Raw genomic sequence first — 57,671 nt, 5'->3', positions numbered from 1 at the left:
GGCCGAGAGGCGGGTGGCGGCTTCATTCCGCTGTTCATGACCATCGGGCGGCTCTCCTCCTCCAACGGCTATTGCGCCGTCATCCGCGACATCACCCAGTGGAAGCGGACCGAGGAGGAACTGCGCAACGCCAAACGCTCCGCCGAGACCGCGAACGCCCACAAGACCGAGTTTTTGGCAAGGGTGAGCCACGAGATCCGCACGCCGCTCAACGCCATCATCGGCTTTTCCGACATGATGGCGAGCGAGCATTTCGGGCCGATCGGCAATCCGCGCTACATCGAATATGCCGGCGACATCGGCCGGTCGGGTCGGCATGTGCTCGACATCGTCAACGACCTGCTCGACATCTCGAAGATCGAGGCGGGCGAGATGGAACTCGATTTCAGCGCCGTCGACCTCAACGACGCGGTTTCCGAAGCGGTATCGCTGGTGCAGCCGCAGGCCAACAGCCAACGCGTGATCATCCGCACCTCGCTCTCCGGCTCGGTGCCGGAGGTCGTGGCCGACGGCCGGTCGATCAAGCAGATTGCGCTCAACATCCTGGCGAACGCCATCCGCTTCACGCCGTCCGGCGGGCAGATCGTCGTGTCGACTTCCTACGAGACGAACGGCAGCGTCATCCTGCGGATCCGCGACACGGGAATCGGCATGACGCGCAACGAACTCGACCAGGCGATGAAGCCTTTCAGGCAGGTAACGACCGGCGGGCGCAAGCGTGGCGAGGGTACCGGCCTCGGCCTGCCGCTGACGAAGGCGATGGCCGAGGCGAACCGGGCTCAGTTCGGCATCAGCTCCGCGCCGAACGAGGGAACGCTGGTTGAAATATCCTTCCCGTCGCAACGCGTCTTGGCGAACTGAGGGCCGATGCTGTAAGGAAATGTTGACCTGCGGGAGCCAGTTTGACACCCGCCAACAGAACCTTGCCCCGGAACGGATCGTTTGCACTTCACCGCCAAAAGCCTCAAGCGACGCTATGCCAAGTCGGGCTCGGGCCTGACGCATCGGTTGCTCGCAAGCTGGTCCGGCCTCGCCTCGGCGGTCGTGCTGATGCCGATCGTCGCCATCGCGTGGCTTGCGGTCACCGGCGGCGGCGCGGACTGGCCGCACCTCATCGAGAACGTGATCCCCCGTGCGACCATGCGGACGCTGATGCTCATGGGGCTGACGGGAGCGGCGACGGCCGTCGTCGGCATCTTGACGGCGTGGCTGGTCGCGACTTGCGAATTTCCGCTGCGCCGCCTTCTCTCCGCCGCGCTCGTGCTGCCGCTCGCCATACCCGCCTATCTCGCGGCCTATGCCTTCGGCGAGCTCCTCACCTTCACCGGACCCGTCCAGGGGCTGATCCGGACGCTGTTCGGCTTTCAGACGAGCCGGGACTACTGGTTTCCGGACGTGCGCTCGCTGGGCGGCGCGGTGCTGGTAATGAGCTCGGTCCTCTATCCCTATATCTACCTTGCCTGCCGCTCGATGTTTCTCATGCAGGGCCGTGCGGCCGCGGATGTGGCGCGCACGCTGGGCGCCGGGCCGCTCAAGGTCTTCCTGAAAATCCAGATCCCGATGGCAAGGCCGGCTATCGTGATCGGCCTGACGCTTGTCGCCATGGAGACGATGAACGACATCGGCGCGGTCGAGTTTCTGGGCGTCCAGACCTTGACCTTCTCCATCTTCGACACTTGGCTCAACCGCGGCAGCCTTGCCGGTGCGGCGCAGATCGCCTGCATCATGCTGGTCTTCATCGTCGCGTTGATGATGGTCGAGCGCGCCGCGCGGCGCAGCCAGCGCTTCTCCAGCCAGAAGACGACCGCCGCGGTCCACGACGCGGCGCGCCTCGAGCTTTCCGGCTGGAAGAAATGGGCGGCAACGCTCGCGTGCCTCCTGCCGGTGCTCTCGGGATTCGCCGTTCCTTTCCTGATCCTAGGCAACTACGCGCTGAAGCGCCTCGACCATTTCCTGGCGCCGCGCCTCATCGACGCATTGCTGCACAGCGTCCTGGTTTCCAGCCTGACCGCACTTGCCGCCGTGTTCCTGGGCTTCGTTCTGGCCTATGCGGCCCGCACCGGCCGCTCGCCGATCACGGAAGTCGCCGGACGGCTCGCCTCGTTTGGCTATGGGGTGCCGGGCACGGTACTGGCGATCGGCGTGCTCTTTCCGCTCGCAGCCCTCGACAATGCCTTGGATGCGCGGATGCGCGAACTCTTCGGTATTTCCACGGGCCTCGTCCTCAGCGGCACGGGCTTTGCCATCGTCTATGCCTGCGCGGTGCGGTTTCTGACAATGGCCGAAGGGACATTGGAAGCCGGCTTTCACAAGCTCTCGCCGCATCTCGACATGGCTGCCCGGGCGCTCGGCCGCACCAGCGCCCAGACCTTGCGCTCGGTGCTTCTGCCGATGATGCGCCCGGCGGTGCTGACGTCGGCGCTGCTCGTCTTCATCGAGACGATGAAGGAGCTTTCCGCCACGATCATGCTGCGGCCGTTCAATTTCAATACGCTCGCCACGCTCGTCTACGAGGATGCGTCGCGCGCGAAGGTCGAGGATGCCTCGGTGGCCGCCATGATCATCGTCGTCGCAGGCATGATCCCGGTCATTCTGGTGTCGCGCTCGCTCGAAAGCCGCTCATAGGCTGCTGCATGTTTTCGTAAATCGTAGCCGATTTAAGGACAAAAACGTGCTACAGCGACCTTTGTGCGCCTGAAAAGGCGCACGGCGCTGTAGGGTTCATCCGGGCAAAAAAAGAGGCAGCTCGCGGCCGCCTCTGAAGTCATGCTAACCAACAAATGCTCGAGAACTCGGGACGTCATGTCTGTGACAGCATCGCTGCTGCGGCACCGGCACCTTGATGGACCGGCCTCCAGTTGGGCTCGACCATGCCCCGGCAAACGTAAACAAGACCTTACCGCCAGACCCGACAATTTTAGGGAATGGGCCGCAACTCGGCTTGCTTGGTTAATTCCGCAGGGGCGAACAGGTTAACGGATCGGCGATCCTCAGCTCTTCAGCGCATCCAGTCCTGCAAAGAGTTCGAGCGCCTCGGGATTTGCCAGTGCCTCCTTGTTCTTGACCGGACGCCCGTGCACCACGTCGCGCACCGCAAGCTCGACGATCTTGCCGGATTTGGTGCGCGGAATGTCGGCGACCGGGATGATCTTCGCCGGCACGTGCCGCGGCGAGGCGCCGGTGCGGATCCGCGCCTTGATCTCCTGTGACAGTTCCTCGGTCAGCACAACGCCGGGCGCCAGGCGCACGAAGAGGATCACCCGGACGTCGTCCTGCCAATCCTGGCCGATGCAGAGGGCCTCGGCGACCTCCGGCATTTGCTCGACCTGATTGTAGATTTCCGCCGTGCCGATGCGCACGCCACCCGGATTGAGTGTCGCGTCGGAGCGGCCGTGGATGATGATGCCGTCATGCGGCGTCCATTCGGCAAAATCGCCATGGCACCAGATATTGTCGAAGCGCTCGAAATAGGCGGTGCGATACTTGGTACCCTCGGGATCGTTCCAGAACATCACCGGCATCGACGGAAATGCCTTGGTGCAGACGAGCTCGCCCTTCTCGCCGCGCACCGGCTTGCCTTCGTCGTTCCAGACGTCGACGGCAAGACCGAGCCCCGGCCCCTGGATTTCGCCGCGCCAGACCGGCTTCAGCGGATTGCCGAGCACGAAACAGGAGACGATGTCCGTGCCGCCCGAGATCGAGGCGAGCTGCACGTCCGATTTGATCCCCTCATAGACGAAGGAGAAGCCTTCCGGCGACAGCGGCGAGCCGGTCGAGGTGAGGAGCCTGAGGGCTGAAAGATCGTGCGTCGTCGCCGGGGTGAGACCGCCCTTGCGCACCGCATCGATATATTTTGCCGAAGTACCGAAGACGGCGAAGCGTTCCGCGGCGGCGAAATCGAAGAGGACGTTGCCGTCCGGATAAAAAGGTGAGCCGTCATAGAGGCACAGGGTCGCGCCCACGGCCAGGCCGGAGGCCAGCCAATTCCACATCATCCAGCCGCAGGTGGTGAAGTAGAAGAGCCTGTCGCCCTGCTTCAGGCCGCAGTGGAAACGGTGTTCCTTGAGGTGCTGGAGAAGCGTTCCGCCGGCCGAATGAACAATGCATTTCGGCACGCCGGTGGTGCCGGAGGAAAACAGGATGTACAGCGGATGGCCGAACGGCAGGCGCTCGAATTCGAGCGGCTTGGCTTCGAACCCGGCGATGAAATCGGGAAGCGTCACGCCACCGTCGATTGCCGCCGCGAGCCCGGGACTGTCGCCCGCATAGGGGACGACAAGCGTCGGCACGCCGAGCGTCTTCGCAACGGCGCGCACCTTTGCGTCCACGTTCTGGCGCTTGCCGTTGTACCAGTAGCCATCGCAAACGACGAAAAGCTTCGGGCCGATCTGGCCGAAGCGGTCGAGAACGCCCTGCTCGCCGAAATCCGGGGAACAGGAGGACCAGATGGCGCCGACCGAGGCAGTGGCGAGCATCAGGGCGATCGTCTCCGGCAGGTTCGGCATCATCGCCGCGACACGGTCGCCGACGCCGATCCCTTGCGCCTTCAGCGCCTGCTGCAGGCGTGACACGAGGCTGCGCAACTCATCCCAGGAGAGCCGATAACGGACCTTGTCCTCGCCACGAAAGACCAGAGCGGCATCGCCACCACTCCCGCGCAGCAGATTTTCGGCAAAGTTGAGCTTGGCCTCCGGGAAGAAGCGGGCCTCCAGCATCCGCTCGCCGTTGATCAGCGCCTGGTCTCCGCGCTCGCCGATGACGCCGCAATGCTCCCATACGGCGGTCCAGAAATCGCCGCGCTCAGTCACGGACCATTGGTGAAAGGCATCGTAGTCGGAGAACCTGCGGCCGAAGCGCTCCTCGCACCAGGCCATGAACTCAGCCATCGGGCTCCGCGCAAGCGTCTCGGCATCAGGAACCCACAAAGGTCGATCTGTTTGCATGCGTTCCTCCACTCCTCTGGCCTTGTTCTATACCATGCTGCAACGCAAAATAAACAGCGTGGATGGCGGCACCGCCCTCGCGAAGACGACATTTCCATGTCAGTTGCATTTGCCCTCTTCAGGGCCTATCCAGACGGTTTCACCGAAGGCGACGCGACCCGACCGACATGACGAGATTGATCCGAAAACTATCGCGCGTCCTGAGGCTGCGTCTGCGCCGTCGCCACTTGGTCTGGTCTGCCGCAGTCGGCGTCCTTCTTGCCATCGGCTACAACGCCACGCTGCCCCTGCTCGTTTCGACAAGCGGCGTGCGCGCCACGATGGAGCGGACGCTCGACGGCTGGTCGGGCGGCAAGAGCAAGATCAATGGTGAACCGGAAATCCGGTTCTGGCCGGAGCTGCTGTTGACCCTGCCTTCGACGACGATCGAATCGATCGGCCCAGATCCCCGGCCGCTTGCCGAAATCGGCCGCATTACCGCATCGTTCAACCCGCTTTCGGCCCTTCTCGGCGACCCGACGCTCGAGGACATCAGCCTTGTCGATCCCGTCATCACGATCGAGCGCCGGGCTGACGGCACGACAAATTGGCAAACGCCGCATTGGCTCGCGCCGCCCGAGGCTCCCGTATCAGCTCGAGAAACCCCCTTCGGAGACATCGCCGTCGTCAATGGCCGGCTGCGCGTGCTCGACCGCACGGGCGGCGGCAACGACGTCGACATTGCCGGAATTTCCGGCACGATCAAATGGCCCTCCTTCGCCGAGCGATTGAGCGCGCAACTGTCGGCGCGGCTGCGTGGCGAGGAGGTTGCCTGGGCGATCGTCTGCGAGGACCCGCTCGCTCTTTTCGCGAGACGAAACGCCTCGCTCAAGACCTCGATCACATCGGCGCCCGTGACCTTCTCCTTCGAGGGCGTCGGCAATCTTTCATCCGTTCCCTTCGCGTCGGGTCATCTGCAGATGTCCGCAACCTCCCTGGCAACACTCGTTCAGTGGTACCAGGGCATGTCGACTGAGACGCTGCCTTCCGGCGGGCTTAGCATCGACACCAGAGTGACGACGGGCGAAAAGACGCTCAAGCTGGACGATCTGGCGTTCACGATGGGCGGCGCCAGCGCGACCGGCGTGTTGGATATCGCCCTGCAGGACGGCAAGGCGCCGAGCGTCGAGGGGACGCTCGCCTTCGATCGCATCGACCTCAACGGCGTTCCTGTCGCGGCGCTCACGCCGCTTGGCCGGGACGACCGTCTGTGGCGTCTGGTGGAGACCTTTGTCGGCGCCTGGCACACGGACATACGGCTGTCCTCTCAGGAGGTCCTCGCCGGTCCCTTGCACCTCACGGACGTGGCCGCAGGGGTGTTGATCGATGGGAAACGCGCTTCGCTAGACATCGGCGACAGCAATTACGCCAACGGCAGCCTCAGCGGCCGCGCCGTTCTCTCGGATCAAGGGCTGGAGCATGGCGGCCGGCTGCAGGCGCGCCTCAAGGACGCCGATTTCGCCGCGGTGCTCGGCAGCTTCGGCCTCGCCGGCCCGATCCCGGCCGGCCGGGGAATTCTCAGCATCGATATTGGAACCGAGCGCGCCGTCTGGGCAGCCGGTCCTGGAGACTTTTCGGGCAATCTCAGCTTTTCGCTGGCGAATGGCAGCATCGCCGGCTTCGACGCCCACGCCTTTGCCGATCTCGTTCGCAAGGGCGAGTTCTTTTCGCTTTCGCAAGCGAACGAGGCGAGCTTCGACTTCCAGTCCGCGAACATAAAGGCAAGCTTTGCCAACGGCACGGCGCGACTCGACCAAGCCGACTTCGTCGGCCCGTCAGGCCAGATATCGGTCGCCGGCGTCATCCCGTATCGCAATGGCAGCCTGGCGCTTGCCGGGACGCTCGAAACCGAGGCACCGAGCGGCAACCAACCGGTTCTCTTCTTCGTTGGCGGCTCATGGCCGAATGCGGTCATCTCGCCGCTTTCCGTGCTCGTCGATCCGAAATAGAGCGCGTCAGCCGATTGCCGCGATGGCGGCGCGCTCGTCCCTTTCACGATGCACCTCCCGCCGCTTGGTGACGATCGACGCGACGACGACGCCCAGCGCGACGATGCCGATCAGGATGGTGCAGATCGCATTGATCTCCGGCGTCACGCCGAGGCGCACCTGGCTGTAGATCTTCATCGGCAGCGTCGTCGCACCCGGCCCGGTGGTGAAGCTCGAGATGACGAGGTCGTCGAGCGACAGCGTGAAAGCCAGGACCCAACCTGAGAAAACCGCCGGCGCGATCACCGGCAGGGTGATGGCGAAGAAGGTCCTGACCGGGGTCGCGCCGAGATCGAGCGCCGCCTCCTCGATCGACTGGTCGAAGCTCAACAGGCGCGACTGCACCACGACCGCGACGAAACACATGGTGAAGGTGATGTGGGCGAGCGTGATCGTCCAGAAGCCGCGATCGAGCCCGATCGCCACGAACAGCAAGAGCAGCGACAGGCCGGTGATCACCTCCGGCATGACCAGCGGCGCATAGACCATGCCGGAGAAAAGCACACGGCCGCGGAAGCGCGAATAGCGCACCAGCGCGACTGCCGCCAAAGTGCCGAGAACGGTCGCGCAGGTGGCCGACAGCAGCCCGACGCGAATGGTCACCCAGGCGGCATCGAGGAGCCCCTGATTGTGCCAAAGCTGGCTGTACCACTTGGTCGAAAAACCGGCCCAGACGGTGACGAGTTTCGACTCGTTGAAAGAGAAGATCACCAGAAGCACGATCGGCAGGTAGAGAAAGCCAAAGCCGAGCACGACGGAGGCGACGTTGAAGCGGGACCATTTTTCCATGTCTTATTTGCCCTCGCTATCCGCCTTGGCCTGAACGTTCTGGAAATAGACGATCGGGATCACCAGGATCATAAGCAGGATGATCGCCACCGCCGACGACACCGGCCAGTCGCGGTTGGCATTGAACTCGCTCCAGAGCGTCTTGCCGATCATCAGTGTCTCCGATCCGCCGAGCAGGTCGGGAATGACGAATTCACCGACGGCCGGAATGAAGACGAGCAGGCAGCCCGCAACGACACCCGGCAGCGACAGCGGGAAGGTGACGCGCCAGAAGGCGCTGGTCGGCGTGCAGCCGAGGTCCTGCGCCGCCTCGATCAGCGAGTTATCCATTTTCTCCAGCGCCGAATAGATCGGCAGCACCATGAAGGGAAGATAGGAATAGACGATGCCGATATAGATCGCCGAGTTGGTGTTGAGGATGATCAGCGGCTGATCGATGATGCCGATCGTCGTCAGGAACTGATTGAGCAGCCCCTCCGGCTTCAGGATGGCGATCCAGGCATAGACGCGGATCAGGAAGCTCGTCCAAAACGGCAGGATCACCAGCATCAGCAGCGTCGGCCGGATCGAGCGCGGCGCCTTGGCCATGCCATAGGCGATCGGGAAGCCGATCAGCAGCGTCAGCAACGTCGAGATGGCGGCGATGACGAGGCTCGACACATAGGCGTTGAAATAGAGTGCGTCGTCGGTCAGCCAGACATAATTGTCGACGGAGAATTCGCGAGCTTTCTCCAGAATGCCGGCGAGCCCGCCCGCCAGATCGAAGACCGGCGTATAGGGCGGCATGGCAACCGCAGTCTGCGACAGCGAGATGCGGAAGACGATGAAGAAGGGGATGAGGAAGAAAAACAGGAGCCACGCATAGGGGACGATGATCACCAGCCGGCTGACGAGGGCTGAGGCAAGTTTCGCCATGGCTTCAATCCTTCAACACCACGCCCGCATCTTCGCCGAATGAGATCCAGATCTGCTGGTCGTAACCAAGCGGATCCTCGACGGCGCGCACGGCATTGAGCGACGACGCCTTGACGACCTTGCCGTCCTTGAGGCGGACATGGAAGACGGTCATGTCGCCGAGATAGCCGATATCCCAGATCTCGCCTTCGGCCGTATTGACCGGTGCGTGGTCGGGTGGCTGGCGACTGATCCTGATCTTCTCCGGACGAATGGCGACGGCAGCCTTTGCGCCGCTCGCGGGTTTTTCCGGCGAGGCCATGCGGAGCTGAATTCCGCTCGTCGTCTCGATCCGGAGGGAGCCTCCTTCGACCCCGATCACCGTGCCGTCGAACAGGTTCACGTCGCCGATGAAGTCGGCAACGAAACGCGAATTCGGCGCCTCGTAGATCTCGGCCGGCGTCGCCACCTGAACGACCTTGCCGTGGCTCATGACGGCGATGCGGTCGGCCATGGTCATCGCCTCTTCCTGGTCATGGGTGACAATGACGAAGGTGAGGCCGAGTTCCTGCTGCAGATCCATCAGTTCGAACTGGGTTTCCTCGCGCAGCTTCTTGTCGAGCGCGCCAAGCGGCTCGTCAAGCAACAGCACCTTGGGCCGCTTGGCGATGGAGCGGGCGAGCGCCACGCGCTGCCGCTGGCCGCCGGACAACTGATGCGGCCTGCGCTGGGCGAATTTCTCGAGCTTGACGAGCTTCAGCATCTGCGCCACCCGCTCGGCGATCTCGGGCTTCGGCATGCCGTCCTGCTTCAGCCCGAAGGCGATGTTGTTCTCGACCGTCATGTGCGGGAACAGCGCGTAGGACTGGAACATCATGTTGACGGGCCGCCGATAGGGCGGGATGCCGGCGAGATTCTGGCCGTCGAGGATGATCTCGCCGGAGGTCGGCTGCTCGAAGCCGGCGAGCATCCGCAGCAGGGTCGACTTGCCGCAACCGGACGCGCCGAGCAGTGCGAAGAACTCGCGCGTGTAGATATTCAGCGAAAGATCGTCGACGGCGGTAAAGTCGCCGAACTTCTTCGTGACGTTCTTGACGGAAATGAAGGGCTTGGAGGCGGGGTCCGCCCATGGTGCGAAAGAACGCCGGATACTACCGAGAGACTTCATCATTCAACCCCGAAAGCCACACTCGATGGACGCGGCGTCGCCGGCGCCCAACCGCTGCGAATTGAAACCGTTTCTGCAACCCGCTCTCAAGAAATTGCCCGGACCTGAGGTCCGGGCAATTGGTTTTTCGCTCTTACTGACCGGTGACGATCTTCGTCCACAGCCTAGTCAGCACCCTCTGCTCCTTCGCCTCGAACGGCGTCGTGGTAAAGAGCTTCTGCATCACTTCGTCCGACGGATAGATGGCCGTATCTTCGATCACTTCCTTGTCGAGGAATTGTTGCGAGGCCTTGTTGCCATTGGCGTAGAAAACGTAATTGGACGCCTTGGCGATGACCTCCGGCTTCATCATGTAGTTGATGAATTCGTGCGCCTCGGCGGCATGCGGCGCATCGGCCGGCATCGCCAGCATGTCGAACCACATCTGCGCCCCTTGCGCGGGGATCGAATAATCGACCGTCACACCCGCCTTCGCCTCGGCGGCACGGTCACGCGCCTGGAAGATATCCCCAGAAAATCCGACGGCCAGGCAGATGTCGCCGTTTGCCAGGGCATTGATATATTCCGACGAGTGGAACTTGCGGATATAGGGCCGGACCTTCATGAGCAGATCGGCAGCCTTTTCGAGATCCGCTTGCTTATGGCTGTCGGGGTCGAGACCGAGATAGGCAAGCGCCGAGGGCATGATATCGGTTGCCGAGTCGAGGAGGTGGATGCCGCAGTCCTTGAACTTCGCCGCTATCTCGGGATTGAAGATGACATCCCAGCCCGGCTTGGCGTCGGTGCCAAGAATTTCCTTCATCTTGTCGACATTGTAGCCGATGCCGGTGGTGCCCCACATATAGTCGACGGCATATTCGTTGCCCGGATCGTACTTGGCCGTACGCTCCATGATCACGTCCCACATGTTGGAGAGATTGGGCAGCTTCGATTTGTCGAGCTTCTGGAATACCCCTGCAGCGATCTGGCGCTGCAGGAAGCTCGCAGTCGGCACCACGACGTCGTAGCCGGAGCCGCCGGCAAGCAGTTTGGTTTCCAGGATTTCGTTGGAGTCGAAGACGTCATAGACGACCTTGATGCCGGTCTCCTTGGTGAAATCCTCGAGGAGGCTGTCGTCGATATAATCGGACCAGTTATAGACGTTGACGACCCGCTCCTGTGCGGAAGCGAGCATGGCCGACCCCGCCAGCATCGCGGCCGCCAAGGTTGCGACAATGAGTTTGGACATACAACTCCCCTTGTTTATGGCTCGAAACACGCCGCATGCATGCGCTGCGGTCGCGCCCTGTCTGTTGTTCGTTGCATGCCGCAAGTTAGGCATGTTTCTCCATAACCTCAAGCGCTTTCGCACCGGGCAAATCTGCCATCCCCGAGTCGATCGCGGTTTCCCAAGCACAAGCAAAATCCGGGGCTTATGCGGCTGTCCGCACTTCACCGGTACTCCCTCGGGCCGCCGCCATCCGGCGGCCGCAACAAGTCATCGCGAACGGTTTGCACGGCATTAAAAAGCCTGCTTGCGCACCCAGCCACTAACGGAAAATGTGGAGTTACAGAAGACAGTGATGCTTAACCGCTCGCAGCTCGAATATTGTGGGCGGTTCTCCTCGCCGAAATATCTTGGTGAAGCCCTTTGCGCACTCAACTGCTGCGCATTTTCGCGACGTCGCAACATCCGGTCGCAAGACCCTCGGTTTAATCGGGAGCTTTGCGACTACGGAAACGGGTCGTAGTTCATCCTGCCTAATCCTTCCTTCAGCTTTTTCGGCGTAGGCTGACGACGATTTTGTCACGGAAATGCGTATGCCGCTCGTACGACCTCTTACCCCTTCCTTTCGGTGACATGCAGATGGCTCACAAGGAAACGCAGTCAGCAAAAGTCTGCAATTCAATTGATGCCGAAATCGGGAGTTTCGCGACAGACTTCCTTGGCATGCCGATCTCAAGCACGTTGGATACGCGGGCAGCACTAGAATTATTGAGAAGTTGGAGAAATCGACGTCATGTTTGGCAAACGCAAAGTGCCGCCTGTGCCCGCCTTCGCCGTTCCAGTTTCCAACGGCCTTGTCGTCGACAGCAACCATATCGCCATTGATCTCGTCGCGACCGTCGTAGATTTCGTCAACTACCTCTTCGCCCACGGTCTCTATCGCTCGGAAGAATTACCGCTCCATCTTATGCAATTGTACCACGCAGATTTCTATGTCACCCAAGTGAACAATGGTGGGCACAGCCAGTTCATTCACAATTGCGGAGCACGGGCGCAAACCATCTTCATCAACGCCCAGGCTGGACTGTCAGCCATGGGAGCTATCCATCAGGCCGACCTGATACGGGAACTGGCCGTATGGGCTGCTGCCAATCCTGATAAAGCATCTGCGCAGACCGGCTTCGCCGGAGGCAGGGATCCCATGCTGGATCGTCTGGACACACTCTTTGCTGAGGTTCAAGCCAACGATCCTGCGACCCGTCGCGCTGCAGCCTGGATCAGAACGTGGCCAGATGTTAGGTTCACTGAACCCGCCGAGCTTCGAGCGGCTTGGAATCAGAGCGCCCTGACAAACCCAAAGCGCTCACATCGACTGTCAAAAGCTCGCGTCAAGGCATTTCAGCAGGCCCTCTCCGATAGTGTCCACCTCGCTATAGGGCTAACTGATCTTTGCGACGGAAATATTCCACGTTTAGGTTAGGGCTGGGCTTGCGGGCGGGGCTATTGGAAGTCGAATACGCTCAAGCCCGTCGCCATCTCGTCGAGGCCGAGCGGTCGGGTGACCGGCGGCTCGGCGCGTGCCAGACAGCCCTGTCGCTCGCAGAGGCGGCAGACCGGTCCGACGGCAATCGGGGGCAGGCGCGCCGCCCCATAGACCGTCTCCTGCGCGAAGCCGGCATCGCAACCGATCAGCACAGCGGTGCGCCTGACCCGCTCCTGGAAGCCAGCCTGGGGTCCCTCCACCGTCCGGGCGACCGTCAGGAACTCGCTACCATCCGGCATTTCCACCCGGTCGACAAGGATCTGCCCCGGCACGGCGAAGGCAGCATGGATGTTGAGCTTCGGGCAGGAGCCGCCGAAGCGGGCATGCGGAAAGCCCTGCGCCCCGGCGCGGCGCAGGCGATGGCCGGCATTGTCGATTTCCATCAGGAAGAACGGAATGCCGGCGGCGCCGGGCCGCTGCAATGACGTCAGTCGATTGGCCGCCTGTTCGAACGATACCTGGAAGCGGGCCCTGAGGGGATCGATATCGTATTTCGCCCGCAGGGACGCGGCATGGAAGGCCGCGTAGGGCATCATCAGCGCATGGGCGGCATAACGCGCCAGCTGGAAGCGGCCGATGCGGCGCGCCTCCGCGCTCGAGAAGGGGAACTGGCCGAGCTCCGCCATGATCGCCTCGTGACAGGCAATCGATGCGACCTCCATGGCGATTTCGAGCGTCTGGTCGAAGCTCGACAGCCGCTCGGAAATGAAAAGGCGCATCGAGTGGCGGTCGAAACGGCGGCGGAGATTCGGCATGACGTGGACCGGCAGCGTCCGTACGACAAGGCCGTGTTCCCTTTTCAGCCAAGCCTTCAGCGCTCCGGCAAGGTCGTCCCCAGGCGACAGGCTCGCATGGAACGCCTCCATGGCCTCTTCGATCCGGGCGAAATGGTTCGGCCGCGCCTCGAAGGTCTCGCGGACCTCGTCGATCGGCAGCCGCGTATCGGCAAGGCTCGCCATGTGCCCCTGCCCGGCAAGGAGCTCCGCCAGGTCCTTCAGGCGCGACGCCTGTTCGCGATAGGCACGATAGAGCTTGACGACGCCGCCCGACACATTCGGCGCCGCCTCGGCGACCTCGATCAGCTCCTGATCCCCCGGAAGCTCGCCGGCAAGCAGCGGATCGGCAAAGACCTCGCGCAACTGCGCAAGACTGCCGCCCGCCTCGCCCTGCAATTCTTCGAGATCGACCTTGTAGACCGAGGCGAGCTTGAGAAGAAGCTGCACCGTCAACGGTCGCTGGTTGCGCTCGATGAGGTTCAGGTAGGACGGCGAGATGCCGAGCGCCTCCGCCATGGCCGTCTGCGTCAGCTGAAGGCCGTTGCGGATCCGTCTGACGCGCGGTCCGGCGAAGATCTTGTTCTCGGCCACTTGTCACTCCCTTTACAGATTTTCCCCCAGAGTACTTTTGACAAGATTTACATCTTTACTGGCTCGCATTGTCAAACGCAAGACAAGCTAACCCCTTTTGGGCCTGCGGAAACGGAATAAATGTGGTCTGTTTATGCAGTGCAATGTAAAAACTGTCATATGAATTCACGAGCCGAAGCCGGCTAAGGCGAAAGCCACGGGCTTGCGGTTCCGGTGAGGGGATAGATGTATGACTGATTTTTACAAACTCGTTCCAGGCGCGCCGCCGGGCCGCGTCGACGGCATCGAAAGGCCCGGCTCCGCCGCCGTGTCGCTGGCGGTCACCGGCGGCCAGTCGTCGACCACAGTGACGAAAGAATTGACCGAGCACGATCAGTTCCGCCCGGCCGCACAATGAATGCAAGGCCGGGGGCGCGCCACATCCCTGCCCGTTGCGCGCCCCGGAAGCACCGAAATCTCGAACCGCAAGCGGCATGGGAAAATGGTTTCCCACCGCAACCGGCTCTAACCTTTGAAGGAGCACTCCCATGACAGTACAGACACGCGTCAAGGAACGGGCCGAGGAACAGTCGTCGGCCATGACCCCGGACCAGCAGGCGGCGATCCGCATGGTTGCCAACGACCTGCATCGCCTCAACCAATCGGTCATGAAGGCGGTCGAGGCCGGCGTCTCGGTCGAACTGGTGCGCTCGGCACGCCATCACGGCGGCGACGGCAACTGGGGCGACCTGTTGATCCCGGTCATCGTCACCCAGGGCCGGTCCTGATGGCGACGCTCGCGTCGGCCGCGGCCGTGCTCATGCTCTGCGCCGCGAACTGGCAAGAAATCCGGTACTGGGGGATGCAAACCCTGCAGGTTCGGATTTGTGAAAGGCCCCGTCTGCGCTGAGCGACTGAACCGAGAGGGCGCGTCGGCCGGCGAGGGCCGGCCGATCCGCCTAGCCGGTCAGGCAATGGTCCGGCGCGGCCGCTTGCCGGCGAAGAGATCCGCGTGGCTGCGCAGCAGCCGTGTCATCCGATCGACGACGGTGCGAATATCCCGCCGGTGGCGGTCGTCATTGTTCATGACGATCCATTGCCGATGCCGGAGCACCCCGATCTCCTCGCCGGACCTTTCCAGTTGAGGATCGAGATCGCCGACGAAACAGGGCAGTACCGCCGTGCCCGCCCCGGCGCGCCAGGTCGAGCAACGACCGGGGGCGGCCGACGGTCGCCACGATCCGCCCGGATGCGTTTTCGTGCGGCCAGCGCAGATAGGCCGACAGGGCATCCTCCTCGGCGACGGCGACCCAGCGATCCGATCCGCCGGCTGTGTTCTTCTGGCGATAGGCGGCATAGGCGACCTCGCCGACCGGCCGGGAAGCGAGATAGGTCTCCTCCGGCTCGAAGGCGCGAATGCCGATGTCGCTCTCCCGATAGGCGAGACTCGCCCGCGCCTCGCCGATCGACAGCGAAATGCCGAACATGTCGCGTTCGGTGCAGATCGCCGGGAAGTTTTCGGCGATCAGCCACGATCCCCAGGTGCCCGCCGCAATGCGGACGATCGTGGCGCCCTCGCCTTCCTTCTGCCAGCTCTCGACCTTGCGGGCCGCCGCCTCCATCTCCTGCAACTGCTCGAACAGGAAGCGGCCCTCGGCCGTCAGCGCATAGCCGGTCTGGCTGCGGACGAAGAGGACGCGCCCGGTGCGCTCCTCCAGTTCCAGCATCCGCCGGCCGATCGTGGCGGGGCTCAACCCCGTCGCCTGCGCCGCCCCGGTCAACCCGCCGCCGCGCGCCACGGTCATGAAACAGCGATAGACGTCCCAATCCATGTTTTTCATGGTTGAAAAACGTATGAGGAAATCGACTGTATGTAAAACGATTTCAGATGCATAAAAGAGGGGATGCCCAAGAGAGAAGGAGCATCACCATGGATATGATGGCAATGGCCGTGCTGTTCGACATGGCTTCCAGAAACCGCCGTTGGGACGAACAATTCGAGCCCCGATCGAGACGCCTACCGGAAACCTTAGCAGAACACACGTTTGCCGCACTCTTCCGCAAATCGCGGACGGCCGAGATGCGCGACGATTGCGAAGGCATCCCGCGCATGGCGCCTTAAATTCCCCCCCGCTCAGATCAAACGACGACGCCGCGCATCGAGGATGCGCGGCGTGCAGCTATCGGTCCTATGGCGAAGGGAGGAGCCGTTACGCGGCGCGATAAACCTGCCCGGTTCCGCTCTCCGGTTCCAGGCGGAATTGCTCGACCAACATCATCAGCGTATCGGCCTGGGTTGCCAGGGCGCGGCTGGTGGCCGTCGCCTCCTCGACCATCGAGGCGTTCTGCTGGGTCATCTGGTCCATCTGGTTGACGGAGCCGTTGACCTCATGCAGCGCCGTCGCCTGGTCGCGGCTTGCGGTGGCGATCATCTCGACATGCTGGCTGACGGTGACGATCTGCGCGCTGATCGAAGCGAGCACAGCGCCGGTTTCCTTGACGAGCAGCGAGCCGGAGCTGACCTCGTCCGTCGACTTGTTGATCAGCCCCTTGATTTCCCGCGCGGCCTCGGCCGAGCGCTGCGCCAGTTCGCGAACCTCCTGGGCGACAACCGCAAAGCCCTTGCCCGCCTCGCCGGCGCGCGCCGCCTCGATGCCGGCATTCAAGGCGAGCAGGTTGGTCTGGAAGGCGATGTCGTCGATCACCTCGATGATCTGTTCGATCTGGCGCGAAGCATCCTCGATGCGGCCCATCGCGGCGATGGCATTGGCGACCACGGTGGCCGAGCTATCGGCGCTCCGCTTGGTCTCGGAAACCGACTGGTTCGCCTCGTGGGCGCGCTCCGCCGAGGAGCGCACCGTCGCGGTGATCTGGTCGACTGCGGCTGCCGTCTGTTCGAGCGAGGCGGCCTGCGCCTCCGTTCGCCGTGACAGCGCATCGGCGGAATGGTGCATGTTGGCGCCGCTCTGCTGGATCGCCTGAGCATTCCCACGGATCTGCGCCAGCGTATCCTGCAGGCGGATGAGCGAACCGTTGAAGTCCTGCCGCAGTTGCTCCAGGCGCCCGTGGAAGGGCACCTCGATCTGCTGGGAAAGATCGCCCTGGGAGAGCCGCCCGAGGCCGGCTGCAAGTTCGCTGACGGCGAGATCGATCTGCCGGTCGAGCTCGCGCTTGTCCGCATCGTTGCGGTTGCGCTCGGCCTCGGAACGGGCGCGCTCTTCGGCGCTCTCGGCCTCGATGCGCACCTTCGAAAGGGCATTCTCCTTGAAGACGCCGAGCGCCCGCGCCATGTCGCCGATTTCGTCGCGCCGCGCATCGCCATCGATCGCCGTATCGAGCATGCCGTCGGCGAGCCGGCGCATGGCCGCGGTGATCTGTCCGATCGGCCGCTTCAGCGTCAGCGTCAGCGCGATCCCTGCGAGCAGCGCGATAATCACGCCGGCCACCGTGGCGGCGACGGAAATCTGGTTGGCTTCCTCCCGCTCCGTACCGGCGGCAACCTTCTGCTGTTCGGCAAAGCCGGTAAGGTCGTTCCAGATCTCGTTGATCGATGCGCCGGCAGCGTTGAATTCCGCCGTCCGCTTGTCGGTGATCTCGACCAGCGAAACGCCATCCTTCTTCATCGCGTCGATGATCGGCACGACCACTTCCGCCGTTGCATCGAAGAAGCTCAGGTCCTTCGCTATACCACGCAGGGTCGTGAGGTTGGCCTGGACGGCCAGGAACTTATCGAGAAGCTTCTGGCGATTCTCCTCGGTGGAGTTGCCGAGGAAGGCGGCTGTGGCGATCTGAATCTCGGTGATCGAGACGGACAGCCGGCGCGTGGCGGTCAGAACGGACTCCGTCGCGGCAATCTTGCTGTCGAGCTCGGCGAAGATTTGCGTCGCCTCGCGCATCTTTCCGACCGAAGCAGCCTCCAGTCGGAAGCTGGCATTGCGGAATCGATCGACGAATTTCGCAAGGCCGCCAAGGGTTTCCGGGGCTGCCGGCGCCTTGATCAGCGCGCCGATTCCGCCAGCAGCCGAATTGACCGTCTCAGCCAGGGACTTTTCGCCCTTGGGCAGGAGCGTGAAGATGTCGCGCTGCGTGCGGCTGATCCTCGGGAAGAGCTCCTGCGCGACCTTCACCTTTTCCTCGACCGTTATGGCCTTGCTGACTTCCGTGGCGAATTCCGTGTAGAAACGGCTGGCGCGCATGAGCTTTTCGGCATTGCGCAGCATCGTCTTCGCCGCGTTCTCGTCCTTGCGGACGGCGTATTGCAGCCGGTTCGTCTCATCACTGATCTTCACCTGCTCCGCAGCCAACTTCTCAAGGTTAGCCTTCGTCGCCGCGCGCAGCTTCTGTTCGCCCTCATGCAGCGTCCAGAGTCCGTCGATGCGCGCCTCGATGTCGTTCGTGGCGGCGATCGCGGCGGCCAGCTCCGTTTCACCGCTTGCGCCTGCGACCTGCGCGGCCGTGTCAGCCAGGACCTGCTCCTGCGCGACGATCGTGTCCAGAACCGCCTTTCGGCTCTCCTCGGTGGTCTCGTGCAGGAACTGATTCATCCCGGCATAGACATCCTTGAAGCCGCTCAGCGTCTGCAGCACGCTGTTCGAGATCTCCATGCGGCCCTGCAGCAGGCCAGAGGCATAGAGGCCGGTGATACCGACCGCCGTGATGCTGACGACGAACGGCAGGATGAAGAACAGAACCTTCGTCTGGATCTTGAAGCGGGCAAGAATCCTGTCAATGAGCATGGAAAACACCTTGGCTCCCAGCGCGCGTTTGGCCTCCCCCAATGGCGCCAAGCGTCCGAACAGAACGCTGAGGCGCCACCCGATGCGCAAACAGGCTGATGTTTTTCGGAAGTCATGCGGCGCACACCGCCAATCCGTCGGCAATCATTGCGGAACCCCACCGCTTCACGCGGCAGATCCTGACGGACTCTCGTCTTCGCCATATTCGTTTTGAACGATTAAGATTTTTATAAGCGCGGCGCTCACCGGAGGGCGATATTGCCGGAGCGTTCCAGACCGGCACCGGGACGCCTGCGCTCCCATTGGCGGCAGCGGCGCGCGAAGTACATCCGATCGAGGAGGAGACGTCAGATGGAGGAGAAAATTGCGAGAGCGGCGGTCGCGAAAAGCGCGATGGTTGCGGCGAAAGCGATCAGTTCGCCCTGAGGACGAGTTGCATCGGCGCGGGCGATGGCAATGGCATGGGGACGGCGACGTTTGTAAGTCATGGCATCCTGTCCTTTCTCCTACAGCGCCGTGCGTCTTATCAGACGCGCAAAGGTCGCCGTGGCACTTTGAACTGCTGCATGGTGCCACCATCCTGCGGATGAGGAAAGGCCATGAATTGGAAACAGTCTGGTCTCTGTTTCGGGACCGTTCCGCCAGTCCTCTGCCGGCCGTGGAGCCATGCAAAGCAGGTTCGACTATTTCCCTTAAGAATGGCTGAAGACGCAAATCACCATTTTTGCCCAGGCGTTACACGTCTTGACCCGCAGCGAAGCCGGAAGCCCAGGCCCATTGAAAATTATAGCCGCCCAGCCATCCGGTCACGTCGACGCATTCGCCGATGAAATAGAGGCCGGGGATGTTTGTCGCTCGCATGGTCCGCGAGTCGAGCGCGCGCGTATCGACCCCGCCCAGCGTCACCTCGGCGGTCCGGTAGCCCTCCGTTCCCGCCGGCTTCAACGTCCAGGCCTGAATGGACGCCGACAGCGCGTCGATCGCCTTGTCCGAAAGATCGGCAAGCAGGCGTCCGGCGAGCTTTGCCTCGTCGGCAAAGAACTGCGCGAGCCGGCGCGGCAGGATGTCGGCAAGCGCGGTCTGCGCCGCCTGGCGGCCGCCCGTGCGGCGCATGCCCTTGAGGATCGAGGCAATATCGATATCGGGCATCAAGCGCAGGACGATCTCCGCGCCCTCTCGCCAATAGGAGGAGATCTGCAGGATTGCCGGGCCGCTCAATCCGCGATGGGTGATGAGCACCGCCTCGCGGAAGGCAACCTTGCCGAAGCGGACTTCGGCGTCGGCCGCCACACCGGCAAGCGCGCCGAGCTTTTCAAGCTGGACCGGATCGAGAGTGAACGGGACCAGTGCCGGCCGCGTCTCGACGACCGGCAGGCCGAACTGCTCGGCAATCCGGTAGGCAAGACCCGTCGCACCCATCTTCGGGATCGATTTGCCGCCGCTCGCGACTACAAGCGACGCGGCATCGATCGTCCCGGCGCTGGTGGTGACGCGGAAACCCGAAGCGCTGCGTTCCACGGCCGAGATCGTCGTCTCGAGTTGCAGTATCGCACCCGCCTTTTTCATCTCCGCAAGCAGCATGCGGATGATATCCTTGGCAGAGTGGTTGCAGAAAAGCTGCCCCAACGTCTTCTCATGCCAGGCGATGCCGTGCCGCTCGACGAGCGATATGAAATCCTGCGGCCGGTAGCGGGCGAGTGCGGATTTGCAAAAATGCGGATTGTCGGAAAGGAAGTTCTTCGGGCCCGTATGGACATTGGTGAAATTGCAGCGGCCGCCTCCCGAAATGCGGATCTTCTCGCCTGGCGCCCTGGCGTGGTCGATCACGACGACGCGGCGGCCGCGCTTGCCCGCCTCGATCGCGCACATCATGCCGGCGGCACCCGCCCCGATGATCACCACATCCTGCGTCTCGATCACGCAATGCCCTCTTCGTGTTTCTCGCCTTCCTTTCCGGCGAACGGCAAAAAGTCAATCACGCTAGCGATTTGAGATGCTGGATGTTTTTGTCCGTAAATCGGACCCGATTACGGAAACATGCAGTAGCCAATTGGCAATCGGCGGCTATGATGCGTTATCCGAAGCAGAATCCGGTGATTTATGTCTTCCAAGAGAAGCGTTGGCCAACAAACAGCAAAGGTCAGCAAGAGTTCAGGAGTCCCCCTTGCCCTGCATGCGCCACGAGGCGTCAAGACCTGGAAGGAAGCGGTCGACTGGCTGAAAATCCGCGGTATTGAAGATATCGAGTGCATCACCCCCGACCTTGCCGGCGTGGCGCGCGGCAAGATGATGCCGACCTCGAAATTCACGTCCAACACCTCGCTGGCGCTGCCTTCGGCGATCTACCGCCACACGATTTCCGGCGAGTACCCCGAGGAGACGGGGCAATTCCGCTACGATTCGCGCGACAGCGACATCAAGCTGGTGCCGGACCTTTCGACCATTTCCATCGTCCCGTGGGAAAGCGATCCAACCGCGCAGGTGATCTGCGACATCGTCGGCTCGCAGGGCGAGCAGATCAGCTACACGCCGCGCAATGTCCTGAAGCGCGTCCTCGACCTCTATCGCCAGAAGGGCTGGAAACCGGTCGTCGCGCCCGAGATCGAGTTCTATCTCGTCGCCCAGAACGACGATCCGGACTATCCGCTTCGTCCGCCGAAGGGTCGCTCCGGACGCTCCATTCTCGGCGGCCAGGGCTATTCGATCGCCGGAATCAACGAATTCGACGAACTGATCGACGACATCTACCATTTCTCGGAAAAGCAGGGCCTCGAGATCGACACGCTGATCCATGAAGAGGGGCCGGCGCAGCTCGAAATCAACCTGAGGCACGGCGATCCGATCGAACTGGCCGACCAGGTATTCATGTTCAAGCGCACCATCCGCGAAGCGGCGCTGAAGCACGGCATCTACGCCACCTTCATGGCAAAGCCGATGCAGGGCCAGCCGGGGTCGGCGATGCACATCCATCAGTCGGTCATCGATATCGAGACCGGCCGCAATATCTTCTCCAGCCCGGACGGCTCGCCTTCCAAGGAGTTCTTCTCCTTCATCGGCGGCATGCAGCATTACGTGCCGAAGACGCTGTCGATGATGGCTCCCTACGTGAACTCCTATCGGCGGCTGACGCCGGACATGTCGGCGCCGGTCAACACGGCCTGGGGTTACGACAACCGGACGACGGCATTCCGCATCCCGGTCTCTGACCCGGTCGCCAGGCGCATCGAAAACCGCCTGCCGAGTTCCGATGCGAACCCGTATCTGGCGCTCGCCGCCTCGCTCGGCTGCGGCTATCTCGGCATCATGGAGGACCTGCAGCCGACGCCGCCCTCGGAAGACACCGCCAATGAGGGCGAGATCGATCTTCCGCGTGGCCTGCTCGAAGCCATTTCGCTGCTCGAGTCGGCGCCGTCGCTTGCAGAGGTCTTCAGCGCCGAGTTCATCGCCATCTATGCCGGCGTGAAGCGCGGCGAGTTCGAGACCTTCATGCAGGTCATCAGCCCGTGGGAACGCGAATTCCTGCTCCTCAACGTCTGACACGAGGAGCATTCGGATGGAATGGCAAAGCCCGATCTCGCCCGGAATTTCCTGGTACGAGGCGACAGTGCCGGACAGGCCCGCCTATCCGGCGATGCCGGGCTCACGCAGGGCCGACGTCGCCATTGTCGGCGGCGGCTATACCGGGCTGCAGGCGGCCTATAATCTTGCCAAGGGCGGCGCCGATGTGACGCTGATTGACGCCTGCCGCTTCGGCGACGGCGCATCGGGTCGCAACGGCGGCCAATTCGGCACGGGCCAGCGCGCCTGGGCCGACGAGGCGGAAGAGGTGCTCGGCCACGAGCGGGCGCAGTCGCTTTTCGACATGGCGGAAAACGCCAAGCGTTACGTGCTCGATTTCGCCAACGAGCACCGGATCGATATCGAATTCGTGCCGGGCCAGCTCTCCGTCGGCCATAAGAAGAGCTTCGAGACCGACTATCGCCGCCATGTCGATCAGATGGCGGAGCGGTTCGGCTATCCGCACCTCTCCTTCATGGATCGTGAGGAGACTTCAAGCCGGCTCGGATCGAGCCATTATCACTTCGGCATCCGCGACACCGGCACCGGCCATATCCATCCGATGAAGCTGCTCGTCGGCCTGACGAGGCAGGCGGCGCTTGCCGGGGCCAAGCTCTACGAACAGACGAAGGCGCTGAAAATCGAGAAAAAGGGCGGCGCCGTCATCATCGAGACGAACCGAGGCACGATTACTGCGGAGCGGGCGCTGATCGCCTGCAACGCCTATATCGGCGATCTCGAGCCGGTGACGGCCAGCCATGTCATGCCGATCCGCTCCTTCATCGGCGCCACGCCGGTTCTGGCGGACCACCCGGAGATTCTCCCGGGCGGCGAATCCGTCGACGATTCGCGCTTCGTCGTGCGGTATTTCCGCAAGTCGAAGGATGGTCGGCTGCTGTTCGGCGGACGCGAAGCCTATACCGCCGACAACCCGCTGGACATTTCCAGCCACATTCGCCGCCAGATCCGCGAGATCTACCCGGCGCTTGCCGACATCGACATCACCCATGGCTGGGGCGGCTCGGTCGGCATCACCATGCCGCGCCAGCCCTTCTGCCGCGAGGTCATGCCGGGGGTGACGAGCATCGGCGGCTATTCCGGCCACGGCGTCATGCTCTCCAACTATTGCGGCAAGCTCTATGCGGACCTCGCGCTCGGCAAAGCGACGGAGCTGGAGCTTCTGAGAGCCTTGAAAATACCGGCTTTCCCCGGTGGAACACGCTTCCGATCGGTCCTGCTCTTCCTCGCGCTGAGCTGGTATGCCTTGCGCGATCGACTTTAGAGCCGCATGGTTCTGGGGCAGGTGTTTGCCCAGGTCCGAACGCCTTGAAATGGCTCAACCACAGAGCGTCATGCTTTGGAAAACTTGGTCAGATACGATTTTGTTGCGTTGCACACTAGCGCTTTTAAATCGATTAGATTATATCTGCCCTGACCTGAACGAGATCGAGAACATCCCATGAGCAGCCAGATCATTCCTGTCGAACCGTTTGACTATGTCGTGTTCGGCGGCACCGGCGATCTTGCGGAACGCAAGCTGTTGCCGGCTCTCTACCACCGGCAGATCGAAGGCCAGTTCTCCGAGCCGACGCGTATCATCGGCGCCTCACGCGCCGCCCTCACCGATGAGGAATATCGCCAATTCGCATCCGACGCGCTGAAGGAACACCTGAAGCCCGGCGAGTTCGACGAGGCGGAGGTCGAGACCTTCACCTCGCGGCTCCACTACGTCTCCGTCGACGCCAAGTCCGAGCAGGGCTGGGACGATCTCAAGAAGATCCTGGACGAAGGCAAGGATCGCACCCGCGCCTTCTATCTTGCCGTCGGACCGGCAATCTTCGGCGATATCTCGGAAAAGATCCGCGATCACAAGCTCATCACCAAGAACACCCGCATCGTCGTCGAAAAGCCGATCGGACGCGATCTCGCTTCGGCGACCGAGTTGAACGACACGATCGGTAAGGTGTTCCGCGAAGAGCAGATCTTCCGCATCGACCACTATCTGGGCAAGGAAACGGTGCAGAACCTGATGGCGCTGCGCTTCGCCAACGCGCTCTACGAGCCGCTGTGGAATTCGGCCCATATCGACCATGTGCAGATCACCGTCGCCGAATCGGTCGGCCTCGAAAATCGGGCCGGCTACTACGACAAGGCCGGCGCGCTGCGTGACATGGTGCAGAACCATATTCTCCAACTCGTCTGCTTCGTCGCGATGGAAGCGCCGACCTCGATGGATGCGGAAGCGGTGCGCGACGAGAAGCTCAAGGTGCTCCGCGCCCTGAAGCCGATCACCGCCGCCAATGTCGAGCAGGTCACGGTTCGCGGCCAGTATCGCGCCGGCGCATCGGCCGGCGGTCCGGTCAAGGGTTATCTCGAAGAACTCGAAGGCGGCGTTTCCAACACGGAGACCTTCGTGGCGATCAAGGCCGAGATCAGCAACTGGCGCTGGGCCGGCGTGCCGTTCTACATCCGTACCGGCAAGCGCATGGCCGGCCGCATGTCGGAGATCGTCATCACCTTCAAGCAGATACCGCACTCGATCTTCGACAACAGCGCCGGGCGCATCTCCGCCAACCAGCTGATGATCCGCCTGCAACCGAACGAGGGCGTCAAGCAATCGCTGATGATCAAGGACCCGGGACCGGGCGGCATGCGCCTCAGGAACGTGCCGCTCGACATGAGCTTCGCCGAGGCCTTCGGCTGCGCAACGCCGACGCCTATGAGCGGCTGCTGCTCGACGTCATCCGCAACAACCAGACGCTGTTCGTGCGCCGTGACGAGGTCGAGGCCGCCTGGCAATGGATCGATCCGATCCTCAAAGCCTGGGAAACGGCTGGACAGCAGGTACAGGGCTACACCGCCGGCACATGGGGGCCGAGCCAGGCGATCGCGCTCATCGAGCGCGACGGCCGCACCTGGAACGACACGATCTAGGACCGGCCGATGAGCGAGACCCTGCATACATACGAAAACGGAGCGGCCTTGGCGGAGGGGCTCGCCGATGCGGTCAGCGCCAGGCTTGCCGCGGCGATAGCGGCGCGCGGCGCGGCGAGCATCGCGGTATCGGGCGGCTCGACGCCGAAGGCGTTTTTCCGTGCCCTGTCCGAGCGCGATGTCGACTGGGCGAAAGTGACCATTACGCTCGTCGATGAGCGCTTCGTTCCGCCGGAAAGCGACCGTTCCAATCACGCTCTCGTCGCGGCCAACCTGCTGCAGAACAAGGCAGCCGCGGCGCCGTTCGTTCCGCTCTATCACGCCGCGGCGACGGCCGAGGCTGGGGCTGCGATCGCAAGCGAGAAGACGGCCGGCATTGCTGCCCCCTTCGACGTCGTCGTGCTCGGCATGGGAACGGACGGGCATACGGCCTCGTTCTTCCCCGGCGGGACGCGCCTGGAAGAGGCTCTGGACCCGGCGACCCCGCGCGGCGTGATCACCATGGAGGCCGACGGGGCCGGAGAACCCCGCCTCACCTTTACCTTCTCCAGCCTTCATGATGCCGGATATCTGGTCCTGCACATCGAGGGCGAGGGAAAGAGGGGGGTCCTTGGCCGGGCGCAAGCAGCGGGCGAGGAGACCGAAATGCCGATCCGCGCCATGCTGAGGCGGGCGGCATCGCCGCTGCAGATCTACTGGGCGCCGTAACGCGTCCGGGCAAGATAAAGCCATTCAAAGCGCTACAGCGACACGCGCCGCTTGGAAACATTGCCGCTGTGAGCCGACGACAGGATGAAGATCAAGGGGTCCGAAGACTCCGGAACAGGATGTGCCATGTCCGCCGATTCCCGCATTGCCACCATTACCGCCCGTATCGTCGAGCGTTCGAAGCCCTATCGCGAGCCTTACCTCGAGCGCGTCCGCAGCGCCGCGGCGACTGGGCCGCACCGCAGCGTGCTCGGCTGCGGCAACCTGGCGCACGGATTTGCCGTCTGTTCCCCCGCCGAGAAGGTGGCGCTCGCCGGCGACCGCGTCCCGAACCTCGGCATCATCACCTCCTATAACGACATGCTCTCGGCGCACCAGCCGTTCGAAACCTATCCGGCGCTGATCCGCGAGGCGGCCCGCGAGGCGGGCGGCGTGGCCCAGGTCGCGGGCGGCGTGCCGGCGATGTGCGACGGCGTCACCCAGGGCCAGCCCGGCATGGAACTGTCGCTCTTCTCGCGCGACCTGATCGCCATGGCCGCCGGCATCGGCCTGTCGCACAACATGTTCGATGCGGCCGTCTATCTCGGCGTCTGCGACAAGATCGTGCCGGGCCTGGTGATCGCGGCGCTGACCTTCGGGCACCTGCCCGCCATCTTCGTACCGGCCGGGCCGATGACCTCGGGCCTGCCGAACGACGAGAAGGCCAAGGTCCGGCAGCTCTTCGCCGAAGGCAAGGTCGGCCGCGACGAACTGCTCGAAGCGGAGTCGAAGTCCTATCACGGCCCCGGCACTTGCACCTTCTACGGCACCGCCAACTCCAACCAGATGCTGATGGAGATCATGGGTTTCCACCTGCCGGGCGCCTCCTTCATCAACCCCGGCACGCCGCTGCGCGACGCGCTCACCAAGGAAGCGGCGAAGCGGGCACTGGCGATCACCGCCATGGGCAACGAATTCACGCCGGCCGGCGAGATGATCGACGAACGGTCGATCGTCAACGGTGTCGTCGGCTTGCATGCGACCGGTGGCTCGACGAACCACACCATGCACCTCGTCGCCATGGCGCGCGCTGCCGGCATCGTGCTCACCTGGCAGGACATTTCGGAACTTTCCGACATCGTGCCGCTGCTCGCCCGCGTCTATCCGAACGGCCTCGCCGACGTGAATCATTTCCACGCGGCCGGCGGCATGGGCTTCCTGATCGCACAGCTTCTGAAGACCGGCCTGCTGCACGACGACGTCCGGACCGTCTACGGCCAGGGACTCGGTGCCTACGCGATCGACGTGAAGCTTGGCGACAACGGCGCCGTCAAGCGCGAGCCGGCGCCCGCTGAAAGCGCCGATCCGAAGGTGCTTTCAACCATCGACCAGCCGTTCCAGCATACGGGCGGATTAAAGATGCTGACCGGCAATATCGGCAAGGCGGTCATCAAGATTTCGGCCGTCAAGCCGGATCGCCATGTCATCGAGGCCCCCGCCAAGATTTTCAACGATCAGGCCGAGCTCAACGCTGCCTTCAAGGCGGGCACGCTCGAAGGTGACTTCATCGCCGTCGTGCGCTTCCAGGGCCCGAAGGCGAACGGCATGCCGGAACTGCACAAGCTGACGACGGTGCTCGGCATCCTGCAGGACCGCGGCCAGAAGGTGGCGCTCGTCACCGACGGCCGCATGTCCGGCGCCTCGGGCAAGGTCCCGGCAGCGATCCACGTCACGCCGGAAGCCAAGGACGGCGGCCCGATCGCCCGCATCCAGGAGGGCGACATCATCCGCATCGACGCGGTCAAGGGGACGATCGAGGTCAAGGTCGAGGACATTGCGCTGAAGACGCGCGTGCCGGCGCATATCGACCTCTCCGACAACGAATTCGGCATGGGCCGCGAGCTCTTCGCGCCGTTCCGCAAGATCGCCGGTACCGCTGATCACGGGGGAAGCGTTCTGTTCAACTGAGGCGCCGGCGCCGACGCCATCGCTGGCTTATGGCAGCGGTCCGGGAGGCATGTCATTCCGGCCGTCATAGCGCTCGACTTCGAGGGTGAACACGTCGACGCCCTCGATGCATCTGGCATTGAGCGAAACCCGGTCGCCGGGATAGCCGGTGCGTAGGATCGCCGTGCCGCAAGTCGGGCAGAAATGATGGCCCTCCGCGAGGCCGCGCCAGACATAGGTCGACAGCCGGCGCTTTTCCGTGAGGAGCCTGACGGCTGCGGCATCCACCTTCCAGTGAAGGAAGCCCGAACGCCGGCATGTCGAACAGTTGCACTCGACGAGCCGCGAAAGTTCAGCGTCGACCTCGATCGCGATTTCACCGCAGTGACAGGAAAGGCGATAGGGTCGTTGCATGGCCGCTCTCATGTCGTTAGCCGATCACGTGTCGATCGAGCTTTCCACGATCAGCGGTAGATGTCGAGCGTGCGGTTGCGGTGGTTCGGATGGGTGCTGTAGACGAAGATCCGGTTGAGATCGCGATCGTTCAAAAGCCGCAGGAACCGGGCTTCGATGAGGTTGTTGGCGTGGACCCGCTTCAACAGGCAGCCGATCAGCGGAATGCGGGCGCTCGGGATGTCGAGGTAGAAATTCTGCGGTAGCTGGAACTTCGTGATGATGCCGATCACGGCGCTGCTTTTCGACAGTTTGATGATTTCGCAGCGGCGCGACGAAAGGTTTTGCATTCCCTTCTCGGTAAATTCGATCCGCGCGTCGTTCCGCGTGTCCTCCATCGGGAAATTCGCCTCCCGATCATACATGAACGACTCTTCCTTGTTGAGAAAGTGCTGTTGCATCACAGGGGCCGCGCTGCGCATCGAATAGACCTTTCGCATTCCAATCGCGGCCACGCTAACCAATGAAATTTAACAGAGCGTTTGGCTCGGCGAGGGAATGCGAATAGACCGTCCGAAAGCATTGTGGATGGCCTGTCAGAGGTTACTGCTTTGGCGCGCGAAAATGCCCCTCATCCGCCTGCCGGCACCTTCTCCCCGCGAGCGGGGCGAAGAGACAAGGGGCAAACGCTGCGCAAGAGTCCCCTCTCCCCGCGCGTGCGGAGAGGGCCAGTCCTCGGGTCAAACCCAGGGTCAAACCCGAGGAGAGGGGCATTCTCTCACGCTTCCACCGACCGGCTTAAGCGCGATAGCTGCGCCCGTCGGCGTCGAAGAGATGCAGCTTCGCCTTGTCGGCGGTAAACCGCACCCTGTCGCCGCGCCCGACCTTGAGGATGCCGGGGATCTTGGCGATGATCGGCTCGTTCTCGACGAGTCCTTCGATATAGAGCAGCGTCACCTCCCCGAGCGCTTCGACGATCGAAATCGTGCCCTCGAACAGGAAGTCCTGGCCGTCCGTCGCCTGCAGGTCCTCCGGCCGCACGCCGAAGCTCGCCGTCTTGCCGGCTTCGGAAGCATCGGTCGGAATGTCGAGCGTCACGGACTTGCCACCTGCCAGGGACACCGTCGTCTGCGCCCCGGTCGCGGTGATCGTCGAGGGAATGACGTTCATGGCGGGCGAACCGATGAAGCGGGCGACAAAGAGGTTTGCCGGCCTTTCATAGAGGTCGAGCGGCGCGCCGACCTGCTCGATGTGACCCAAAGACAGAACCACGATGCGGTCGGCGAGCGTCATCGCCTCTACCTGGTCGTGGGTGACATAGATCATCGTCGTATCCGCCATTCGCTCGCTGAGCTTGGCGATCTCGATGCGGGTGGCGACGCGCAGCGCCGCGTCGAGGTTGGAAAGCGGCTCGTCGAAGAGGAAGACCTTCGGGTTGCGGCAAATCGCCCGACCGATCGCGACGCGCTGGCGTTGCCCGCCGGAGAGCGCCTTGGGGAGGCGGTCGAGAAACTTGGTAAGTTGGAGCATCTCTGCGGCCGAGCGGACGCGGCGGTCGATCTCTTCCTTCGTTTCCTTGGCGATCCGCATGCCGAAGGCCATGTTGTCGTAAACGGTCATATGCGGGTAGAGCGCATAGGACTGGAACACCATGGCAATGCCGCGCTGCGACGGCGGCACCTCGTTGACCCGCTGGCCGTCGATAAACATGTCGCCGCCGGTGATCTCCTCGAGCCCGGCGATCATCCTGAGCAGCGTCGACTTCCCGCAGCCGGACGGCCCGACGAAGACGACGAACTCGCCCTGCTTGATATCGAGATTGATGCCGTGAATGACATCGACCGCCCCGTAGGACTTGCGGATGTCTTTAAGCAGCAGACCGGTCATTGCACCCTCCCCTCGGTTTTCTAGGCCAGGCGCGCGAAGAACGCGCCCCAGGCCGGAAGACTGATCTTGTTGTCCCTTATATCAGAGATGAAGCCGTGGCCGTCGAGCGGCTCGACCGTGCCTTCCGGCAAATCCGCGGCCGCGGGCTCTTCGCCCATGTTGAAGAGGCAGAAGAGCTTCTTGTTGCCGTGGATCCTCAAAAAGCCGAGGAGCGGCGCCCGCGTCTCGACGAACTCGATATCCCCCTTGGCGAAGGCGGAGTGCGCCTTTCTGAAATGCAGGAAGCGGCGATAGTGCTCGAGTACCGAAGCCGGGTCACCCTCCTGGATGGCGACGGCCTGCGCCAGGTGAGCCTCCGGAATCGGCAGCCAGGGCTTGGCGCTGCTGAAGCCGCCGTCCGGCAGGCCCTCCCACGCCATCGGCGTCCGGCAACCGTCTCGGCCCTTGAAATCGGGCCAGAACTGAATGCCGTAAGGATCCTGAAGGTCCTCGTAGGCGAGTTCCGCTTCGGGCAGCGCCAGTTCCTCGCCCTGGTAGATGCAGACCGAGCCGCGCAGCGACATGAGCAGGCTTGCAAGCTGCTTGGCGTGGCCGATGTGATCGCTGACACCGGAGCCCCAGCGGCTGACATGGCGCACGACATCGTGGTTGGCGAAGGCCCAGCAGGCCCAGCCTTCCGGCGCCACCTTCTGGAAGTCGCCCATCACCTCGGCGACGCGCTCCGGCGTCAGCGGATCCGGCGACAGGAACTCGAAGGCGTAACACATCTGCACCTTGTCGCCGCCGGAGGTGTATTCACCAGCGATCTCAAGGCCGCGCTGGCTGTCGCCGACCTCGCCGACGGCGGCAATCGCCGGGAATTCATCCATCACAGCGCGGAAGCGCTTGAGGAATTCCAGGTTCTCCGGCCGGTTCTTGTCGTAGATATGTTCCTGATAGTTGTACGGATTGACCGCCGGCGCAGTCGAAGCGTTGCGGCGCTCCGGTGCAAGCGCCGGGTTGTCGCGCAGCTCTCTGTCATGGAAATAGAAGTTGATGGTGTCGAGGCGGAAGCCGTCGACGCCACGCTCCAGCCAGAAACGCTCGACCGCGAGAAGCGCCTCCTGCACCTGAGGATTGTGCAGGTTGAGGTCGGGTTGGGACGTCAGGAAGTTGTGCAAGTAGTATTGCAACCGCGTCGGGTCCCAGGCCCAGGCGGAGCCGCCGAAGATCGACAGCCAGTTGTTCGGCGGCGTGCCATCCGGCTTGGAATCCGCCCAGACATACCAGTCGGCCTTGGCGTTGCTGCGGCTCGAGCGGCTCTCGACGAACCAGGCATGCTGGTCGGAAGTGTGCGACAGCACCAGATCGATCATCACCCGAAGGCCAAGACGATGGGCTTCGGCGATCAGCAGATCGAAATCCTTGAGCGTACCGAAGATCGGGTCGACATCCGTGTAGTTGGAGACGTCGTAGCCGAAATCCCGCATCGGCGAGGTGAAGAAGGGCGAGATCCAGATGGCGTCGGCGCCGAGCGCCGCCACATGCGGCAGGCGGGCGGTGATGCCTTTCAGATCGCCGATGCCGTCGCCGTTGGTGTCCTGGAAGGAGCGCGGATAGATCTGGTAGATCACCGCGCCGCGCCACCAGTCCTTGTCGGCCGTCAGGATTGCGCCGGTCGTTTCAGTCTTGGTCATGCGAATATAGAGTCCTGTCCTGAATGTCAGCCGCCCTTGACCGATCCCGCCAGCAGGCCACGAACGAGGTAGCGTTGCAGGGCGAAGAAGACGATCAGTGGAACGACGATGGTGATGAAGGCGGAAGCGGTGAGGATTTCCCAATTGCCGCCGCGCGAGCCGAGAAGGTTGACCAGGCGGCCGGTCAGCACGAGCGAATCCTCGCCGGCGCCGAGGAAGACTATGGCGACCAGAAGATCGTTCCAGGTCCAGAGGAACTGGAAGATGGCGAACGAAGCGAGCGCCGGGAACGACAAGGGCAATATGATCTTGACGAAGATGTCGAAATCGCTGGCGCCGTCGACACGGGCAGACTCCATGATCTCGCGCGGCAGGCCGGCCATGTAATTGCGCAGGAGATAGATCGCCAGCGGCAGTCCGAAGCCGGTATGGGCGAGCCAAATGCCCATATAGGTTTTGGCGGGCACGCCGAAGAAAGCCCCGACACCGTTATAGAGCTGCAGCAGCGGAATGAGCGACATCTGCAGCGGCACGACGAGCAGGCCGACGACGACGGCGAGCAGGATCGCCCGACCCGGGAAAGGCATCCAGGCAAGCGCATAGGCCGCAAAGGCCGCTATCAGGATCGGGATCACCGTCGACGGAATCGCGACCGTCAGCGAGTTGAGGAACGACGTGCCGATGCCGGCCGCGCTCAGCACCTCGATATAGTTGTCGATCGTGAAGCGCGGCGGCGTGGCGGCGGTATAGAAGATGCGCTGGCCGCGCGATCCTTCCATCTTTGTGTCCGAGACGATCTCGAAGCTGCCGTCGCCCTGCACCGTCAGCCGCTCGCCGTCATTGAGCTCCGCCGTCTCGCCGGCTTTGAACTTCCCATGTTCACGGCTGGAGAAGCCGAAGGCGGAAATCTGGCCGCCACCCCGCCCCTCGAGCAGGTTGCCGGAGATCACGAACTTGCCGTCCCGTTCGACCTGGCTGTCGGCCGAAGGGGCACGCGCCACATCGTTGCGCGACGAGGTGGCCAGCGCCGTCCACCAGCCGGAGACGGCGAGCTGGTCCTTGTCGCGCAGCGACGAGATCAGCAGCCCGGCGGTCGGCATGGTCCAGAGAATGACCAAAAGCAGGACCGAAAGATGGACGGCCCAGGTGAGCGGGGAACGCGTCGACGGATTCATCTCAATGGCCCCCCGATTCCTTGGTTGCGTTGCGGATGTTCCAGATCATGATCGGAATGACGAGGACCATGATGACGACGGCGATCGACGCGCCGCGGCCGAAGTCACCGCCGCCGCGGAACATCCAGTCGAACATCAGGTTGGCGAGCACCTGGCTCTGCCATTGGCCGTTCGTCATCGCCAGCACGATATCGAAGACCTTCAGGACAAGGATGGTGATGGTCGTCCAGACGACCGCGATCGTGCCCCAGATCTGCGGCACCATGATCTTGAAGAAGATTTGCCAGCCATTGGCACCGTCGATCACCGCCGCCTCGATCGTCTCCTCCGGAATGCCGCGCAGCGCCGCTGAGAGGATGACCATGGCAAAGCCCGTCTGGATCCAGATGAGGATGACCATCAGGAAGAAGTTGTTCCAGAAAGGCAGCGTGATCCAGGCCTGCGGTAGGCCGCCGAAGGCGACGACGATCGCGTTCAGAAGGCCGATCTGCTCGGAGCCTTCGGCCCGATAGTCATAGATGAATTTCCAGATGACTGCGGCGCCGACGAAGGAGATCGCCATCGGCATGAAGATCAGCGTCTTGGCGATGTTGCCCCACCAGATGCGATCGGTCAGCGCCGCGATGATCAGGCCGAAGAATGTCGCGAGTGCCGGAACGACCAGCAGCCAGAGGAAATTGTTGAAGATCGACTGGCGGAATTCGCCGTCGTTGATCATCCAGTTGTAGTTGCGCGCGCCGACGAAACTCTGGCCGCCCCTGTCGTGGAAGCTCAACCACACGGATTGGACGACTGGATAGATGAGATAGATTGTCAACGCGAACAGAGCCGGCGCCAGGAACAGCCAAGGCCGGATGGCATTGGTGATCCGCAGATTGCGGGAGGCGGCGGCACCCGACAGCCCCTTTGACGGAAAAATCCAATCAAGAATGAAATTGGTCGCCCAGAAATAGGCCGCGCAGGCCAGGACACCAACTATCATCGTCAGAATGGCAGCGAGCAGCTGCATGACACATCCCTCCCCTCAAACGCCTCCGGAACAGGACGCTCCAGGCGCATTACATGACGGCGGCTTTCGCTTTTTTTGTTGGGATGCCCGCTGACGCGGACCGATCCGAAAGGAAGGCAGCGGACGAGACATGCCGTCCGCTGCCTTAGGTTTTACTTGATGGCGTCCCAGGCCTTCTGGACACCGGCTGCGACGTCGGCCGATGATTTGCCGCCGACGTAATCGACCATCCCGGTCCACAGGGCGCCGGCGCCGATCTTGCCGGGCATCAGGTCCGAACCGTCGAAGCGGAAGGTCGTGGCGTTGAGGAGGATCTCGCCCTGCTTCTTCAGCGGCGGGTTGCCGTAGACGTCGACATTGACGCTCTTATAGGGCGTCAGGAAGCTCGTCTGCGCCATCCAGACCTCGTGCGCGATCGGCGTCTTCAAGAACTCGATGAAGGCGCGCGCGGCCGGCGTGTCCTTGGTGATCATCGCAAGCGTGCCGGCGCCGAGCACCGGATTGCCGAGCTCCTTCTTGCTCTCATAGGGCGGCATGTAGAAGAAGTCGGCATCCTCGCCGACCACCGTGCCTTCCGGGAAGAACGAGGGGATGAAGGAGGCTTGATGGTGCAGATAGCACTTCGGCGGCGAGGCGAAGAGACCTTTCGGGCTGTCGCGGAAATCGGTGGAGGCGACCGCTGCCGCACCGCCGTCGACGAACTTGTCGTTTCGGGCAAACCAGCCGAACTCGTCGATCGCGCCGGTCACCGCGGCGTCCGTGAAGGGAATCTCGTTCTTGACCCACTTGTCGTAGACCTCGGGTGACTGCGTGCGCAGCATCAGGTCCTCGACCCAGTCCGTCGCCGGCCAGCCTGTCGCGCCGCCCGAGCCGAGACCGATGCACCAGGGCTTCTCGCCATCGGCCGCAATCTTCTCGGTCAGAGCTTTCAGCTCTTCCATGGTCTTGGGCACTTCGTAGCCGGCGTCCTCGAAGTTTTCCGGGACGTACCAGACGAGCGACTTGACGTCGATCTTGTAGGGGAAGGCGTAGAGCGCCGCGGCGCCGTCCTTGCCGGTGTAGGTGGAGAGATCGACCCAGGACTGGCCGGCGGCATAGTTGTCGAGCAGCCATTGCTTGGTTTCGTCGCCGAGCGGCGTCAGGAGGCCCTTCGCAGCAAGGTCGGCAATCAGACCCGGTTGCGGAAGGATCGCAACATCGGGGGGGCTGCCGGCCTGGGTGTCGATGACGATCTGCTGCTCATAGTTCTCCGAGGAGGAATATTTGATCTCAACCCCTGTCGCCTCGACGAAATAGGCAGAAACGCTCTTGAACAGAGCCTCGTCCTCGCCGCGCCAGGGACCGAAGATCGTCAGCGTCTGGCCTTTCAGGTCGTGCCCCTTCTTGAACTCCTCGAAGCTTCCCCAATTGAACTTCGAATCTTCGCCCGGCTTGAACTTCAGGTCGGCAGCGCTGGCGGCCCCTGCAAGCAGAGCGAGCGCAGCCACGCCAATCAGCAATGATCTCTTCACGTTCTGGTCCTCCCCAAAAAGAAACCCGGGCGTTACGCCACGGGTGGATCGTCAAGGCGCAACATTCAAAGCGCTTTGAGTTTGCTAACACTCCATTGCCGCCGAGAAAGAGTCAAGGGGCTTTCCTGAGGGTGCGCGTTGCACTGCAGTATTTTGCTTTGCGGCAAGGTTTTGCAGCGCAAAATGGCGGTTTCCTGCTTTGTCCGGCGCGTAACGGGTGATATCAGGACAAGTTGGCGCTTGCCAAAAGAGCGAAAAATAAAGTGGATATCCAAAGCGCTTTGAGAGGAATTCGGCCATGGCGGTCAATCTGAAGCAATTGGCGGAGATCCTCGGCCTATCGCAAACGACGGTCAGCCGCGCCCTCAACGGCTATCCGGAAGTCAATGCGGAAACGCGTCAAAGGGTGCTGCAGGCGGTGCGCGAGACCGGCTACCGGCCGAATCGTGCCGCCCAGCGGCTGGCGACAGGAAAGGCCTATTCGATCGGGCTCGTGATGCCGATCGCGCCCGGGATCGATTCCGACATCCATTTCGGCGAATTTCTCGCGGGCCTCGCAGAGGAATCGGTGAAGCATGACTTCCACTTCGTGATCAACCCGAGCGCGCCGGACGACGAGGAGGCGACGTTTCGGCGGCTGGCGGCGAGCGGCAATGTCGATGCGGTCTTCCTGGCCTATATGCGCGCCAACGACCCCCGCATCCCCATGCTGAAGGCGCTGTCGATTCCCTTCGTCGTGCATGGCCGGTCGATTGGCGGCCCACGCGACTATCCGTTCCTCGATATCGACAATACGCAGGCCTTCTACGACGCCACCAAGCTGCTCCTGCAGCTCGGCCATCACCGGATCGGGCTGATCAACGGGCCGGACTATCTCGCCTTTTCCATGCGCAGGAAAAAGGGGCTGACGCGGGCGCTCGAGGAGTGGGGCCTCGGCCTCGACGAAGAGCTCGTTCATCATTCGGTGATGGCCGACGAATACGGCTATCGAAGCATGCAGCACTTTCTTGAACGGCCGGATCCGCCGACCGCGGTTCTCTGTTCCAGTACGGTGCTGGCGCTCGGCGCGGTGCGCGCCATCAATCGGGCTGGGCTCGTCATCGGCAGCGACATTTCGATCATCGCCCATGACGACGTCCTGCCGATGCTGAAGCCGGAGAACTTCAGCGTACCGCTGACGACGACGCGCTCATCGCTCCGAGCCGCCGGCGCCCGGATCGCGACGAGACTGATCGGCGGGATACTCGGCCGCGACACCTATCCGGAACAGGAGCTCTGGCGCGCCGAACTGATCGTGCGCGCTTCGACCGGGCCCGCGCCCGGGCGGTAGGATGTCAGAATTTCGGCGGGTTTTGCCCGGCTTTGCGATAGGCGGCGATGATCGTGTTCGCCATCAGCATGGCGATCGTCATCGGCCCGACGCCGCCCGGCACCGGCGTGATGACGCTTGCGACCTTGGCGCATTCCTCGAAGGCGACGTCGCCGACGAGTTTCGTCCTGCCCTCGCCGCGCTCCGGCGCCGCGACGCGGTTGATGCCGACATCGATGACCAGCGCACCGGGCTTGACCCAGTCCGCCTTGACCATTTCCGGGCGGCCGACCGCCGCCACGAGGATATCGGCGTTTCGGCACACGGCCGCAAGATCCTTGGTGCGCGAATGCGCCGTGGTGACCGTCGCATTGGCAGCGAGCAGCAGCGCCGACATCGGCTTGCCGAAAAGATTGGAGCGACCGATGACGACAGCATTCAACCCGGAAAGATCACCACCATGGGTGCGGCGCACGAAGACCATGGCGCCGGCCGGGGTACAGGAGACCAGTCCGCCGTCGAGATCGCCGGTCGCGACCTTGCCGGCATTGACGACATGCAGTCCGTCGACATCCTTCTCGGGTAGGATCGATTGGATGATCGGCTCCGACTGAAGATGTTTCGGCAGAGGCAATTGGACGAGAATGCCGTGGATGGAAGGATCGGCATTGAGTTCCGCCACCAGGGCCGCCAGTTCCTCCTGCGAGGTCTCCCCCGGCAGCGTATGCTGGACGGAGAGGAAACCGCATTCCTTGGCCATCCGGCTTTTCGCCGACACATAGGCGTGGCTTGCCGGATCGTCGCCGACAATGACCACCGCGAGGCCGGCCCGAACGCCTGTTTCCGTCTCCAGCGTCTGGGTAGCTGATTTCACGGTTTCGATGACCGAAGCGGCAACAGCCTTGCCATCAATCACAGTCGTCACGGCATATCTCCCGGTTTGTCCTCGACGCGCCACACTCTAGCCGGCGCGACTTTGCGCATTTGCCTGCATGCGCCCTATGCTGTTCCAAACGCATAAATGCAAGGCCCTAGGGAAAGCGCACCGCCATTCGGCGCATTTCCTTGCACCGTTGCAAGGCCGGGGCGGGCGGGCGACGGGGACTTGAGAGTTCGATCGCATGGCAGCGGTCGCGTCGACCGGTCGCTGGCGATCGCCACCGAATGCGGGCTGTTTCCGTCCGGATCATTTCGAGGCTAGTCACGCTCTGGGCGTGAACGTGATAGACTCCCATTCAACTTCGAAGATTTGCTTTATTGCTTGCCTTTACAGCGCCCGCGCGTCTTATCGGACGCGCAAAGGTCGCTGTAGCACTTTGAATTGCTGCATGCTTCCTTAGATCCGCTACGATTTAAGGAAGCATGCAGTAGCTGCGCGGGTTTTGTCGATGACACCGACCGGTGAGGACATTTCGATCCACTTCCAGAGCGAACTGGAGAATGCGGCGGATATTGAACTCGTCGTCGTCGTGCCGACATTCCGCCGCCCGGACCATCTCGTCAAGACGCTGAAAACCATCGTCTCGCAACGCCCGGACTTTGCTTGCGCCACGGTGGTGGTTGAAAATGACCCGGATGGCCAGACCGGCGCTGAAGCGGCAAAGCGCTTCTTTCTCGAGCACCGGTCCGATTCAACGGTGATCGTCGCCCACCGGCGGGGGCACAGCCATGCCTGCAATGCCGGTTGGGCGACGGCCCTCGACCTCTATCCGAACCTGCGCGCCGTAGCGGTGATCTACGATGATGCAGTTGCCGCTCCCGAATGGCTCGATTGCCTTGTGGCCGTTCAGGAGGGCCACCGGGCGGACATCGTCGGCGGCCCGCAGCTTCCTGTCTTCGAGGACGCGGATGGGCAGAAATGGAAGCAGCATCCGATCTTCTCGCCCTGCTACGAAGCGACCGGCCCGGTGCCGCGGCTTTATTCGGCCGGCAATGTCCTCATCACACGAGCGGTGCTCGATGCCATGCCGCGACCGTTTTTGAATCCGGCCCTGAATCTTGTCGGCGTCAGCGACGGGGACTTCTTCAATCGATGTAGCGCGAAGGGGTTTTCCTTCGCCTGGGCGGCGGAGGCATGGGTGGCGGAAACGGTGCCGCCAGACCACACCACGGCGTCCTGGATCCGGGCCCGCAGTCTCGAACAGGGCGCGATCTCGACGTTGCTCGAGCATCAACGCGACGCGAGCCTGACGGGTCGCTTGCGAACGCTCGGCAAATCGATCGCGCTGCTGGCCGTGTCGCTGCCACGCGGCCTCAAGCTATGGGCGCAAACCGGGCTTGCAACCGCAAGCCTCTACCATTTCCATGTGGCGGTCGGTCGACTGACGGCCACGATGGGCTTTTCTGACGGGAAGCACCGCGCTCCTGGAGAGAGGTGAAAGGGTCCCTTCAACGCTCCTCAATGGCCGCTTGACGCCTTCACTGCACCCTCGGGGATCTTGTCGGAGGCGACGTTGCCATGCTTGTCGACCACTGGAACCGGCTCCTGATAGGGCCTGTTGTTGCCGTTCGCCACGCGTTTCATGTCGTCCTTGCCCAGATATTCGAGCTGTTCGACCAGGACTTCGGTAATGACCTCGCCGCCGAGCTTCTTGTTGAGGCCGTCCTTGACGGCGACCTTGAAGCTCGGCAGGTCGAACGTGCCGGTGTCGGCGACATCGACGAACCGGGAGCCGACGAGCATGTCATAGAGCTCGTCGGTCACGACCTGCCGAAGCGGCGCGTGAAGCTTCGCTATCCCTTCCCGCGTCGCCGAGAAGGACAGTTTCGCCAGGAAATAGCCCTGAACCGCCCCGTCCTCGATCACCGGAACGGTAATGATCTCTCCCGGTACATATTCCTCCGATGCCCGCCTGTCAGCCTCCGCGTCCGAGAGGACCGGCGCCGAGGCGTACTGCATCGAGAAATAGACGGATCCAAGCGTCACGGCGCAGACCCAGACCCCGGTGAGAACGAGCTTCAGCATCAGAAATCGCTATAGCGGAATTGCGCTTCGGTGTAGATGCCGTCCGCGTCGGCGTCCTGCGCAGCGGTCTTCAGAAGATCGACGACCGAGCGCACGGCTTCGACATGCGCTTCGACCTTCTGGGCGTTGAGCTTGAGCTTCTGCCGGAGGTGGCGCGTCTGCGAGGCGAAGGATGGCGAGATTTCACCGGCTGCGGTGTCGCGATGCAACATCGTCAGCTCGTAGAGGCAGCGGCTCTTGTGTGCGTTCGACGTCTTGATGTCGAATTTCGGGTCCACGCCGATGCGGCTGTTCTCGTTGTCGATGATCATCTCCAACCGGCCGAGAACGTTCTGTATCCGCAGATCGTGGGATGCCACAGCTTCCATAAATCAACTCCCAAATTATGCGTTTCAGGGAAGGACGCGAACAGGCTCGCGAGCCATCCCGGCCAAAAAATCTATGCCTGGTTCTTCTTTTCGTCGGTCGTCAAGAATCCGGCCTTGCGCTCGTATTCGTGGACCATGCCGGCGGCGATGTTGCTGGTATCGTCATCAAGCCGCGCGCTGGCGCGATCGGCAGCGTCGCTGCCGACCATTCGGTCGGCAATGCCGATGCCGCCGCCATCGGCCAGCACGTTGGCAATCTGCTCCGCCATCATGCCTTTCCAGACCTCGCCCGACGTACCCTTGCCGAAGACGCTCTCGCTTTCGCTCGGCAGCATCGACTTGACGAAGTTCTGCAGCACCATCGCCTCGAACTTACGATAGGTCTCCGGCACCTTCTTCGGTTCGACGCGGTTGCTGACGTCGCCGAGGCCCGTCGATCCTTCCGAGGAATTCAGCACCGAAACCGCCGCGGCGAAGCCGTTGCCGTTTTCCGCAAGGCTCGTCGCCTGAAAGGCGGCGCGATTGGCCTTGAGCCGCGTCTGCGCCTCCTGAACTTCCGCCGGATCGGCCGCGCGGACGACGTCCAGCACCAGATCGCTGGGCGGGGAAATAGCCATGTCAGATCCTCTCAGGCTGCTGCCCGGCGTCTTGTCACACGGGGCAGCGCAATCAGTGCGAACCGGAGGACTGCTTGGGCAGCCCGTCCGGATAACGCACTATCGCCCTTCAACCTTACCGGAAGCTGGCGCGTGACCGGCGACGTGCTGATCGATGAGGTCGAGCATCTGATTGTCGTCCGCCTCGCGATCTTCCATCGTGCGTGCCTCTTCCATGCTCTCTTCCAGCCGATCGCCCTTCGCACGCTCCTTGAGCATGCGCGCCTCGTGGACCTGCTGGATGCCGAGCAGCATCTGGTCCTTCTGCACCAGCCGCCCGAGCTGCGCCGCATAGTGGCCCGAGAAGACGCGATGCATGGGATGGGCAGAGCCCATGGCGTCGACGACAACGTCGATTGTCTCGGAGAGTACGCCGCGCTGGCGGGTCGTCTCGGCAAGCTCGCTTTCGGCCATCCGCTCGAGATGCCGCTGCACGTCGACCAGGCGCTTCAATTTTTCCGATCGCGACTTCATCGCCTTTCTCCCCTACCCCCCCTGCATCACCGGCCCGAAACCATCGGCGAACAGGCGGAGCATCGCGGCAATCCCCAGATAGAGGAGGAACAGGCCGCCCAGGATGAGGTAGGGCTGGGAGATGAAATAGACCGGAACCTGCGGCGCAAGCCTGTTCACCATGCCGATCGCCACGTTGAAGAGAAGCCCATAGATGACGAAGGGGCTGGCAAGACGCAGCATGATCAGAAAGGTCTGTCCCAGCGAGTTAGTGAGCGTGATCAGCATGCCCTGCGGATCGAAGCCGATGCCGATCGGCATGACGCGATAGGACTGCGCGATGGCCTCGAAGATCACGTGGTGGAAGTCGAGCATGAAGAGAAGCATCAAGCCGGCGAAGCTGATCATGCTGGTGAGCTGGTTTTCCGCCGTCTCTTCGAGCACGTCGGTCGCCGGCGGCGGGTTGAAGCCGATCAGCATGGTGATCGCCGTCCCGGCGAATTGCAGGCCAAGCACGTAATAGCGCGCCACGAGGCCGATGACGGCGCCGATAACGCTCTCGGTCGCGATGAGGTAGATGTAGGTGTGCCCCTTGCTCGCCACCGCAGGATAGATGTCGGTCCACATGATCGGCAGGATGGCCATGGAAAGCGCGACGGCGATGAACAGCCGTACCTGCATCGGAACGCGCGCAGTCGAAAATCCCGGCATGATCATGATGCAGCCGCCGATCCGGCAGAATGCCGCGAACAGCGCCAGCACCGTGCCCTCGGGATCGGTGATCATGAAAGGGCGCCGATGATCTTGATTTCCAGCCCCTTGGCGAGTTCGACATGGGAGAGCACGGGCAGCGTGGCGAAGAGGCGTTCGATGATCATGCGCACATATGAGCGGGATTCGGGCGAACTTACCAGCACGAAGGGCACGCCGCGATCGAGATGTTCACGGATAACCTTCGTCGCCTGCTCGCTGAATTCCTCGAGATGGCGCGGGTCGATGTCGAACTCGACGATCTCGCCCTTGGCGTCGCGCTTCAGCGCCTGATGGAAGACCATGTCCCACTTGCTGCCGAGCCGGAGCACGCGCAGCACGCCGTTTTCGGCAAGGTCGCCGCAGAGCTGCTGCGACATGCGCACGCGGACATGCTCGACGATCTGCTCGGTCTTGCGGACATGCGGCGCCAATTCCGCCACGGCTTCGAGAATGAGATGCAGGTTGCGGATCGAAACGCGTTCGGCGAGCAGCAACTTGAGCACCGCCTGCAGGCCGGAATAGGACATGTGCGAGGTGCAGATCTCGTCGGCGAGCTTGCGATATTCCGGGTCGAGCCGCTCGATCAGCACCTTCACGTCCTTGTAGGAGAGAAGTTGCGGCAGGTTGTTGCGGATCACTTCGCTTAAGTGCGTCAGCACGACCGAGACGTTGTCGATCGGGTGGAAGCCTTCGCGCTTCAGATCTTCCGTGAAGGTCTCCAGAATCGAGAGGGCCGGCATGCCGAAGGCCGGTTCGCGGATCTCGTCGCCGGGCACGCTCGGCCGGCGGCCACCGCCGGTCACGACCAGCACTTCGCCGACGCGCACCGTGTTGGAGGCGATCGTCGTGCCATGAATGCGGACATGATAGGCCTTGTCCGGAATGGTGATGTCGTCCGAAACCTTGATCTCCGGAACGACAAGTCCGTATTGCAGGGCGAACTTGCGGCGCATCTTGCCGACCCGGAAGGCGAGTTCCTGATGCGCGCCGAGCAACCTGGTCGAGACCTGCTTGCCGAGCAGCAGCTCGATCTCCGCGGTTTTCAGCACCGATTTGACGGAGTCCCTGTCGCTGTCCTTCGTCTGCTGGGCCTTCTCAGCTTCCTGGGCACGCTTCTCGGCATTGGCCGCTTCGATCTGCCTGGGAATCAACCAGCCGAGGAAGGCCATGCCGCCGCCAAGCACGGCGAAAGGCAGGAAGGGCAGGCCGGGCATGACGGAAAGGAGGATGATGAGGCCGGCCGCAACCATCAGTGCGCGCGGATAGCCGCTGAGCTGCCCGACGACGGCCTGGTCGGTCGAGCCGGCGGTGCCGCCGCGTGACACGAGAAGGCCGGCGGCGAGCGATACGATCAGCGCCGGGATCTGTGAGACGAGACCGTCGCCGACCGAGAGCTTGACGAACACATCGGCGGCTTCGCCGATCGGCATGTCGTGGCGCAGATAGCCGATGATGATGCCGCCGAAGATGTTGATCGCCGTGATGATCAGGCCGGCGATCGCATCGCCCCGCACGAATTTCGAGGCACCGTCCATCGCGCCGAAGAAGGAACTCTCCTCTTCCAGCTCGCGCCGGCGGCGCTGCGCCTCCTTCTCGTCGATCAGGCCGGCCGAGAGATCGGCATCGATCGCCATCTGCTTTCCGGGGATCGCATCGAGGGTGAAGCGGGCGCCCACTTCGGCGATACGCGTCGCACCCTTGGTGATGACGATGAAGTTCACCGTGATGAGGATCAAAAAGACGATCAGACCGATGACGAAGTCGCCGGACATGACGAGGCTCGCAAAGCCCGAGATGACGCCGCCGGCCGCTCCATGTCCCTCATGGCCGTGAGACAGGATGACGCGCGTCGTGGCGATGTTTAGTGCCAGGCGGGTCATCGTCGAGATCAGCAGGATCGTCGGAAAGGACGAGAAATCGAGCGGCCGCTGGATCCACAGCGCGACCATCAGGATCAGCACCGAAAAGGCGATGGAGAAAGCCAGCCCGAAATCGATGAGGAACGGCGGAATGGGCAGGAACAGGATCGACAGGATCATCACGATCCCGAGCGCGAAGCCGATGTCCCGGCTCTTCGGTGCGAGTTTCGGGATCGTCAGCGTCGCCTGTTGTGCCATGTCTCTTCCGTCTCTTCATGAGAGGCGGGCAGCACGCCACGCGAGGCTGCCCCAAACTATGAGGGCAGATCTAGAGCCCCAAGCTTGCGCGAGGGTGGTATCGGGGTGAAACCTCAGAATCCGGACTGGATTCTTGAAAAGATGATATCGGTGAAGATAGAGATCTGCGCACCGACGAACGGTGCCGAGATCGCCGCCGTGACCATCACCGCCAGGATCTTCGGCACGAAGGTCAGCGTCATTTCCTGGACCTGGGTCAGCGCCTGAATGAAGGCGATGACGACGCCGACCACCATGGCCGCCAGGACGGCGGGACCCGAGGCGACGATCACGGTCCAGATCGCGGCCTGCACGATGTCGAGGGCGTCGGCCTCATTCATTCCGGTTCGGTCCTAATCCTGCCGGCGCTCGAAAGCGGCGGGCAAGCTTTCAATTGCAGTGATTCTTCGGAAGATTCTCAACAATCATCGGCGCCCCGTCAAGCGACGGTCCGATCAGCGCTCTCTCCCGTTCCAACGAATCGCAGCGATCACGTTTCCGAGTCGGACGAGGTGGTCGACACGCTGATCCCGGTCTCGATGGCGATCTCCTTGCCATCGGTCGTGATCGCGGTCACGCCATCGGAGGTAACCTCGACCTCGGCGACGACGCCGCTCGTCTTGCCGTCGCTGCTCGTGATCGTCTTGCCGATATAGGTCGACGCCTGTGTCAGGCTTTCGCTCGCCAGCAAGCTTTCCAGATTGCTGTTCGTCTTGATCGACTGTTCGACCTGCGAGAAGGTGGCAAGCTGCGAAATCTGCTCGGTTGCATCCATCGGATCGGTCGGATCCTGATTTTGCATCTGCGCGATGAGCAGCTTCAGGAAGCTCTGATAGTTCAGGGTCGCGTCGGCCGCGTCCGTGCTGCTCGTCGATGTCGAGCTCGTCGTCGATGTCGTGCTCGTTGATGCGCTCGACGACACACCGCTTACCGCCATGGTGCGATCTCCTTGCGAATCTGGTCGATGGTGGCCGGGGTGATTTCCTGATTGTTCAGGATGCGCTCTTCGATGGGGTACAGGCCGCGGATCGCCTTCAACGCTTCGAAGGCGCGGCCCTGCGTGACTAGGCCGTCGATGCGCTTCAGCTCCGCCAGCACCTCGTCGTTCTTGAAGCAGGCGAGCAGCATGACGATCGACTTGCGGAACATGGCGGTCGATTGCTCGGCGCCTTCCGGATTGATCAGGATCATCTGAGCGATGAAATAGAGCTGCCGCAACGGTGTCGTGGCATCTTCCGGCTGCAGGACATGGTTTTCCAGGAGGAAGGTGACGTCGTTGAGGAATTCGACGGCGACCTTGCGGTCAACGCGAAGCACCGCGCCGTTTACAAAGATTCGTTCGCCCGATTTCAGCGAGATACGCAGTATGCTCTTCATTTCAGTCCATCCCTGATGATGGTGGTAATGTCAATTATGCCCTGGAAGTTGGAGGAGTCGCGTTTGCGGATCTTCTCCGTCTCGTTCAGTATCCAGATCCCGATCGAGATCAGGTTGGCGCGCAATTCGTCATTGAGCTGGTTATCCGGGGCGCGCAGATCCTCGATGAAGCGTATCCAGACGCGTCGGGTGTAGTAGATCGCCTCGATCGCTTCCTTTGAATATCCCTTCTGCTGCTTTGCCGCTTCCAGGAGCGCGATCGAGCGGTTGAGGACTTGCCACTCGCGATCCTTGGAAACGGCTACGCCTTCCTCCATGATCTCGGCGTATGCAAACTGATACATTCAGACATCCTTCATGCTTGTCCCTGTCCTCTTGTCATCAGAGGAAATCTATCAAACTCAACTGCTGGATCCGTCCGGTGAGCGTGTAGGATGTCTCCATCTGCGTCAGCAGCGTGTTCATCCGGGTCGACGCATCATAGGTGTCGACGCCCTCGAGATCGGTGATATGCGTGTTGATGAGCTTGATCTGAACCTCGAGCGAGGTGTTCGCCTTCTCCACGCGCGCTTCGGAAATGCCGAGCGTGCTGCGTTCGGCGGTCAGTCCGGTGATCGCCTGTTCGACATAGCCGAGGGCCGCCTCGCCGACATAGGCACGGACGTCCGATCCAATGTCCTCGTCCATGAGCTCCGACGAGATGACGCTGGCCAGAGCGAACTTCCGGAAGCCGTCGGTGGTCGCGTTGGTCGAACTCTGCACGACTTCGCCCGCGCTGATGCGGCTGCTCATGTTCTGGCTCGAGGCCTGGGACCAGTCGGCGGCCCACTGCGGATCGCTGTCATAAAGCAGCTCCAGCGTATTGGTGATGAAATCTTCCATCTGCGCCTCGGTGAAGTCGCTCATGGAAGCGATGCCGTTTGCCGACATGTAGCTCGCGAGCTCAGTATCGAAGGTGGTCTTCGCGGCAGAACCGGACGCCGCGTAATCCTCGAAAGGCTTCACATCGGTGTTGATGCCGGCGAAGAGGAACTCGCCGTTGAACGAGGTGTTCGCCGACGCGGTGAAAAGCGACATGGCGCTTTCGATTTCGGTCTTCTGGACCGACAGCTGGTCGACGGAATCATTGCCCTTGAAGGTGACGAGCGTATTGCGGACCTGTTCGGCCGCCTCGGCCATCGTTCCAAGGGCCTCCTGGGAGGACGCCAGCCTCTGCGTGACGACAGCGTTCGTGTCGACCAGGGTTTCCAATCGCGCAAGCTCGCGCTGCAGGTTGACCGAACGCGCGGTGGAGGACCCGAGCTCGAGGCCGACATCCGCGTGCCGGCCGGTCGAAACCTCCGTCTGAAGCTTCAGCAGTTCCTCCTGGCCCTGCTGAATGGTCAGGCGCATGGCATTCTGCACTGCCAGATTAGAAACGAAGGATGTCTTCATGATTACCTCACGGCTTCCAGAAGAGACGCCATCATGGCGTCCACGGTACTGATCAACTTGGCAGACGCCTTGTAGGATTGTTCGAGATCGAGCAGCAGCGACAGCTCTTCATCGATGCTGACCCCGGTCACGTTGCCGAGAGCCTCCTCCGTCCGCGCCAACAGAGCCGTCTTGTTGTCGTCGGCCGTCGAGGCGGCGCTGCGGATCTGCTCGAACCAGCCGATCGACGAGGCGGCGAACTCCATGATCGAACTGGTGCCGTCCAGCCCGGCCGCTGCGTCGAAAGCCATGTCGCCGTCCATGGCGGTGATGAAGCCGTCGAGGAGATCGGTGTAGCCGGAATGCGGATCCGTGGCGCCGCCCGGGTTGGAAACAAGGCTGTTGAACCCGCCATCGCGGAGCAGGAAGGGATTGGCTTGCGCGGCGGAATTGACGCTCAGCGTCGCCGCGATACCGGGCTCGATCGTGCTGGCCACGGGAACCGTTCCACCAGACCAGGTGAACAGACCGGGCAGACTGCCTTCCTGGAAGAGCGTGACGAGGCCGCGGGCCATCTCGTCGAGTTGCGATTGGAACGTCGGAGCGATGTCGTCGCGAAGCTGGAGAAGGCTCGCAAGCTCTCCCTGTGCGGTGGTATCCGCACCGGTGCCAGCCGAAAGCGATACGCCATCAACGAAGATGGCGTTGCCGGTCGTCGACGCGTCAAAGGCCGAGGTTGCCGTGAACGTCACCTGCCGGGCCTGGGTCTCGAAGAGCACGATACCATCCGAGGTGTAGATGACGGTATCGTTGTCCGCCCTCGTGACGGTGGAGATGCCGACGAGCTCGGATATCGCCTTCAAGAGCTTATCGCGCTCGTCGAGTGCGGCCGTGGCGTCGGCGCCCGTCGCCGTCGCCTGCTTGACGGCATTGTTCACCGTTTCGAAGCTCGCCAGCAGCGCGTTCAGGTTGTCGACCTCTTCGGCAATCTGCTTGTCGGTATCGCGACGCAGGTCCTGGACGGCGGTCGCCGTCTTGCTGATCGAGTTGGCGAGATCCGACGCATCGGCGACCACGGTCGCCGCGATCGTCGAATTGCCCGGGGTCGAGGCGAAAGTCTGCAGGCTGTCGCGGAAAGCGGTGAGATAGGTCGACGGCGCCGTCTCGTAGTCGTTGCCGCCGAGCGCCGACTTCAACAGCTCCAGTCCTGAAAGCAGGCTGCTCTGTGCCGAGGATTGCGAGATGCTTGTGAGGTTCTGCTTGAGCAGAGCCTCGTTCTGGGCCCGGTAAATGGAAACGATCTGGGCGCCATCGGCCGTCGTTCCCAGCATGGCCATGCGGCGCGAGTAGTCCGCGTTGCTCGCATTGGCGACGTTCTTCGACACCGTGGCCGTTTGCGAGGCGGTGGTGCTGAATGCTGATTGCGCAATTGCGATTGCCGAGGACAACGACATGCTGGGACCGTCTTGTTGGAATTACCGCTTCAGGTTCACGAGAACTTCGAGCAACTCCGAACCGGTCTGGAAGACCTTGGAGTTGGCCGTGTAGTTGCGCTGCGATTCGATCATCGACGTCAGTTCATCGGCGATATCGACGTTGGAGCTTTCAAGCGCGCCGGAAAGGATTTCACCGAAGCTGCCGGAACCGGCGAAGCCGGTGACGATGACGCCGGAATCGACGCCCTGCGAATAGACGTTGCCAGATTCTGGAACCAGCTTGTCGGGGCTTTGAACATTGGCGAGAGCAATGCGGTAGCGCGGCTCGAGTTCGCCGTTTGCATATTTGATGTAGACGACGCCGTCCGTGTCGATCTGATAGCCGGAGACCTTGCTCGGCGCGTTGCCGTCGATCTCGCCACCGTCCGGCGTGAAGGAGGTTCCAAGCTGCGTGGTTTCCGAGAAGTCGATGGTGATATTATTGAGCTCGGCGCCGGAGCCGGTAATCGGGGTGCCGAGCAAGCTCCCGGTCAGAGTCAGGGTCGCTGGCGACGTGGTCAGGGCGCCGGACGTGTCGAAATCCAGCGTCGCCGTGCCGAGCGAAGTGCCGGTTGTGCGATCAACGACATCCAACTCCCACTGGTTGGCAGCGAGCATCTCGTAGTTGAAATCCAGGATTCGGGTGTTGCCCTGTGTATCGTAGACGATGAGCGAGGTCGTTGACACGTCGCCGATTGCGGCACCTGAGGGCAAGTTGGCGCCCATGGCGCCGGCGGTCGAGCCGGCTGCGGTTAGACCTTCCGATCCGAGGTTGACCTCGGTCAGACCGTCGAAGCCGTTGACGACAACCGTCGGGTCCGCGCCCGCTTCGTACTCGTAGCCCATCAGGGTGAAGCCTGCGGCGTTGACGAGATTGCCCTGGTCATCCTGAACGAAGGCACCGGCGCGCGTCAGGTATTCCTGGCCGTTGGCGCCTTGAACGATGAAGAAACCGTCGCCGTCGATCGCAAGGTCGCTTGCTGATGTCGTATAGGTCGTCGAGCCCTGGTCGGAAATCGAGTAGCGCACCGAGGTCTCTACACCCCCGGAGTTGTAGGAGCCGTTGCTCGAGGGCAGGATCATCGAGGAGAATTCTGTCGATGCACGCTTGTAGCCGGTCGTGCTGGAATTCGCGATGTTTTCAGCCACCGTGCTGAGGCGGTTGGCCTGGGCGTTCATGCCAGAGACGCCCGTTCTCATGGTACCGTAGAGACTCATAGAGGATCCTCGTTTCCTGCTTCAGTGGGAGACTAGAAGTCGGGCCTTGCGTGAACCTGTCTTGACCCGACCAGATGTTGGTCCGGCTCAGTTCCAGTCGATGCAGTAGCCAAGGAAGCGCTTGGAATCGATCGGGTCGAAGCCGAGCTTCTTGCGCAGCTTCTTGCGCAACTTGCTGATGTGGCTTTCGACGACGTTCTCTTCGACGTCCTCGTCGAAGATGCCGTAGATCGCGTTGAAGATCTGCGACTTGGACACCCGCCGGCCGCGATTGGCGACGAGGTATTCGAGGATGCGCCGCTCGCGGCGCGGCAGCGCGAAGACCTCGTCGTTGATCTCCGGGTCGCGGCCGTCGGCGAAGACGCGGATCGGCCCGATGTCGGTGTAGTTGGCGATGGCCTTCAGGCGGCGGCGGATCGCCGCGACGCGGGCGAGAATTTCCCGCGGATGCACGGGCTTGCGAACGACATCGTCGACGCCGCAGTCGAACAGCGCCAGCGTGTTTTCGAGCGACGGTGTCTCGCTCATGGCGATCACCGGCGCCTGGGAGCGATCACGGATCGCCCGCGGCAGGCTGAAAGCGCTTTCACCCTGGCCGATCAGGAACGCCTCGACCGCATCGATATCCGAATCGGCGGCGGTGTTCACCCACTCGCCGAAGTCCTTGGGATCAAACCCGGTCGAAGGGATGCCCTCGCGCCCGAACAGGGACGCGTAGCCATCCTTCACCAGCTCTCTTTCATCAACCACCACGATCATTCGTCCGCCTCCGAATCAGTATGGGTGTCTCGCTGATTGAGAAGTACGAATCCGGGGATTCACGAACAACTAGAGGAAGTTAATGGGAGGTTTTAATAGTTGATTAAGGAATGCGTGCCGATTTGATCTATATCTAGTAGGTCCCCGTTACCGATGACACTAAATTGGTGTGGAAAAGTTAACGTGAGGCAACAAATAGCGCTTGCGATCACATTCTCTCCGCATTGTCGCCACAATGCGGCACGGCGACGAATATCACAACCAACGATTGATTATTGACAGAACTGCGCCGCATTCGGCGTCCACTTGCCGTAGCCCGTCGCGACGAGATTGGCGATGACCCGGCAGACATATTTCTTCTGCGCCGGATCGTTGTTCGGCCCGGCATGGTAGCGGGCAACCGCCATCGTCCAGCTCTCGTGCCTGGCGCGCAGATTGGAGAGGAAGCGCGCGGCATAGTCGACATTCCTCCGGGGATCAAGCATTTCCTCCGGAGAACTGAAATGCTCGCCGTGGAAGTGGTAATTGATCTGCATGCAGCCAAGATCGATGAGTTTCGCCCCTCCCGCCCGTGCGGCTCCGAAACGGCCGAGGACATCCTGAATGCTGGTGCCGAAATAGGCCTTGCCCTCGATATTCATCGCATAGGGCTGCAGCGATCCCTTGCGGCCGGTCTCCGTCAGGCCGACCGAGTAGAGAATGCCGGTCGGGATGCCGTACTTGGCCGCAGCGGACGCGATCTCGCGTTCGCAGACGCCGGCGCTCGCCAGGGCGCTACATGTAGACGTCACCAGTGCGAGAGTGCCCAACGCCAGCAGACGCATCGTCCGTTCCATCATTGCTCCACCATGTCTCGGCCTGCGCCGCCTCGCCCCCGTTCGGCCGCTGACGCCCCTGCCCGCTGTCTCCACCGGTGCGCTCGCCACCCGATTGGCCAAGCTGGCCCTGCGTCTGCGGCTGCGCACCGCTGCCGTTCGAAGCATCGCCGCCGGCATTGAACACGACGTTCACCTGGTCGACCGCGAAGCCCTGGGCGCGCAAGGCCTTCACCATCTCGCTCTGGTCGTCGCGCAGTTGGCGGAACGCCTCGCCCGTTTCCACCTTCAGGTCGACCTGCAGCTCGTCGTCCTTCAGGCGCAGCGTCGCCGTGACCGTACCGAGGTCGATCGGATGCATCTGGATCTTCAGCGTGTTCAGCGTCTTGCCGGCCTGGCTCGACGCCTCCGGCTGCGCCGACAACGCGCTCGACTGGAGCGCCTGCGCCCACTCGCCGTCACCGGCGATCGCACCCGTCACCGCGGCGGAGTTGGTATTCATCGCGACGCCGAGATAGCGGCGCGCCTCGAGGATGGTCACGGCTTCGGCCCTGGCATTCGCCGAAGACTTGCCGCTCTCGACGGCAGTCGCTTCGCCATCTGCCGAAATGCTCATCGAGACCGCTTGTCCCTTGCCGTCGGCGCGGGCAAAGCGGAAGAGCCGGTCGGATCCGGCATCACCCTGCTCTTCCGTCCGCGAACCGTCCGCCGCGGCAGCGTCCGCCGAGACATTGGCCGTCTCGGCGGCCAGGCCGTCGACGCGGTTGCCCGTGGACCGTTCTGCCTTGTCGGTGAGTTCGCCGCCGGCGGTGTCGAAGGCCGCGGCTGGCGGTGCGCTGCCGCCGAGCAACGACAGGAGGTCGCTGACCGGGCCATTTGCCGGCCCGGCCGAACCCGTATCACCCTCGGGCGTCGCCTCCGCCTCAGAATTTTCCGTTGCGCCGACCTCCGTGGCCAAGTGTCCCTTCGGCTTGCCCGTGACGGCCTTGCCGTCCGGATCGCTGGCCTCGTCGGCCTTGAGATCTGCCCGGCCCGCTGAAAACTGCCGGTTTGCTTTCTCCCGAACAGATTTGAGCTCGGAGGACGCCTGCTTCTCCGCAAGCGCGCCCTCCGCATCGCCCTCTCCGCGACCCTTGGCCGAAGGGCTCGAAAGGCGACCTGTCCCGGTGATGGTGGCGCTCGCGATCAGGACACCCGCCTTCGGCTTGCCGACCGTATATTCGGCTGCCGCCGTTCGCGTGCCCTCCGCGGCAGAATCAACGGCGCTCTCGCCGCTGCCCTCAGCCGTGCCTTGGGCCGGCGTCTTCTGGCGACCGGCATCGGCGACCGCGCTCTGGAAGGCGCCGGGCTCTCCCGCAACTTGCTCGTTCCCGCCCTGCCGGGCACCGGATCGTGTGCCGATGGCCGCGGCCGGAGCACGGAACGTCTCTTCAAGTGGCCTCATAGTCCTTCCTCCGCAAGGAGCGCATCGATCTCCTTGATCATCGAGCGCCCATTGGCCATGAAACCGTCAAGAGCCGGATCGGATTCGGCGACGGTCTCCGCGCCGGCTAGCGGTTCTGCGCCCGGCACGGGCGCCCGATCGGCCGGCTTGACAAAGGGACTCATGCCGCTTCCAGTCTCTCCGGTTTCGCCGCCATCGTTGGCGGGGCCGGTGTCGACCTCCGGTATAGGCATGGACGCTTGCGCGGGGCTTTCATCCTTCGGTAGTCGTACAACCTCTTGCGCAATCGCGCGGGCCGCCTCCCTGAGGGCGCGGTCGCGTGGCGAGAGCTTCTCGTCCGGAATTGCCGCCAGCGTCTGCGCCGCTGTGAAGACGTCCTCAGACGGCACGGCCGCAAGCCCTTCGTAGAAGTTCGCCAGCAGCTGCGATTGCCCGCCGCCATCCCGGGCGAGCTCTTCGGCCCGACTGGACGCCAGACGCGCCAGAGTCTGGTTCCCGCCGATTGCTGCCCGCCTTGCGACGCGCAGATAGACCTCGCGCTGGCGCGACTGGTCCATGAAGGCGAGATTCTCGGCAACTCTCTTCTCGACCGTCTCGTCGAAATGCGTGACTGCCAGTTCGACGAAGACGTCGGCGAACTGGCTCGCATAGGGCGACGTCAAATAGCGCCGCGCATAGTTCAACGCGTAGCGGAAGCCTTTTTCGGGATCGCCTGCCTGCACCGCAAGCGAAACGGAGCGGCGAAGCGCCGCCTCCTCTATGATGGTGCCGGGCGCTGTCAGACGCGCCCAGTCGTAATATTTCATCGCGGCAACGGGATCCTGTTGCGATGTGGCGTTGCCGAGGATCAGAAACAGGTAGGGACCGACGCGGGAATTCTTATATTCGGGCGCCGCCTTGGAGAGATTTTCGACGATCAACGGTCCCTTGCCGCGCAGATATTGCCTGAGCGCCTCCGCGACCCGGGCATCGAAATTGCCCTCGACATCCCTGTCGGTGAGATAATCCAGCGTTTCCGGATTGCCGCCGCTCATGACATAGACGAGCGCCGCATCGACGTTGCGCGGATCGCGAAAAATCGCTTCGTCGGCGGCCCTCAGACGCTTGTCAATTTCGTTGAGCATGAAGCGCTGCATTTCGATCGCCGAATGGTCGCCGAGCACGACGGAATCCTGGACATATTGCAGCGACCGAACCATCTTGAACGGCGCGAGCTCTTCCGTCTCGCTTGCGCGCGCAAGCCCGATCGCCAGCGGGGCCGAAAGAACCGATGCCACCAGGATGACGCTGAGCCGCTTCAGCATGTCTCTCAGCCCTGCCCCGACTGCAACAGGATCTCGATGCGCCGATTGGCGGCGGCATAGGGATCGTTCGGCATCTGCAGGCGCCGGTCCGCAAAGCCGCTGATCTGATTGACGCGCTCTTCCTTGAGGCCGCCGCGGACCAGCATGTAATAGGCGCTCTGGGCGCGCGCCGCCGACAGCCGCCAGTTGTCATAGGTTCCGTCCTTGAACGGGCGGCCATCCGTGTGGCCGCGGATCGCCACGGCCCCCTGGCGCTCTGCGAGCAGCTTGCCGATCTTTTCCATGGCGAGGACGAGCTCCTTGCCAGGAACGGCAGACCCCACCGCGAACATCGGCGCGTCCGTCTGCTCGCTGATCGTCACCAGCAGCCCGCCCTCGGAGGGCGTCACCACCAGCCCTTCGAGAAGCCGCCCGGCCTCGCCGCCGACCGCCTTCTCGATTTCGGCCTTGAGGGCTTCAGCCTCCTTCTGCTGCTCCTCTGCCTCTGCTTCCTGCTCGAGCGGCTCCTCGCCTTTGAGGACTTCCGCGGTCTTCAGCGCCTCGCCGGCGGCCGGGTCTTTCCCGGCATCGGCCGCCGCGACATCGCTTTCGGCCGCATTGCCGGCATCCTTGACTTCAACCTGCTTGGTCCAGAAATCCGGATCGAACGGATCGCGATAGGCCTCGCCGCCGTCGGCGCCGGTCGCCGGTCCCGACTGGGCGGCGCCGCCCTCACCCTTGGCGCTGATATTGGCCTGCTGACCGACCTCTTTGGCGATCTCGGAGAGCACCGAATAGGGGTTCTCGAAGAAGTCGGCGTCGGAATACTTGGTTTCCTCGCCCGAAGTAGCCGTCAACTGGTCGCCGGTCTTCGCGGAACCGCCGGATTTCGCCTGCTCGCCATCCGACTTCGATCGCTGCTGCGTCTCTTCGCCTTGGGCGTCCTTCGCGGGCTCCTTCAGACCTTTCTCCGACGGCTTCTCATCGGTGAGCTGGACCGGATTGAAGTAGGAGGCGATCGCCGCCTTGGTTTCCTCGTTGGCGGCATTGATCAGCCACATGACGAGGAAGAAGGCCATCATCGCCGTCATGAAGTCCGCATAGGCGATCTTCCACCCGCCGCCGTGATGGCCGTCGTGGCCGTCTCCGGAGCGCTTGACGATGATGATCTCGTTCTTGCCGTTGTGATGGCTTTCGTCGCTCATGCCAGAACCTTCCGGACGGTTTCGGACCAGGCCGCCATTCGGGTCACCAGGACTGTTTCGCCCATTTCAACCGTGAGATCGATGTCGTCGGCAACCACGTGCCGGAACACCAACGTGTCGTCGTCCAGATGCTGTTTCAGCGCTTCGAAGAGCACAGGCGATCCCTTGATGGTGATGGTAAGCCCCTCTCCCGCGCCGATGCCCTGCCTGATCATCGTCGCCAGGTCCTCGATGGCGCGCTTGAGCAGCACCTCTTCCATAATCGGCGTAAGCACGCGCGCCGTCTGGTCGCCAAGGGCCAGTGCCAGCCGCTCGGTGATCTGGTTAAAGCCGGCGGCGAGTTTCGAAGCGGTTTCTTCAGCCAGGCGGTGCTTCAATCCCTCGAGTTCCTCGGCGTGACGCGCCTTGAGTTCGGCGAGTTCGCGCTGATGTTCGAAGGCCAGTTCGGCCGCAGCCTCCGCACGACCCTGCGCAAAGGCCTCGCGCCGCTCGGCATCGACATCGATCTCTGGCATGGTCGGCCTCTGAGCGGACCGGTCTTCGGCGGGAAAGTCGCCCTCGAGATCCGGAAAATACTTCGGCGGCATCCGCGTCAGTTCGATTTTCGGCGCGCTGAAATCCTTGAGATAGCGGGAGAGCGACGCACTCATCGGCCATCCCCCCGGGGGGGCGCAGCCAATACCGGCGCGTTGCGCCCGCCTGGCATAGGCTGCCTCATGGTCCAGAAATCCAAAGCGGCTGACACGTCTGTGATGTCTCCTTCGGCCCTTACCGCCCGCGACAGCGACAGGACCAACATTCTCGATGCGCAACGGTTCGCGAAGGGCGGACCCGAAGCGGGACCGGTGCAACGGCGACCAGGATCATTCTGGCCGGCAGCCGGCCGAGCAGACTGCGAAGGGAAACTAGCCGGTCAAACTTGTGCGAAAATGAAGGTTGTTGGACCGCGCCAGGGCAACAGCGCGGTCCAACCAGTCCCGCCAGATGCCGATGACCGGCGGCACGGCGGAGGTGAAAGAGTGCACGGAGCTTCCGCCTATGGCGGCAGCGAAGGAGAAACTACTCCTGGAACAGCCTCAGGATGTTTTCGGAGTTGGTATTGGCAATCGACAGCGACTGGATGCCGAGCTGCTGCTGGGTCTGCAGCGCCTTCATCCGCGTCGATTCCTCGTTCATGTCGGCGTCGACGAGACGGCCGACGCCCTTGTCGATCACATCCATCAGGTTGGCGACGAAGTTTTCCTGCATTTCGATGCGGCTGGTGATCGCCCCAAGGGTCGCGGCCGAATTTGTCAACTGGCTGATGAGATCGTCGACGACACTGATCATGTCGTCCAACTCTTCGTCAGTGGTCGATCCGGAGAGCGCAATTTCCGTGCCGGCCGGCGGGCTGCTGGCGTCGATCAGGTAGTATTCGCGCGGTGTTCCCGTCGGAGCCGAGACGAGCGCGTCCGCATCCACCGCCATCGTCAGCAAGCCGCGGCTCGCATCCTGGACGTCCACGAGAATGGAGCCCGACGTATCGTAATCCAGCGTCGTCACGGAGACGCTGCCGTCGGCGCTGCGATTGAAGGAGGCAACGATCGATTTCGTCCCGACCGCCGTCGCTGCGTCGTTGTAGAGCCAGTTCTCACCCGAGAAGGATGCAGACTGAGCCGCCGACACCAGCTGTTCCTTGAGCTGCGAAAGCTCCTTGTCGATCTTGGTCTTGTCGACGCCAGGCTCGCGCGCCGCCACCAGCTTCGCCTTGACCTCGCTCATCAGGTCGATGACCGTGTCCAGGGCGGCATAGGCGGTATCGACCTTGGCCGCACCGAGGCCAAGCGCGTCCTGGACCGTCGACAGCGCCGCATTGTCCGACCGCATCGTCGTCGCGATGGACCAATAGGCAGCGTTGTCCGCGGCAGTCTCGACGCGATAGCCGGAGGACACGCGGCTCTGGGTCTCGTCCAGATTTCTGTTGATTGAACGCAGGGTCTGTAATGCCGCCATCGCGGCAGCGTTGGTCATGATGCTGGTCATTGGCTATCGCCCCTGTCGATGGGAGATCGAAGACATTCCGGATGGGAAACCGGCAGGGATGGTACGGCGTCATGCGCGCTGCCACCTTTTTGCCCTGGGTGACAGACCATCGTGCTTAACAAAGCGTTAATGCGAAATGGTTAACAAATGGTTAACGCGGTTAATGGATCATTAAGAGGTGTAAAGAAAAAGTTATGGTCTTACCGGGACCGGCAGCTTCCAGGACGGCGAAAGGCCGCGCAGCAGTTGCGCGGCCTTGGAAAATAAGGTGCCCGGAGGCAAATAGAGCAGCCTTAACCGGCCGCAGAAGACGCCTACTGGCGGAAGAGCTGGAGGATGTTTTCCGAATTGGTGTTGGCGATCGACAGCGACTGGACGGCGAGCTGCTGCTGCGTCTGCAGCGCCTTCAGGCGGGTCGATTCCTCGTTCATGTCGGCATCGACGAGACGGCCGATGCCGGAGTCAATCGAGTCGGTCAGCGCCGCGACGAATTCCTCCTGCAGACCAATGCGCATGGAGATCGAGCCGAGCTCCGAGGCGGCGCTGGTGAGGGACTGGAGGCCGGCTTCC

At 62.5% G+C, this 57,671-nt stretch carries 52 protein-coding genes and 2 pseudogenes (1 of these 54 running past the window's edge); 14 read left to right on the top strand and 40 right to left on the bottom strand.

Going from position 1 to position 57,671, the window contains the following annotated elements; all coding sequences use genetic code 11:
• Together N181_RS14845 and N181_RS14840 are read left to right on the top strand one after the other, a co-directional pair.
• On the top strand, nt 1-861 hold the 3' portion of the coding sequence (locus N181_RS14845; protein WP_037395241.1) for a PAS domain S-box protein. Its footprint begins 2,505 nt before the window's first position; 861 of the gene's 3,366 nt are visible here — the last part of the coding sequence; its start codon lies beyond the left edge, outside the window; it ends in the stop codon at nt 859-861.
• Between the two features lie 81 nt (nt 862-942).
• Nucleotides 943-2,625 (top strand): ABC transporter permease, encoded by a 1,683-nt coding sequence (locus tag N181_RS14840; RefSeq protein ID WP_014327398.1) that lies wholly within the window; start codon nt 943-945, stop codon nt 2,623-2,625.
• 365 nt (nt 2,626-2,990) lie between these two features.
• Here the strand turns inward: N181_RS14840 and N181_RS14835 are convergent, their stop codons facing one another.
• Nucleotides 2,991-4,943, bottom strand: a complete 1,953-nt coding sequence (locus N181_RS14835; protein WP_037395243.1) for an acetoacetate--CoA ligase — start codon at nt 4,941-4,943, stop codon at nt 2,991-2,993.
• A 167-nt stretch (nt 4,944-5,110) separates the two neighbouring features.
• Between N181_RS14835 and N181_RS14830 the strand changes: the two genes are divergently transcribed.
• Nucleotides 5,111-6,931, top strand: coding sequence for an AsmA family protein (locus tag N181_RS14830; RefSeq protein WP_037395245.1), 1,821 nt, complete (start codon nt 5,111-5,113; stop codon nt 6,929-6,931).
• 6 nt (nt 6,932-6,937) lie between these two features.
• Here N181_RS14830 and N181_RS14825 read toward each other — a convergent pair whose 3' ends face one another.
• From N181_RS14825 to N181_RS14810, 4 genes are all read right to left on the bottom strand, one after another.
• On the bottom strand, nt 6,938-7,759 hold the full coding sequence (locus tag N181_RS14825) for an ABC transporter permease (protein WP_037395247.1): 822 nt from the start codon (nt 7,757-7,759) through the stop codon (nt 6,938-6,940).
• A 3-nt stretch (nt 7,760-7,762) separates the two neighbouring features.
• A complete protein-coding gene (locus tag N181_RS14820) occupies nt 7,763-8,674 on the bottom strand; it encodes an ABC transporter permease subunit (protein ID WP_037395250.1) in 912 nt (303 codons plus the stop codon).
• A 4-nt stretch (nt 8,675-8,678) separates the two neighbouring features.
• Nucleotides 8,679-9,821, bottom strand: coding sequence for an ABC transporter ATP-binding protein (locus N181_RS14815; protein WP_037395313.1), 1,143 nt, complete (start codon nt 9,819-9,821; stop codon nt 8,679-8,681).
• Between the two features lie 133 nt (nt 9,822-9,954).
• Nucleotides 9,955-11,049, bottom strand: a complete 1,095-nt coding sequence (locus N181_RS14810; protein ID WP_037395251.1) for a polyamine ABC transporter substrate-binding protein — start codon at nt 11,047-11,049, stop codon at nt 9,955-9,957.
• Between the two features lie 772 nt (nt 11,050-11,821).
• Here N181_RS14810 and N181_RS14805 point away from each other — a divergent pair.
• Nucleotides 11,822-12,508: a DMP19 family protein gene (locus N181_RS14805; protein ID WP_050984048.1), complete on the top strand. Its 687-nt coding sequence runs from the start codon at nt 11,822-11,824 to the stop codon at nt 12,506-12,508.
• Nucleotides 12,509-12,528: 20 nt separating this feature from the next.
• On the opposite strand, the gene N181_RS14800 is transcribed toward N181_RS14805, so the two are convergent.
• On the bottom strand, nt 12,529-13,938 hold the full coding sequence (locus N181_RS14800; protein ID WP_037395254.1) for a helix-turn-helix domain-containing protein: 1,410 nt from the start codon (nt 13,936-13,938) through the stop codon (nt 12,529-12,531).
• 229 nt (nt 13,939-14,167) lie between these two features.
• Between N181_RS14800 and N181_RS34050 the strand changes: the two genes are divergently transcribed.
• Nucleotides 14,168-14,335, top strand: a complete 168-nt coding sequence (locus N181_RS34050) for a hypothetical protein (protein ID WP_014327389.1) — start codon at nt 14,168-14,170, stop codon at nt 14,333-14,335.
• A 130-nt stretch (nt 14,336-14,465) separates the two neighbouring features.
• Nucleotides 14,466-14,705, top strand: coding sequence for an SMc00767 family acetate metabolism repressor (locus N181_RS14795; RefSeq protein ID WP_014327388.1), 240 nt, complete (start codon nt 14,466-14,468; stop codon nt 14,703-14,705).
• Between the two features lie 179 nt (nt 14,706-14,884).
• On the opposite strand, the pseudogene N181_RS14790 reads toward N181_RS14795, so the two are convergent.
• Nucleotides 14,885-15,758: pseudogene (locus tag N181_RS14790) on the bottom strand (LysR family transcriptional regulator).
• Between the two features lie 89 nt (nt 15,759-15,847).
• Between N181_RS14790 and N181_RS14785 the strand changes: the two are divergent.
• Entirely contained in the window at nt 15,848-16,039 is a 192-nt protein-coding gene (locus N181_RS14785; RefSeq protein ID WP_037395317.1) for a hypothetical protein, read from the top strand.
• 88 nt (nt 16,040-16,127) lie between these two features.
• On the opposite strand, the gene N181_RS14780 is transcribed toward N181_RS14785, so the two are convergent.
• From N181_RS14780 to N181_RS14775, 3 genes are all read right to left on the bottom strand, one after another.
• Complete coding sequence (locus tag N181_RS14780) at nt 16,128-18,653, bottom strand: methyl-accepting chemotaxis protein (RefSeq protein ID WP_014327385.1); 2,526 nt, start codon at nt 18,651-18,653, stop codon at nt 16,128-16,130.
• Nucleotides 18,654-19,000: 347 nt separating this feature from the next.
• Nucleotides 19,001-19,141, bottom strand: a complete 141-nt coding sequence (locus tag N181_RS34045; RefSeq protein WP_086018612.1) for a hypothetical protein — start codon at nt 19,139-19,141, stop codon at nt 19,001-19,003.
• Between the two features lie 247 nt (nt 19,142-19,388).
• On the bottom strand, nt 19,389-20,573 hold the full coding sequence (locus N181_RS14775) for a BaiN/RdsA family NAD(P)/FAD-dependent oxidoreductase (protein ID WP_060563458.1): 1,185 nt from the start codon (nt 20,571-20,573) through the stop codon (nt 19,389-19,391).
• A 180-nt stretch (nt 20,574-20,753) separates the two neighbouring features.
• On the opposite strand from N181_RS14775, the gene N181_RS14770 reads away from it, so the two are divergent.
• The 5 genes and pseudogenes from N181_RS14770 to edd all read left to right on the top strand — a co-directional run bounded on the left by N181_RS14770 (nt 20,754) and on the right by edd (nt 27,800).
• On the top strand, nt 20,754-22,190 hold the full coding sequence (locus tag N181_RS14770; protein ID WP_014327382.1) for a glutamine synthetase family protein: 1,437 nt from the start codon (nt 20,754-20,756) through the stop codon (nt 22,188-22,190).
• 16 nt (nt 22,191-22,206) lie between these two features.
• Entirely contained in the window at nt 22,207-23,493 is a 1,287-nt protein-coding gene (locus N181_RS14765) for an NAD(P)/FAD-dependent oxidoreductase (RefSeq protein ID WP_014327381.1), read from the top strand.
• A 177-nt stretch (nt 23,494-23,670) separates the two neighbouring features.
• Nucleotides 23,671-25,145, top strand: a pseudogene (gene zwf / locus N181_RS14760) (glucose-6-phosphate dehydrogenase).
• 9 nt (nt 25,146-25,154) lie between these two features.
• Nucleotides 25,155-25,853: a 6-phosphogluconolactonase gene (pgl, locus tag N181_RS14755; RefSeq protein WP_014327379.1), complete on the top strand. Its 699-nt coding sequence runs from the start codon at nt 25,155-25,157 to the stop codon at nt 25,851-25,853.
• Between the two features lie 126 nt (nt 25,854-25,979).
• Nucleotides 25,980-27,800: a phosphogluconate dehydratase gene (gene edd / locus N181_RS14750; protein ID WP_014327377.1), complete on the top strand. Its 1,821-nt coding sequence runs from the start codon at nt 25,980-25,982 to the stop codon at nt 27,798-27,800.
• A gap of 27 nt (nt 27,801-27,827) precedes the next feature.
• On the opposite strand, the gene N181_RS14745 is transcribed toward edd, so the two are convergent.
• The 8 genes from N181_RS14745 to N181_RS33140 all read right to left on the bottom strand — a co-directional run bounded on the left by N181_RS14745 (nt 27,828) and on the right by N181_RS33140 (nt 35,730).
• Nucleotides 27,828-28,193, bottom strand: coding sequence for a GFA family protein (locus tag N181_RS14745; RefSeq protein WP_234885878.1), 366 nt, complete (start codon nt 28,191-28,193; stop codon nt 27,828-27,830).
• A 50-nt stretch (nt 28,194-28,243) separates the two neighbouring features.
• Nucleotides 28,244-28,654 carry a hypothetical protein gene (locus tag N181_RS14740; RefSeq protein WP_037395319.1) on the bottom strand — a complete coding sequence of 137 codons (411 nt, stop codon included), beginning with the start codon at nt 28,652-28,654 and terminating at the stop codon, nt 28,244-28,246.
• 316 nt (nt 28,655-28,970) lie between these two features.
• A complete protein-coding gene (locus N181_RS14735; RefSeq protein ID WP_037395258.1) occupies nt 28,971-30,059 on the bottom strand; it encodes an ABC transporter ATP-binding protein in 1,089 nt (362 codons plus the stop codon).
• A gap of 20 nt (nt 30,060-30,079) precedes the next feature.
• The gene (gene bglA, locus N181_RS14730; protein ID WP_037395262.1) at nt 30,080-31,735 is read right to left on the bottom strand and encodes a beta-galactosidase BglA; all 1,656 of its coding nucleotides are present in this window, start codon (nt 31,733-31,735) and stop codon (nt 30,080-30,082) included.
• A gap of 26 nt (nt 31,736-31,761) precedes the next feature.
• A complete protein-coding gene (locus tag N181_RS14725; protein ID WP_014327372.1) occupies nt 31,762-32,910 on the bottom strand; it encodes a carbohydrate ABC transporter permease in 1,149 nt (382 codons plus the stop codon).
• A 1-nt stretch (nt 32,911) separates the two neighbouring features.
• Nucleotides 32,912-33,919, bottom strand: coding sequence for a carbohydrate ABC transporter permease (locus N181_RS14720; RefSeq protein WP_037395265.1), 1,008 nt, complete (start codon nt 33,917-33,919; stop codon nt 32,912-32,914).
• Between the two features lie 152 nt (nt 33,920-34,071).
• Nucleotides 34,072-35,430 carry an ABC transporter substrate-binding protein gene (locus tag N181_RS14715; RefSeq protein WP_037395268.1) on the bottom strand — a complete coding sequence of 453 codons (1,359 nt, stop codon included), beginning with the start codon at nt 35,428-35,430 and terminating at the stop codon, nt 34,072-34,074.
• An 84-nt stretch (nt 35,431-35,514) separates the two neighbouring features.
• Nucleotides 35,515-35,730: a hypothetical protein gene (locus N181_RS33140; RefSeq protein ID WP_141322114.1), complete on the bottom strand. Its 216-nt coding sequence runs from the start codon at nt 35,728-35,730 to the stop codon at nt 35,515-35,517.
• On the opposite strand from N181_RS33140, the gene N181_RS14710 reads away from it, so the two are divergent.
• Nucleotides 35,729-36,760 (top strand): substrate-binding domain-containing protein, encoded by a 1,032-nt coding sequence (locus N181_RS14710; RefSeq protein ID WP_037395271.1) that lies wholly within the window; start codon nt 35,729-35,731, stop codon nt 36,758-36,760. The genes N181_RS33140 and N181_RS14710 overlap by 2 nt on opposite strands.
• A 4-nt stretch (nt 36,761-36,764) precedes the next feature.
• Here the strand turns inward: N181_RS14710 and folD are convergent, their stop codons facing one another.
• Nucleotides 36,765-37,664, bottom strand: a complete 900-nt coding sequence (gene folD, locus N181_RS14705; protein ID WP_012706891.1) for a bifunctional methylenetetrahydrofolate dehydrogenase/methenyltetrahydrofolate cyclohydrolase FolD — start codon at nt 37,662-37,664, stop codon at nt 36,765-36,767.
• Nucleotides 37,665-38,127: 463 nt separating this feature from the next.
• Between folD and N181_RS14700 the strand changes: the two genes are divergently transcribed.
• Nucleotides 38,128-39,117 (top strand): glycosyltransferase family 2 protein, encoded by a 990-nt coding sequence (locus tag N181_RS14700; protein WP_037395276.1) that lies wholly within the window; start codon nt 38,128-38,130, stop codon nt 39,115-39,117.
• Between the two features lie 20 nt (nt 39,118-39,137).
• On the opposite strand, the gene N181_RS14695 is transcribed toward N181_RS14700, so the two are convergent.
• The 21 genes from N181_RS14695 to N181_RS14595 form a co-directional block, all read right to left on the bottom strand.
• Complete coding sequence (locus tag N181_RS14695; RefSeq protein ID WP_037395279.1) at nt 39,138-39,704, bottom strand: hypothetical protein; 567 nt, start codon at nt 39,702-39,704, stop codon at nt 39,138-39,140.
• Entirely contained in the window at nt 39,704-40,072 is a 369-nt protein-coding gene (locus N181_RS14690; protein WP_014327365.1) for a hypothetical protein, read from the bottom strand. Before N181_RS14690 ends, N181_RS14695 begins: the two co-directional genes overlap by 1 nt.
• 71 nt (nt 40,073-40,143) lie before the next feature.
• On the bottom strand, nt 40,144-40,689 hold the full coding sequence (locus tag N181_RS14685) for a rod-binding protein (protein ID WP_014327364.1): 546 nt from the start codon (nt 40,687-40,689) through the stop codon (nt 40,144-40,146).
• A 99-nt stretch (nt 40,690-40,788) separates the two neighbouring features.
• Complete coding sequence (locus N181_RS14680; protein WP_014327363.1) at nt 40,789-41,202, bottom strand: hypothetical protein; 414 nt, start codon at nt 41,200-41,202, stop codon at nt 40,789-40,791.
• A gap of 12 nt (nt 41,203-41,214) precedes the next feature.
• Nucleotides 41,215-41,967 (bottom strand): flagellar biosynthetic protein FliR, encoded by a 753-nt coding sequence (fliR, locus tag N181_RS14675; protein WP_014327362.1) that lies wholly within the window; start codon nt 41,965-41,967, stop codon nt 41,215-41,217.
• Complete coding sequence (flhA, locus tag N181_RS14670) at nt 41,964-44,051, bottom strand: flagellar biosynthesis protein FlhA (RefSeq protein ID WP_014327361.1); 2,088 nt, start codon at nt 44,049-44,051, stop codon at nt 41,964-41,966. Before flhA ends, fliR begins: the two co-directional genes overlap by 4 nt.
• 113 nt (nt 44,052-44,164) lie before the next feature.
• The gene (gene fliQ / locus N181_RS14665; RefSeq protein ID WP_012706883.1) at nt 44,165-44,431 is read right to left on the bottom strand and encodes a flagellar biosynthesis protein FliQ; all 267 of its coding nucleotides are present in this window, start codon (nt 44,429-44,431) and stop codon (nt 44,165-44,167) included.
• A 149-nt stretch (nt 44,432-44,580) separates the two neighbouring features.
• Entirely contained in the window at nt 44,581-45,027 is a 447-nt protein-coding gene (flgD, locus tag N181_RS14660; RefSeq protein ID WP_037395285.1) for a flagellar hook assembly protein FlgD, read from the bottom strand.
• Nucleotides 45,018-45,467, bottom strand: coding sequence for a flagellar biosynthesis repressor FlbT (flbT, locus tag N181_RS14655; RefSeq protein ID WP_060563457.1), 450 nt, complete (start codon nt 45,465-45,467; stop codon nt 45,018-45,020). The genes flgD and flbT overlap by 10 nt, the downstream gene beginning before the upstream one ends.
• A complete protein-coding gene (gene flaF, locus N181_RS14650; protein WP_014327358.1) occupies nt 45,464-45,811 on the bottom strand; it encodes a flagellar biosynthesis regulator FlaF in 348 nt (115 codons plus the stop codon). Before flaF ends, flbT begins: the two co-directional genes overlap by 4 nt.
• Nucleotides 45,812-45,848: 37 nt before the next feature.
• Entirely contained in the window at nt 45,849-46,901 is a 1,053-nt protein-coding gene (locus N181_RS14645) for a flagellar hook-associated family protein (protein WP_037395288.1), read from the bottom strand.
• 2 nt (nt 46,902-46,903) lie between these two features.
• Nucleotides 46,904-48,334 carry a flagellar hook-associated protein FlgK gene (gene flgK, locus N181_RS14640; protein WP_037395291.1) on the bottom strand — a complete coding sequence of 477 codons (1,431 nt, stop codon included), beginning with the start codon at nt 48,332-48,334 and terminating at the stop codon, nt 46,904-46,906.
• A 21-nt stretch (nt 48,335-48,355) separates the two neighbouring features.
• Nucleotides 48,356-49,573 (bottom strand): flagellar hook protein FlgE, encoded by a 1,218-nt coding sequence (locus tag N181_RS14635; protein ID WP_014327355.1) that lies wholly within the window; start codon nt 49,571-49,573, stop codon nt 48,356-48,358.
• Between the two features lie 87 nt (nt 49,574-49,660).
• Nucleotides 49,661-50,332, bottom strand: a complete 672-nt coding sequence (gene rem, locus N181_RS14630; protein ID WP_037395294.1) for a transcriptional activator Rem — start codon at nt 50,330-50,332, stop codon at nt 49,661-49,663.
• 272 nt (nt 50,333-50,604) lie between these two features.
• Nucleotides 50,605-51,168: a transglycosylase SLT domain-containing protein gene (locus tag N181_RS14625; RefSeq protein WP_080577480.1), complete on the bottom strand. Its 564-nt coding sequence runs from the start codon at nt 51,166-51,168 to the stop codon at nt 50,605-50,607.
• A complete protein-coding gene (locus N181_RS14620) occupies nt 51,107-52,591 on the bottom strand; it encodes a flagellar hook-length control protein FliK (RefSeq protein ID WP_037395300.1) in 1,485 nt (494 codons plus the stop codon). The genes N181_RS14625 and N181_RS14620 overlap by 62 nt, the downstream gene beginning before the upstream one ends.
• Nucleotides 52,588-53,895 carry a chemotaxis protein MotC gene (motC, locus tag N181_RS14615; protein ID WP_037395305.1) on the bottom strand — a complete coding sequence of 436 codons (1,308 nt, stop codon included), beginning with the start codon at nt 53,893-53,895 and terminating at the stop codon, nt 52,588-52,590. Before motC ends, N181_RS14620 begins: the two co-directional genes overlap by 4 nt.
• A 5-nt stretch (nt 53,896-53,900) precedes the next feature.
• Nucleotides 53,901-55,079, bottom strand: coding sequence for a MotB family protein (locus N181_RS14610; RefSeq protein WP_037395307.1), 1,179 nt, complete (start codon nt 55,077-55,079; stop codon nt 53,901-53,903).
• A complete protein-coding gene (locus tag N181_RS14605) occupies nt 55,076-55,729 on the bottom strand; it encodes a hypothetical protein (protein ID WP_037395309.1) in 654 nt (217 codons plus the stop codon). The genes N181_RS14610 and N181_RS14605 overlap by 4 nt, the downstream gene beginning before the upstream one ends.
• 409 nt (nt 55,730-56,138) lie before the next feature.
• Entirely contained in the window at nt 56,139-57,101 is a 963-nt protein-coding gene (locus N181_RS14600) for a flagellin N-terminal helical domain-containing protein (protein WP_037395311.1), read from the bottom strand.
• A 314-nt stretch (nt 57,102-57,415) separates the two neighbouring features.
• Nucleotides 57,416-57,671, bottom strand: a 256-nt coding sequence (locus N181_RS14595) for a flagellin (protein WP_272949673.1), incomplete at its 5' end; no start/stop codon positions are given.

Source organism: Sinorhizobium fredii USDA 205 (assembly GCF_001461695.1).
GTDB lineage: Bacteria > Pseudomonadota > Alphaproteobacteria > Rhizobiales > Rhizobiaceae > Sinorhizobium > Sinorhizobium fredii.
The sequence above is the reverse complement of the archived record's forward strand: the minus strand, read 5'-3'. Positions and strand labels throughout refer to the sequence as shown.

Bases quoted from the DNA above. Each gene is read 5' to 3' on its own strand.
- N181_RS14710 (WP_037395271.1), top strand. From the start codon at position 35,729: ATGGCGGTCAATCTGAAGCAATTGGCGGAGATCCTCGGCCTATCGCAA.
- flaF (WP_014327358.1), bottom strand. From the start codon at position 45,811: ATGTATCAGTTTGCATACGCCGAGATCATGGAGGAAGGCGTAGCCGTT.
- N181_RS14765 (WP_014327381.1), top strand. From the start codon at position 22,207: ATGGAATGGCAAAGCCCGATCTCGCCCGGAATTTCCTGGTACGAGGCG.
- N181_RS14690 (WP_014327365.1), bottom strand. From the start codon at position 40,072: ATGGAAGCTGTGGCATCCCACGATCTGCGGATACAGAACGTTCTCGGC.
- N181_RS14700 (WP_037395276.1), top strand. From the start codon at position 38,128: ATGACACCGACCGGTGAGGACATTTCGATCCACTTCCAGAGCGAACTG.
- N181_RS14620 (WP_037395300.1), bottom strand. From the start codon at position 52,591: ATGAGGCCACTTGAAGAGACGTTCCGTGCTCCGGCCGCGGCCATCGGC.
- N181_RS14785 (WP_037395317.1), top strand. From the start codon at position 15,848: ATGGATATGATGGCAATGGCCGTGCTGTTCGACATGGCTTCCAGAAAC.
- N181_RS14835 (WP_037395243.1), bottom strand. From the start codon at position 4,943: ATGCAAACAGATCGACCTTTGTGGGTTCCTGATGCCGAGACGCTTGCG.
- N181_RS14815 (WP_037395313.1), bottom strand. From the start codon at position 9,821: ATGAAGTCTCTCGGTAGTATCCGGCGTTCTTTCGCACCATGGGCGGAC.
- N181_RS14625 (WP_080577480.1), bottom strand. From the start codon at position 51,168: ATGGAACGGACGATGCGTCTGCTGGCGTTGGGCACTCTCGCACTGGTG.
- fliR (WP_014327362.1), bottom strand. From the start codon at position 41,967: ATGATCACCGATCCCGAGGGCACGGTGCTGGCGCTGTTCGCGGCATTC.
- bglA (WP_037395262.1), bottom strand. From the start codon at position 31,735: ATGACCAAGACTGAAACGACCGGCGCAATCCTGACGGCCGACAAGGAC.
- N181_RS14830 (WP_037395245.1), top strand. From the start codon at position 5,111: ATGACGAGATTGATCCGAAAACTATCGCGCGTCCTGAGGCTGCGTCTG.
- N181_RS14810 (WP_037395251.1), bottom strand. From the start codon at position 11,049: ATGTCCAAACTCATTGTCGCAACCTTGGCGGCCGCGATGCTGGCGGGG.
- N181_RS14805 (WP_050984048.1), top strand. From the start codon at position 11,822: ATGTTTGGCAAACGCAAAGTGCCGCCTGTGCCCGCCTTCGCCGTTCCA.
- edd (WP_014327377.1), top strand. From the start codon at position 25,980: ATGTCCGCCGATTCCCGCATTGCCACCATTACCGCCCGTATCGTCGAG.
- N181_RS14795 (WP_014327388.1), top strand. From the start codon at position 14,466: ATGACAGTACAGACACGCGTCAAGGAACGGGCCGAGGAACAGTCGTCG.
- flbT (WP_060563457.1), bottom strand. From the start codon at position 45,467: ATGAAGAGCATACTGCGTATCTCGCTGAAATCGGGCGAACGAATCTTT.
- N181_RS14740 (WP_037395319.1), bottom strand. From the start codon at position 28,654: ATGCGCAGCGCGGCCCCTGTGATGCAACAGCACTTTCTCAACAAGGAA.
- pgl (WP_014327379.1), top strand. From the start codon at position 25,155: ATGAGCGAGACCCTGCATACATACGAAAACGGAGCGGCCTTGGCGGAG.
- N181_RS14780 (WP_014327385.1), bottom strand. From the start codon at position 18,653: ATGCTCATTGACAGGATTCTTGCCCGCTTCAAGATCCAGACGAAGGTT.
- N181_RS14825 (WP_037395247.1), bottom strand. From the start codon at position 7,759: ATGGAAAAATGGTCCCGCTTCAACGTCGCCTCCGTCGTGCTCGGCTTT.
- N181_RS14745 (WP_234885878.1), bottom strand. From the start codon at position 28,193: ATGCAACGACCCTATCGCCTTTCCTGTCACTGCGGTGAAATCGCGATC.
- N181_RS14610 (WP_037395307.1), bottom strand. From the start codon at position 55,079: ATGAGCGACGAAAGCCATCACAACGGCAAGAACGAGATCATCATCGTC.
- N181_RS14770 (WP_014327382.1), top strand. From the start codon at position 20,754: ATGTCTTCCAAGAGAAGCGTTGGCCAACAAACAGCAAAGGTCAGCAAG.
- N181_RS14720 (WP_037395265.1), bottom strand. From the start codon at position 33,919: ATGCAGCTGCTCGCTGCCATTCTGACGATGATAGTTGGTGTCCTGGCC.
- N181_RS14725 (WP_014327372.1), bottom strand. From the start codon at position 32,910: ATGAATCCGTCGACGCGTTCCCCGCTCACCTGGGCCGTCCATCTTTCG.
- N181_RS34050 (WP_014327389.1), top strand. From the start codon at position 14,168: ATGACTGATTTTTACAAACTCGTTCCAGGCGCGCCGCCGGGCCGCGTC.
- N181_RS14605 (WP_037395309.1), bottom strand. From the start codon at position 55,729: ATGAGTGCGTCGCTCTCCCGCTATCTCAAGGATTTCAGCGCGCCGAAA.
- motC (WP_037395305.1), bottom strand. From the start codon at position 53,895: ATGCTGAAGCGGCTCAGCGTCATCCTGGTGGCATCGGTTCTTTCGGCC.
- N181_RS14735 (WP_037395258.1), bottom strand. From the start codon at position 30,059: ATGACCGGTCTGCTGCTTAAAGACATCCGCAAGTCCTACGGGGCGGTC.
- N181_RS33140 (WP_141322114.1), bottom strand. From the start codon at position 35,730: ATGGCCGAATTCCTCTCAAAGCGCTTTGGATATCCACTTTATTTTTCG.
- flgD (WP_037395285.1), bottom strand. From the start codon at position 45,027: ATGGCGGTAAGCGGTGTGTCGTCGAGCGCATCAACGAGCACGACATCG.
- rem (WP_037395294.1), bottom strand. From the start codon at position 50,332: ATGATCGTGGTGGTTGATGAAAGAGAGCTGGTGAAGGATGGCTACGCG.
- N181_RS14680 (WP_014327363.1), bottom strand. From the start codon at position 41,202: ATGAAGTCGCGATCGGAAAAATTGAAGCGCCTGGTCGACGTGCAGCGG.
- fliQ (WP_012706883.1), bottom strand. From the start codon at position 44,431: ATGAATGAGGCCGACGCCCTCGACATCGTGCAGGCCGCGATCTGGACC.
- flhA (WP_014327361.1), bottom strand. From the start codon at position 44,051: ATGGCACAACAGGCGACGCTGACGATCCCGAAACTCGCACCGAAGAGC.
- N181_RS14695 (WP_037395279.1), bottom strand. From the start codon at position 39,704: ATGCTGAAGCTCGTTCTCACCGGGGTCTGGGTCTGCGCCGTGACGCTT.
- N181_RS34045 (WP_086018612.1), bottom strand. From the start codon at position 19,141: ATGACTTACAAACGTCGCCGTCCCCATGCCATTGCCATCGCCCGCGCC.
- N181_RS14685 (WP_014327364.1), bottom strand. From the start codon at position 40,689: ATGGCTATTTCCCCGCCCAGCGATCTGGTGCTGGACGTCGTCCGCGCG.
- N181_RS14820 (WP_037395250.1), bottom strand. From the start codon at position 8,674: ATGGCGAAACTTGCCTCAGCCCTCGTCAGCCGGCTGGTGATCATCGTC.
- N181_RS14600 (WP_037395311.1), bottom strand. From the start codon at position 57,101: ATGACCAGCATCATGACCAACGCTGCCGCGATGGCGGCATTACAGACC.
- N181_RS14635 (WP_014327355.1), bottom strand. From the start codon at position 49,573: ATGAGTCTCTACGGTACCATGAGAACGGGCGTCTCTGGCATGAACGCC.
- N181_RS14645 (WP_037395288.1), bottom strand. From the start codon at position 46,901: ATGAAGACATCCTTCGTTTCTAATCTGGCAGTGCAGAATGCCATGCGC.
- flgK (WP_037395291.1), bottom strand. From the start codon at position 48,334: ATGTCGTTGTCCTCGGCAATCGCAATTGCGCAATCAGCATTCAGCACC.